Annotated in this window: 5 protein-coding genes (2 of these 5 cut by a window edge); all 5 read left to right on the top strand. The window is 74.9% G+C overall.

Annotated elements, in window-relative coordinates; all coding sequences use genetic code 11:
- Positions 1-16781: the 3' portion of a type I polyketide synthase gene (locus AB0M93_RS32305; RefSeq protein ID WP_364280391.1), read on the top strand. The gene continues 2581 nt to the left of window position 1, outside the view; the window shows 16781 of its 19362 coding nt (coding positions 2582-19362); the start codon falls outside the window, past its left edge; its stop codon occupies positions 16779-16781.
- 20 nt (positions 16782-16801) lie between these two features.
- Positions 16802-31531: a type I polyketide synthase gene (locus tag AB0M93_RS32310; RefSeq protein ID WP_364280394.1), complete on the top strand. Its 14730-nt coding sequence runs from the start codon at positions 16802-16804 to the stop codon at positions 31529-31531.
- Entirely contained in the window at positions 31528-41073 is a 9546-nt protein-coding gene (locus AB0M93_RS32315) for an SDR family NAD(P)-dependent oxidoreductase (RefSeq protein ID WP_364280397.1), read from the top strand. Before AB0M93_RS32310 ends, AB0M93_RS32315 begins: the two co-directional genes overlap by 4 nt.
- A 191-nt stretch (positions 41074-41264) precedes the next feature.
- Positions 41265-55652 (top strand): SDR family NAD(P)-dependent oxidoreductase, encoded by a 14388-nt coding sequence (locus tag AB0M93_RS32320; protein WP_364280400.1) that lies wholly within the window; start codon positions 41265-41267, stop codon positions 55650-55652.
- A protein-coding gene (locus tag AB0M93_RS32325; protein WP_364280403.1) for a type I polyketide synthase crosses the window boundary here: on the top strand, positions 55653-57671 show its start. The gene runs 13038 nt beyond the window's last position; 2019 of the gene's 15057 nt are visible here — the first part of the coding sequence; the start codon lies at positions 55653-55655; its stop codon lies off the right edge, out of view.

Raw genomic sequence — 57671 nt, forward strand, 5'->3', positions numbered from 1 at the left:
CGGTCGACTGGACCCCGGCGTTCCCCGGCGCGGGCCGCGTCGACCTGCCCACCTACGCCTTCCAGCGGGAAAGCTTCTGGCTGCGCACCGGGGACGGCCGTCGCGAAGCCGCACCCGCCGACGCGCGGTTCTGGGACGTCGTGGACCGCGCGGACCCGGCGGACCTCGCGGGCACCCTCGGCGTCTCGGTCGACACGCCCCTGGAAGAGGTCCTCCCGGCGCTGGCGCAGTGGCGCCGTCGCCGGGCCGTGGAGTCCACTGTGGACACCTGGCGGTACGGGATCACCTGGAAGCCGGCGGAGCTGCCCGCCGCCGCGCCGTCCGGGCGCTGGCTGGTCGTGCGCGGCGAAGACGGCACCGGCCAGGACGTCGTGGACACCCTCGCCCGCACCGCCGACGTCGAGACCCTCGTGCTCACCCCGGCCGACGACCGCGCCACGGTGGCCGGGCGGCTGGCCGGGCCGTTCGACGGCGTGCTCTCGCTGCTGGCCGCCGACGAACGCCCGCACCCGGAGTTCCCCGCGAGCCCGGCCGGGCTGGTCCTGACCCTCGTCCTGGCCCAGGCGCTGGGCGACGCCGGGATCGCCGCCCCGCTGTGGGTGCTGACCCGCGGCGCGGTCCGCACCGGACCCGCCGACGAGCTGACCGGCCTCGAGCAGTCGCTGCTCTGGGGCCTCGGCCGCGTCCTCGCGCTGGAACACCCCGGCCGCTGGGGCGGCCTGGTCGACCTCACGCCGGATCCCGGCGCCGCCGAACTCGACCGGCTGGGGCGGGTCCTCGCCGCCCGCGGCGACGAGGACCAGGTCGCCGTCCGGCCGGGTGGCCTCCGCGTCCGGCGGCTGCGCACCGCCGGCCGGGGCGAACGCCCGCGGACCTGGCGGCCCGAGGGCACGATCCTCGTCACCGGCGGCACCGGGGCCCTCGGCACGCACGTCGCCCGCTGGCTCGCCGCGGAAGGCGCCGCCCACCTGGTCCTGACCGGCCGTCGCGGGCCGGACGCCCCCGGGGCGCGCGAGCTGGCCGCCGAGCTGGAGGCGCTCGGCACCCGCGTCACCCTCGCGTGCTGCGACGTCGCCGATCGCGACGCCCTCGCCGCGCTGCTGGCGGACCTCGGCGAGCCGGTCCGCTCGGTCTTCCACGCCGCCGGGACGGTCGAGCTGCTGCCGGTCACCGAGACGACCGTGCCGGGCTTCGCCGACGTCGTCCGCGCGAAGGTAGCCGGCGCCCGGAACCTCGACGCCCTGCTCGGCGACGACCTGGACCGGTTCGTGCTGTTCTCCTCCATCGCCGGGGTGTGGGGCAGCGGCGACCATGCGGCCTACTCCGCCGCCAACACCTTCCTCGACACCCTCGCCGAGCAGCGCCGGGCCCGCGGCGCGACCGCGACGTCGATCGCCTGGGGCGTCTGGGCGCCGACGGAGATCGAAGGCCGGGGCGGGATGTCCGAGGGCGTCGACTCCGGTCAGCTCGCGCGTCGCGGGCTGCCGCTGATGGACCCGGCCACGGCGATCGCCGGTCTGCACGAAACCCTCGGTCACGACGAAGCGTTCGTGGTGCTCGCCGACGTCGACTGGGCCCGGTTCCTGCCGGTGTTCACCGCCGGCCGCGCCCGGCCGCTGTTCGACGACCTGCCCCAGGTCCGGCAGCTGCCGGAGGCCGCGACGCCGGTGGCGGAATCCACGCCGCTGGCCGCGCAGCTCGCCGGGCTGTCCGGCGACGACGCCGACCGGCTGCTGCTGGACCTGGTCCGCACCCAGGCCGCCGCAGTGCTCGGGCACGCCGGCGGCACCGCCGTCGACCCGGACCGGCCGTTCACCGACCTCGGTTTCGACTCGCTGACCGCCCTGGACGTGCGGAACCGGATCGCCGCCGCGGCCGGGCTGCGGCTGCCCGCGACGCTGGTCTTCGACCACCCGACCCCGCGGCGGCTGGCCGCGCACCTGCGGGACGCCGTGCTCGGCGCCCGCACCGGGCCGGCCGTGGTGACCCGGGCGGCGGACGCCGCCGACCCGATCGCGATCATCGGCATGGGCTGCCGGTACCCGGGCGGCGTGCGGTCCGCGGACGACCTGTGGGAGCTGGTCACCGAAGGCCGCGACGCCATTTCCGGGTTCCCGACCGACCGCGGCTGGGACCTCGCGAAGCTGTTCGGCGGCGACGCCGACGTGCAGGGGACGTCGACGGTCCGCGAAGGCGGCTTCCTGCACGACGTCGCCGAGTTCGACGCCGGCTTCTTCGGCATCTCGCCGCGCGAAGCGCTGGCCATGGACCCGCAGCAGCGGCTCCTGCTGGAGATCTCGTGGGAGGCGATCGAGCACGCCGGGATCGACCCGGTCACCCTGCGCGGCGAACCCGCGGGTGTCTTCGTCGGCGCGAACTACCAGGACTACCACGCCCGGATGCGGGAAATCCCGGACGGCCTCGAAGGCCACCTGCTCACCGGCAGCGTGTCGAGCGTGCTGTCCGGCCGCGTCGCCTACACGCTCGGGCTGGAAGGCCCCGCCATCACGATCGACGCCGCCTGCTCGTCGTCGCTGGTCGCGTTGCACCTGGCAGCACAGGCTTTGCGCCGCGGGGAGTGCTCGCTGGCCCTCGCGGGTGGCGTGGCGGTGATGGTGACGCCGTCGTCGTTGACCGCCTTCAGCCGGCAGCGCGGGCTGGCCGCCGACGGGCGCTGCAAGGCGTTCGGGGCCGAGGCCGACGGCATGGGCATGGCCGAGGGCGCCGGACTGGTGCTCGTCGAACGGCTGTCCGACGCCCGGCGGCTCGGGCACCCGGTGCTCGCCGTGCTGCGCGGCAGCGCACTCAACCAGGACGGCGCGTCCAACGGCCTCAGCGCGCCCAGCGGACCGGCCCAGCAGCGCGTGATCCGCGCGGCGCTCGCCGACGCCGGGCTGTCCACTTCGGACGTCGATCTGGTGGAGGCGCACGGCACCGGCACCGCGCTGGGCGACCCGATCGAAGCGCAGGCCCTGCTGGCGACCTACGGCCAGGACCGCGCCGAACCGCTGTGGCTCGGCTCGCTCAAGTCGAACATCGGCCACACCCAGGCCGCGGCCGGGGTGGCCGGGGTGATCAAGACCGTGCAGGCGCTGCGGCACGGCGTGATGCCGCGCACGCTGCACGCCGGGACGCCGTCGTCCTATGTGGACTGGGACAGCGGTGCCGTCCGGCTGCTCGGCGAGCCGCAACCGTGGGAGCGGCCGCGGCCGCGGCGGGCGGCCATCTCGTCGTTCGGCATCTCCGGCACGAACGCCCACGTCATCCTCGAACAGGGCGACACCGCCGACGCCGAGCCGGCACCCGAGCCTGTGGTCGTGCCGTGGGTGCTGTCCGCCAAGACGCCCGAAGCACTGCAGGCGCAGGCCGCTGCCCTTCGGGAACACGAGGGCAGCGTCGCGGACATCGCGTTCTCGCTGGCCACCTCGCGCACCGGCTTTCCGCACCGCGCGGTCGTCACCGGCGACCGGACGGCGTTGTCCGACGGGCTTTCCGCGCTGGCCGAGGGGCTCCCGGCGCCGAACGTGGTCACCGGGACGGTTGCCCCCGGCCGTACTGCGCTCGTGTTTCCCGGGCAGGGTTCGCAGTGGGCCGGGATGGCTCTGGAGCTGGCGGGGTCCTCACCGGCGTTCGCGGCCCGTCTCGACGAGTGCGCTTCTGCCTTGAGCGCCTTGGTGGACTGGTCGTTGCGGGACGTCCTGGCCGACGCCGAGGCACTGGCTCGTGTCGACGTCGTCCAGCCCGCGTTGTGGGCCGTGATGGTGTCGCTGGCCGAGCTGTGGCGGTCGTTCGGCGTGGTGCCGGACGCGGTCGTCGGCCACTCACAGGGCGAGATCGCCGCGGCGGTGGTGTCGGGCGCGCTGTCCCTCGAGGACGGTGCCCGCGTGGTGGCGTTGCGCAGCCGGGCCATCCTGGCACTGGCCGGCGGCGGCGGGATGGTGTCGGTCGCTGCTCCTCTCGCGGCCGTCGAAGCTCGGCTGACCGACGGGCTGTCGATCGCCGCGGTGAACGGCCCGGCCGCCGTCGTCGTCTCGGGTGCGCCCGCGGCGCTGGACGCGCTGGTCGCCGCGTGCGAGGCGGACGGCGTGCGCGCGAAGCGGATTCCCGTCGACTACGCGTCCCACTCGGCGCAGGTTGAGCAGCTGCGCGCCGAGCTCCTCGACGTGCTGGCCCCGATCCGGCCGCGGACCGGCGACATCGCGTTCTTTTCGACCGTCACCGGTACCTGGCTCGACGGCGCCGAGCTGGACGCGCGCTATTGGTACACCAACCTTCGCGAAACCGTCCGGCTCGACGTTGCGGTGCGCACGCTCGCCGCGGAAGGCTTCGCCACGTTCGTCGAGTCCTCACCGCACCCCGTGCTGACCACGGCGATCGGCGAGACCGAGGGCGTCGAGGCGCTCGGTTCCCTGCGCCGGGACGACGGCGGGTACGAGCGTTTCCTCCGCTCGCTCGGCGAGGCGCACGTGCGCGGGGTCGCGGTCGACTGGACGCCCGCGTTCCCCGGCGCCCGCCGCGTCGAGCTGCCCACCTATGCGTTCCAGCGCCGTCGCTACTGGCTCGACGCGGGCACCGCGGCCGCGGACCCGGTGGACGCCGCGTTCTGGGCCGCCGTGGACGGTCTCGACCTCGACGCCGTCGCGGGCACCCTCGACGTCGAGCCCGGCAGCACCCTGGCCGAGGTCCTGCCCGCGCTGACCCGCTGGCGCGGCCGGACGCGCGTTGCGTCCGAAGTGGACTCGTGGCGGTACCGCATCGAATGGAAGCCGGTAGCCACGCCGTCCGCGCCGGAGCTGTCCGGGCGGTGGCTGGTCGTCGTCCCCGAAGGCTGCGACGACGCAGGCGTTCCGGATGCCCTGGCCGCCCACGGCGCCGAGCCGGTCGTGACGTCCGAGTTCACCGGCGCCGAAGGGTTCGCCGGTGTCGTGTCGCTGCTCGCGCTCGACGAAACCGGTGGAGCCATCGCCAACCTCGCCTTGGCTCAGGCCATCGTCGAGACGCCACTGTGGCTGCTGACCCGCGGCGGCGTGGCCGGCGACGACATCCGGCCCGCACAGGCGATGACGTGGGGCCTGGGCCGGGTGATCGGCCTCGAACTGCCCGGGATCTGGGGCGGCCTGCTCGACCTGCCCGCCGAGCCGGACGCGGCGACCGCGGCCTTGCTCGCCGCCGCACTGTCCGGAGTGGACGGTGAGGACCAGCTCGCGATCCGGCCGTCCGGGTTGCTGGCGCGCCGGCTGGTCCGGGCGCCGTTCACCCCGGTGGCGCAGCGGTGGAAGCCGCGCGGCACGGTCCTGATCACCGGGGGCACCGGCGCGCTGGGCGGGCACGTCGCCCGGCGCCTCGCCGCCGACGGCGCCGAGCACCTGGTGCTGACCAGCCGCCGCGGCCCGGACGCGCCGGGTGCCGCCGCACTCGAAGCCGAACTCGCCGCGCTCGGGACGTGCGTGACGATCGCGGCGTGCGACGTCGCCGACCGCGCCGCCCTCGCCGCGCTGCTGGCCGGCCTGGCCGAGCCGGTGCGTGCGGTCGTGCACGCGGCCGGGCTGCCGCAGGCCACCCCGGTGCTGGACACCACCCCGGCCGAGTTCGCCGACGTCATCGGCGGCAAGGTCGCGGGCGCCCGGAACCTCGACGAACTGCTCGGCGACGACCTCGACGCCTTCGTGCTCTTCTCCTCGAACGCCGGCGTCTGGGGCAGCGGCGGCCAGGGCGCCTACGCGGCGGGCAACGCCTACCTCGACGCGCTCGCCGAGCAGCGCCGGGCCCGCGGGGCCGCCGCGACCTCGGTCGCCTGGGGCTTCTGGGGCGGCGGGGGCATGGCAGGCGACGTCGAGCTGGAGGACCAGCTGCGCCGCCGCGGCCTGCGGGAGATGGCGCCGGAAGCCGCGGTGGAGGCGCTCTGCCAGGCATTGGACGCGCGGGAGGTCTTCCTGGCCGTCGCCGACGTCGACTGGGCCCGGTTCGCGCCCGGCTTCACGCTGTCCCGGCGGCGTCCGCTGATCGAGGACATCCCCGAGGTCCGGGCGCTCCTCGAAGCCGCCGACGAGCCGGCGCCGGCGCGTCCGGCGCTGGCCCGCCGGGTCGCGGAGCTGGGCGAGGCCGAAGCGCGCCGGTTGCTGCTCGACCTCGTGCGCGGCCAGGCCGCATCGGTGCTCGGGCACGACTCGGCGACGGCGGTCCCGGCCGGACGGGCGTTCCGGGAACTCGGCTTCGACTCGCTGACCGCGGTCGAGGTGCGCAACCGCATCAACGCGGCGACCGGCCTGACCCTGCCCGCGACACTGGTGTTCGACCACCCGAACCCGGCCGCGCTCGCCGCCGAACTGCACCGGCTGCTGCTCGGCCGCACCGAAACCGCGGTGGTCACCGCCGCGGCGGCCGTCGACGAACCGATCGCGATCGTGGCGACGGGCTGCCGGTTCCCCGGCGGCGTGCGCTCGCCGGAGGACCTCTGGCGGCTGGTTGCCGACGGCGTCGACGCGCTGACGGAGTTCCCCGCCGACCGCGGCTGGGACCTGACCTCGTTCGGCAACGCCGGCTTCGCCGAGGTCGGCGGGTTCGTGGCCGGCGCGGCGGACTTCGACGCGGGCTTCTTCGGCATCTCGCCGCGCGAAGCCCTCGCCATGGACCCCCAGCAGCGCGTGCTGCTGGAGACGTCGTGGGAGGTGTTCGAACGCGCCGGGCTCGACCCGGCCACCCTGCGCGGCAGCCGGACCGGCGTGTTCGTCGGGGCCAGCACCTCCGGTTACGGCGCCGACCTCGAGCCCGGTTCGGAGGGCTACCTGCTCACCGGCGAGGCACCCAGCGTGATGTCCGGGCGGCTGTCCTACACCTTCGGGCTGGAGGGCCCCGCCGTCACGGTGGACACCGCGTGCTCGTCGGCGCTGGTCGCGATGCACCTGGCCGCCCAGTCGCTGCGGCAGGGCGAGTGCTCGCTCGCGCTGGCCGGCGGCGTCGCGATCATGGCCAAGCCGATGGCGTTCCTGGAGTTCGCCCGCCAGCGCGGCCTGGCTTCCGACGGCCGCTGCAAGGCCTTCGCCGACGCGGCCGACGGCACCGGCTGGGGCGAGGGCGTCGGCCTGGTGCTGCTGGAGCGGCTCTCCGACGCCCAGCGCAACGGACACACGGTGCTCGCCGTCGTCCGCGGTTCGGCGGTCAACCAGGACGGCGCGTCCAACGGCCTGAGCGCCCCGAACGGTCCGTCCCAGCAGCGGGTGATCCGGGCCGCGCTGGCCAACGCCGGTCTGTCCGCTTCGGACGTCGACGCGGTGGAGGCGCACGGCACCGGGACCCGGCTGGGCGACCCGATCGAGGCGCAGGCGTTGCTCGCCACCTACGGCCAGGACCGCTCGACGCCGTTGTGGCTCGGCTCGGTCAAGTCCAACCTGGGCCACACGCAGGCCGCGGCCGGGATGGCCGGGGTGATCAAGACGGTCGAGGCGCTGCGGCACGGCGTCCTCCCGCGGACACTGCACGTCGACGCCCCGTCGTCCCAGGTGGACTGGTCGGCCGGTTCCGTCGAGCTGCTCACCGAGGCCCGTGACTGGCCGGACCACGACCGGCCGCGCCGGGCCGCCGTCTCGGCGTTCGGCGTCAGCGGCACCAACGTCCACACGATCCTCGAACAGGCACCGGGCGTCCCGCCGCAGCCCGAGCCCGAGCCGACGGACGCGCTGCTGCCCTGGGTGTTTTCCGCCCACGACGAAGCAGCCCTTGCCGCCCTGACCGCGCAGGTCCGCGAGGTGGACGCGAACCCGGTGGACGTCGGGTTCTCGCTGGCCACCACCCGGACCCGGCTCGACCGCCGCGCGGTCGTGCTCGGCGACGACGTCGTCACCGGCACCGCCGACCCGGACGCGCTGCTGGCCGTGTTGTTCACCGGCCAGGGGGCGCAGCGGGCCGGCATGGGCCGCGGCCTGTACGAGCGGTTCCCGGTCTACGCGGCGGCGTTCGACGAGGTGTGCGCGCACTTCGGCCCGGAACTGCCGGAAGCCTTCGGCGACCCGGAGCTGCTCGACCGGACCGAGTTCACGCAGCCCGCGCTGTTCGCGGTCGAGGTCGCGTTGTTCCGGCTGGTCGAGTCGTTCGGCGTCCGGCCGGACTTCGTGGCCGGGCACTCGATCGGCGAGATCTCCGCCGCGCACGTCGCCGGGGTGCTGTCCCTGGCGGACGCGTGCCGCCTGGTCGCGGCGCGGGCGTCGCTGATGCAGGCACTGCCCGCCGGGGGCGCGATGGTCTCCGTCGCCGCGTCCGAGGCCGCCGTCCTGTCCGCCGTGGACGGTTGCGACGGCGTGTCCGTCGCGGCGGTGAACGGGACGGCGTCGGTGGTGATCTCCGGGGTCGAAGCCGTGGTGCTCGACATCGCCGCCGGGTTCGCCGCGGACGGCGTCAAGACCAAGCGACTGAAGGTGAGTCACGCGTTCCACTCGCCGCTGATGGATCCGATCCTGGCGGACTTCCGCGCGGTGGCAGAAACCCTGGAGCACCACCCGGCAGAGATACCGGTGCTCTCGAATGTGAGCGGTGCTCTCGCCGAGCCGTTCACGGCGGACTACTGGGTCCGGCACGTCCGGGAGGCCGTCCGGTTCGCCGACGGTGTCTCGACCCTGCAGGCCGCGGGCGCCGAGATCTTCCTCGAGCTGGGCCCGGACGGGGTCCTCAGCGCGCTGGTCGACGGCACCGCCGTCCCCGCCCTGCGACGTGACCGCGACGAAGAGAGAGCACTGCTCACAGCGTTGAGCACTGTTCACGTCCACGGCGTCGACGTCGACTGGGCCGCGTTCTTCCCCGGCGGCCGCCGCATCGAGCTCCCGACCTACCCCTTCCAGCGGGAGCGTTACTGGCCGCGCGCCGGGGCGGCCCGGGGCGACCTGGGCGCGGTCGGCGTCGGCGCGCTCGATCACCCCCTGCTCGGCGCGGCGGTCGAGCTGGCCGGCGACGACGGCATCGTCCTCAGTGGACGGTTGTCGCTGGAGACGCACCCGTGGCTGGCCGGGCACGCGCTGTCCGGTACCGTCCTGCTGCCCGGCACCGCGCTGCTCGAACTGGTGGTGCAGGCCGGCGACCAGGCCGGCTGCGACGTCATCGACGAACTGACCTTCGCCGCGCCGCTGATACTGCCCGCCCGTGGCGCGGTCACCGTGCAGGTGTCGGCCGGTCCGGCGGACCCGGACGGCCGCCGCCCGGTCGCGGTCTCCTCCCGGCCCGCCGGTTCCGACGCCGGCTGGACCCGGCACGCGACCGGCAGCGTCAGCCGTTCGGCAGTCCGGGCCGGGGATCAGCCCGCGTGGCCGCCGTCCGGAGCCGAAGCGGTCGACGTCGCCGGGCTCTACCCGCGGCTCGCCGCGATGGGCTTCGGCTACGGCGAAGCGTTCGGCGGCCTCACCCGCGTCTGGCGGGACGGCGCCGAGGTGTTCGCCGAAGCGGCGCTACCGGAACCGTTCGACGCCACCGGGTTCGCCCTGCACCCGGCCCTGCTCGACGCGGCGCTGCACCCCCTCGGCCTCGGTATCGTCACGCCCGACGACGGTTCCGCACGGGTCCCGTTCTCCTTCACGGGCGTCGCGGTGCACGCGACCGGTGCCACCGCGCTGCGGGTCCGGCTGTCGCCGGCGGGGGAGAACGCCGTCGCGCTCACCGCGTGGGACACCACCGGTGCGCCGGTGGTGACCGTGGGCTCGCTGCTGCTGCGCCCGGTCGCGGCCGCGTCGGCCACCCTCCCCGACACGCTGTTCGAACAGGTCTGGACCGAGGTCACCGCCGATCCCGCGGCCCCGCGCGAGGAGCTCGTCTTCGAGGCGGTGGCCGGGGAGGACGTGCACGAAACCACCGGCCGGGTCCTGGAAAAGCTGCAGACCTGGCTCGCCGAAGAGCGATCGGGCCGGCTCGTGTTCGTCACCCGCGGTGCGGCCGGCGGCGACCTCGCGGCGGCGGCCGCGGGCGGCCTGGTGCGGTCCGCGCAGGCGGAACACCCGGGCCGGTTCCTCCTGATCGACGTCGACGACGACCCGCGGTCCCACGCCCTGTTGTCCACTGTGGATACATTCGGTGAGCCGCAGCTGCTCTTGCGCGAAGGCACGGCGTCGGCGCCGAGGCTGGTCCGGGCGACCGGGATGCCGTTGACGCCCACCGGCGGCTCCTGGCAGCTCGTCACCACCGGCACCGGGACCACCGACGGCCTGGTCCTGGCCGAGACGACCGAGGCGCCGCTCGGTGCGGGTGACGTCCGGATCGAGGTGCGCGCGGCCGGGCTGAACTTCCGGGACGTGCTCATCTCCCTCGGCATGTACCCCGACCCGGACGGCCGCCTTGGCTCGGAAGCGGCGGGCGTGGTCGTCGAGATCGGCTCCGCGGTCCGCGACCTCGCCGTCGGCGACCGCGTGTTCGGCCTGGTCGACGACGCCTTCGCGCCCCGCGCCGCCGCCGACGCCCGTCGGCTGGCGCGGATCCCGGCCGGGTGGACGTTCGCCGAGGCGGCGACCGTGCCGGTCGCCTTCGTGACCGCCTGCTACGGCCTCTTCGACCTCGGCGGCCTGCGCGCCGGGCAGTCCGTGCTGATCCACGCGGCGGCCGGCGGCGTCGGGATGGCCGCGGTGCAGCTGGCGCGCCGGGCGGGCGCCGAGGTGTTCGCGACGGCGAGCGAGGGCAAGCACGCCGTGCTGCGCGAGCTCGGCCTCGACGACGCGCACCTGGCGAGCTCGCGCACCCTGGACTTCCGGGACCGGTTCGGGCCCGTCGACGTAGTGCTGAACTCGCTGACCGGCCCGTTCGTCGACGCCTCCCTGGAGCTGCTCGCCCCCGGTGGCCAGTTCGTCGAGCTGGGCAAGACCGACGTGCGCGAGGGCCCGGGCTACCACGCGTTCGACCTCGGCGACCCCGGCCCGGACCGGATCGCCGCCATCCTCAGCGACCTGCTGGCCGCCTTCGGGCGCGGCGAGCTGACGCCGTTGCCGCTGCGGGCCTGGGAACTCGGCCGGGCGGCCGACGCCTTCCGGTTCGTCAGCCAGGCCAGGCACGTCGGCAAGAACGTGCTCACGCTGCCGCGGCCGGAGGCGGCGGGCACCGTGCTGGTCACCGGCGGCACCGGCACGCTGGGCGCCGCCGTGGCCCGGCACCTGGCAAGTCGTTCCAGTGTCCGGCGGCTGGTGCTGGTGAGCAGGCGGGGCCCGGACGCACCCGGCGCCGCCGCGCTGCGCGAAGAACTGACCGCGCTCGGCGCCGAGGCGACCGTGGTCGCCGGCGACGTGGCCGAGCCCGGGTTCGTGGCGGACGTGCTGCGGGAGATCCCCGCCGGGCAGCCGCTGATCGGGGTGGTGCACGCCGCCGGGATCCTCGACGACGGCGTGCTCGAAGCGCAGACACCGGCCCGGGTGGCCTCGGTGCTTCGCGCCAAAGTGGACGGCGCGTCGGCGCTCGACAGGCTTGCCCGGGACCACGACCTGGCCTGGTTCGTCCTGTTCTCCTCGGTCGCCGGGATCGTCGGCGCGGCCGGCCAGAGCGGGTACGCGGCGGCGAACAGCGCCCTGGACGCCCTCGCCGCGCGACGGCGGTCCCAGGGCCTGCCCGCGGTTTCCCTCGCGTGGGGCCAGTGGGCGCTCAGCAGCGCGATGACCGGGAAGCTCGGCGAGCGCGACCGCGGCCGCATCGGGCGCTCGGGCATCCGGCCACTGTCCACTGAGGACGCACTGGCCGCGATGGACGCCGCCATCGGCCTCGGCCGGCCGGTCGCCGTGCCGATGCGCCTGGACCTCGCCGCTCTGCGCGCGTCCGAAGACCTCGCCCCGCTGTGGCGCGGGCTCGTGCGCACGCCGGTCCGCCGGGCCGCCGCGGTGGCCGACGACAGCTGGGCCGGCCTCGGCTCCGAAGAAGCCCGGCGGCGGCTGCTGGAGCTGGTCCGCAAGCACGTCGCGGCGGTGCTGGGGCACGCGAACCCCGACGCGGTCGACCCCGCGAAGGCGTTCAAGGACACCGGTTTCGACTCCCTGACCTCGGTGGAGCTGCGCAACCGGCTCGCCACCGCGACCGGTCGTGCGCTGCCCGCGACGCTCGTCTTCGACTACCCGAACCCCGAAGTGCTGGCCGGGTTCCTGCACGGCGAACTGGCCGGCACGGCACCCGCGGTGGCTCCGGCGGTCCCCGCGGCGCGCGTCCCCGGCGACGATCCGATCGCCATCGTCGCGATGAGCTGCCGCTACCCGGGTGACGTCGATTCGGCCGACGCGCTGTGGGACCTGGTCGCCGACGGCCGTGACGCGATCGGCGGGTTCCCGGCCGACCGCGGCTGGCCCGTCGACGAGCTGTACCACCCGGACCCGGCGCACCCGGGCACGTTCTACGCCACCGGAGGCGGCTTCCTGCCCGGCGCCGCCCGCTTCGACGCGGCGTTCTTCGGGATCTCCCCGCGCGAAGCCCTGGCCATGGACCCGCAGCAGCGGCTGCTCCTGGAAGTCTCCTGGGAAGCGTTCGAGCGGGCGGGCATCGACCCGGGCACGCTGCGCGGCAGCAACACCGGCGTGTTCGTCGGCGCCGCCCACTCCGGGTACGCGGCCGGCGCACCGGCCGCGGACGGCGTCGAAGGGCACCTGCTCACCGGCAACGCGGGCAGCGTGCTCTCCGGGCGCGTGGCCTACCACCTGGGCCTGGAAGGCTCGGCGGTCACAGTGGACACCGCGTGCTCGTCGTCGCTGGTCGCGCTGCACCTGGCCGGGCAGGCCCTCCGCCACGGCGAATGCGACCTCGCGCTCGCCGGCGGGGTCGCGATCCTGGGCACGCCGGAGATCTTCGTCGAGTTCAGCCGCCAGCGCGGGCTGTCGGCGGACGGCCGGTGCAAGGCGTTCGCGGACGCCGCCGACGGCACGGGCTGGAGCGAAGGCGCCGGGATGGTCGTCCTGGAACGGCTGTCGGACGCGCGCCGCAACGGCCACGAGGTCCTGGCGCTCCTGCGCGGTTCGGCGGTCAATTCGGACGGCGCGTCGAACGGCCTGACCGCGCCCAACGGGCCCTCGCAGCAGCGGGTGATCCGGGCGGCGCTGGCGAGCGCCGGCCTGCGTCCGTCCGATGTGGACGTGGTCGAGGCGCACGGCACCGGGACGACCCTGGGCGACCCGATCGAGGCACAGGCAGTCCTGGCGACGTACGGCCAGGAGCGGGAAACGCCGCTGTGGCTGGGGTCGCTGAAGTCCAACCTCGGGCACACCCAGTCGGCGGCGGGCGTGGCCGGGGTGATCAAGATGGTCATGGCCATGCGCCACGGCGTGCTGCCGAAGACCCTGCACGTGGACGAGCCCTCGACCCGGGTGGACTGGACCTCGGGGGCGGTCTCGCTGCTCACCTCGCCGCAGCCGTGGCCGGTCACCGGACGGCCGCGCCGGGCGGGGGTTTCGGCGTTCGGCATTTCCGGCACGAACGCACACGCCATCCTGGAGCTCCCGGCGGAACCGGCCCGGCCGCCGGTGGTGACGCCGGAGCCGCCGGTGGTGGCGTGGGCGCTGTCGGCCAAGGGCGAACCGGCGTTGCGAGCTCAGGCCCGCAAGCTGGCGGCGGCAGTCGGGGGCGAGCCGATGCCTGCCCGGACCCGCAAGCCGGCGGCGGCGCTCGGGGACCCCGCCTCCCCGGGGGCCGTTGCCGGGGCGCTGCTCGCCACCCGCGCGCGGTTCGAGGATCGCGCCGTCGTGGTCGGCCGCACCCCGGCGGAACTCCTTGCCGGGCTGCAGTCGCTGGCGGCCGGGGACTCCGCGCCCGGCGTCGTCCGCGGCACCGCGTCCGCCGGCCGGCTCGCGGTCCTGTTCACCGGTCAGGGCGCGCAGCGGGCCGGCATGGGTCGTGAGCTCTACGACCGGTTCCCCGTCTACGCCGAGGCGTTCGACGAAATCTGCGCCGAGTTCACCGTGCCCGTGCGCGATGTCGTCTTCGGCGACGCGCCGGGCCTCGACGAGACCGGCTTCACCCAGCCCGCCCTGTTCGCCGTCGAGGTCGCGCTGTACCGGCTGTTCGAGTCGTGGGGCGTCCGGCCGTCGTTCGTCGCCGGCCACTCGATCGGGGAGCTGGCCGCGGCGCACGTCGCCGGCGTGTTCTCCCTGGAGGACGCCTGCTTGCTCGTGTCGGCCCGGGCCGCGCTGATGCAGGCGCTGCCGAAGGGCGGCGCGATGGTGTCGATCGCGGCGCCGGAGGCCGACGTCCGGCCGCTGCTCGGCGCGCGGGTCTCGATCGCCGCGGTCAACGGACCAGCGTCGGTCGTCGTCTCCGGCGACGAGCCCGACGTCCTGGCCGTCGCCGCGGAGTTCGCGGGCCGGGGCGTGCGGACCAAGCGGCTCAGCGTCAGCCACGCCTTCCACTCGCCGCACCTCGACCCGATGCTCGACGAGTTCCGCGCGGCCGCCGACAAGGTCACCTACCACCCGGCGCGGATACCGGTGCTCTCGAATGTGAGCGGTGCTCTCGCCGAGCCGTTCACGGCGGACTACTGGGTGCGGCACGTGCGCGAAGCCGTCCGGTTCGCCGACGGCGTCGCGACGCTCGAAGCCGAAGGCGCCCGGTTCTTCCTGGAGCTCGGCCCGGACGGCGTCCTCAGCTCGATGGCCCGCGAGAGCGTGTCGGACGACGTCGTGGTGGTGCCGTCACTGCGCCGCGACCGTCCCGACGGCGAAGCGGCCCTGACCGCGCTGGCGACGCTGTTCGCCAACGGCGCCCCGGCCGACCTGGCCGCGGTCTTCGGCCCCGCCGGGCGCGTGGACCTGCCCACCTACCCCTTCCAGCACGAGCACTACTGGCTCGAAGCGGCGGCCCCGGTGTCGGACACCGCGTTCTGGTCGGCGGTCGAGCGCGAGGACGTCGGTGAGCTGGCCGGCACCCTGGCCATCGACGAGGACCGGCGCGCGTCCCTGACCGCGTTGCTCCCGGCGCTGTCGTCCTGGCGACGGCAGCACGCCGAAGGGTCCGTTGTGGACGGATGGCGGTACCGGGTCACCTGGGAACCGGTTCCCGAGACCGCCGCGACGCCGTCGGGGCGCTGGCTGCTGGCCGTCCCGGCCGGGGAAGCCCGGCTGGGCGACCAGGTCGAAGCGGCCCTGACCGCGCGCGGTGTCGCGTGCACCCGCCTCGACGACCCGACCGGAGAGGAGCTGGCCGAGGCGGGCCGGACCGCGGATGCCGTGCTGTCCCTGCTGGCCCTCACCGCAGGCGACGAGGTCGTCCCGGCCGGGGTGGCGGCCACGCTCGCACTGCTGCAGACCTTGCCGGACATTCCCGTGTGGACAGTCACCCGCGGCGCCGTCGACCACGCCGACGCCGTCCAGGCCCAGGTCTGGGGCCTCGGCCGCAGCGCCGCGCTCGACCGGCCGGACGGCTGGGGCGGCCTGGTCGACCTGCCTCCGGAATTCGACGACCGGATCGGCGAACTCCTGGTGCAGGCCCTGGCGGACCCGGCCGAGGACCAGGTCGTCCTCCGCCCGGACGGCCGGTTCGCCCGGCGGCTCACCCCGGCCACCGCAGCACCAGGACGGCCGTGGCAGCCGCGCGGCACGGTGCTCGTCACCGGCGGCACCGGCGCGCTCGGCGCCCACGTCGCGCGCTGGCTGGCCACCGCGGGCGCCGGCCGGATCGTCCTCACCAGCCGTCGCGGCCGGCAGGCACCGGGCGCGGCCGGGCTCGAAGCCGAGCTGACCGCCCTGGGCGCACAGGTGACGATCGCGGCCTGCGACGTCGCCGACCGGGCCGCGCTCGCCGCGGTGCTCGACGAGCTCCGCGACGACCTCACCGCCGTCGTCCACACGGCCGGGACCGGCGGAGCGACGCCGCTGGACGACCCAGACCTCGGGCCCTTCGCGGACATCCTGGCCGCCAAGGTCGCCGGCGCGGAAAACCTCGACGCATTGCTCGGCGACACCGAACTCGACGCCTTCGTCCTGTTCTCCTCCATCGCCGGGGTCTGGGGCAGCGGCGGCCAGGCCGCGTACGGCGCCGCGAACGCCCACCTCGACGCGCTCGCGCGGCGCCGCCGGGCCGCGGGCCGGACCGCGACCGCGCTCGCCTGGGGCCCGTGGGCCGGCGGCGGCATGGCGGCCGACCACGACGCCGAGGACTACCTGCGCCGCCGCGGCCTCACCCCGCTGCGGCCCGCCCTCGCCGTCCGCGCGCTCGCCGCCGCGGTCGGCCGCGACGAGACCACGCTGACCGTGGCCGACGTCGACTGGACGCGGTTCGTGCCCGCCTTCACCTCGGCCCGTCCGAGCGCCCTGCTGCTCGGCGTGCCGGAGGCGCGGCGGGTCATCGAAGCGGTCGCGGAGGTCCCCGGCACGGACCTGCGGGAGCAGCTGGCCGAGCTGTCCGAAGTGGAGGCCGAACGGACGCTGCTGGGTCTGGTCCGCACCGAGGCGGCGGTCGCGCTGGGGCACCGCGGGGCCGACGCCGTCGGCGCGGCCCGGCCGTTCACCGAACTCGGCTTCGACTCCCTGACCTCGGTGGAGTTCCGCAACCGCCTGGCCGCGGCGGCCGGCGTGGCCCTGTCCGCGACGGTCGTGTTCGACCACCCCACCCCGGCCGCGCTGGCCGCGCACCTCCTCGGCGTCCTGCGGCCGGACGCCGCGGCCGACCCCGAGGAGGCCCGGATCCGGGCGGCACTGGCCACCGTGCCGCTGGCCCGGTTCCGCGACGCCGGGCTGATGTCGGCGCTGCTGGAACTGGCCGGGCTCGACGCGGCGGCCGGCGACGCCGGCGACGTCGACGAGCTGGACGCCGAAGCGCTGGTGCGGCTGGCGCTGGACGGTACCGATTCCCGATGACCCACTCCTGGAGCTGAACCATGGCCACGCCCGAGAAGGTGCTCGACGCGCTGCGCGCCTCCGTCAAGGAGGCCGAGCGGCTGCGGCGGCAGAACCGGCAGCTCGTCGAGGCCGCGACCGAGCCGATCGCCATCGTCGCGATGGCCTGCCGGTTCCCCGGCGGGGTGCGCTCGCCGGAGGGGCTGTGGGACCTGGTGGCCCGCGGCGGCGACGCCGTCTCGGCGTTCCCGGCCAACCGCGGGTGGGACACGGCGGCGCTGTTCGGCGACCCCGGCCGGCCGGGCACGACCTACGCGCGGGAAGGCGCTTTCCTGCACGACGCGGACCTCTTCGACGCCGAGTTCTTCGGGATCTCGCCACGGGAAGCCTTGGCCATGGACCCGCAGCAGCGGCTGCTGCTGGAGACGTCGTGGGAGGCGTTCGAGCGCGCCGGGATCGACCCGGCGTCGCTGCGCGGCAGCCGGACCGGCGTGTTCGTCGGCTCCAACGGCCAGGACTACGCCACCCTCCTGCGGTCGTCGGCCGAGGACGTCGAGGGCTACCTCGGCACCGGCAACGCGGCGAGCGTCGTCTCCGGCCGGCTGGCGTACTTGTTCGGCTTCGAAGGATCGGCGCTGACCGTCGACACGGCGTGTTCGTCGTCGCTGGTCGCCCTGCACCTCGCGGCGCAGGCGCTGCGGCAGGGCGAATGCGACCTCGCGCTGGCCGGCGGGGTCACCGTGATGGCGACGCCGGGGACGTTCGTCGAGTTCAGCCGCCAGCGCGGGCTGGCGCCGGACGGCCGCGTCAAGGCGTTCGCCGAAGCGGCCGACGGCACCGGCTGGGGCGAAGGTGCCGGGGTGCTGCTGGTCGAGCGGCTGTCGGACGCGCAACGTCACGGTCACGACGTCCTGGCGGTGGTGCGCGGCTCGGCGGTCAACCAGGACGGCGCGTCCAACGGCCTGACCGCGCCGAACGGCCCGGCCCAGCAGCGCGTGATCCGGGCGGCCCTGGACAGTGCGCGCTTGTCCACTTCGGACATCGACGTCGTCGAAGCGCACGGCACCGGGACGACCCTGGGTGATCCGATCGAGGCGCAGGCGCTGCTGGCGACCTACGGCCAGGAGCGGGAAACGCCGCTGTGGCTGGGTTCGGTGAAGTCCAACATCGGGCACACGCAAGCCGCGGCGGGCGTGGCCGGGGTGATCAAGATGGTCATGGCGATGCGGCACGGCGTCCTCCCGCGGACGCTGCACGTCGACGCGCCATCGTCTCATGTTGACTGGTCGGCTGGATCGGTGGAGCTGCTGACCGAACCGCGCGAATGGACGGCCGATCGCCCGCTGCGGGCCGCGGTGTCGTCGTTCGGCGTCAGCGGCACCAATGCGCACACCATTCTCGAGTCCGTCCCCGCCCCCGAGCCGGTGCCCGCGGAGGCGCCGGTGGGGACGCTGACGCCGTGGGTGCTGGCAGCCAAGACTCCGGAAGCGTTGCAGGCGCAGATCTCCCGGCTCGCCGAGGTGACGGCTGATCCTGCGGACGTCGCCCGGACGCTGACCACCCGGACGGCGTTCGAACACCGCGCGGTCGTCCTCGATGCGAAGGTGATCACCGGAGAGGTCCGGGAAGGCGCTCGGCTGGCGGTGCTGTTCACCGGGCAGGGCGCCCAGCGGGCTGGGATGGGCCGGGAGCTGTACAACCTTTTCCCGGTCTACGCCTCGGCTTTCGACGAGGTTTGTGCGCAGCTCAGTCTGGAGTTGCGCGAGGCGTTCGACGACGCTGAGCGCCTGGATCGGACCGAGTTCACTCAGCCCGCGTTGTTCGCTCTTGAGGTCGCTCTGTTCCGGCTGGTCGAGTCCTTCGGCGTGCGGCCGGATTTCGTGGCGGGGCATTCGATCGGGGAGATTTCGGCGGCGCATGTGGCGGGGGTGCTGTCCCTTGAGGATGCTTGCCGCCTTGTGTCGGCGCGGGCGTCGCTGATGCAGGCGCTGCCGCCGGGTGGGGCGATGGTGTCGATCGCTGCGCCGGAGTCGGCCATCACGCTGACCGACGGTGTGTCCATCGCGGCGGTCAACGGGCCCGAATCGGTCGTCATCTCGGGCGACGAGGCCGCGGTGCTGGCCATTGCGGCACAGTTTCCGAAGACCAAGCGGCTCGCCGTGAGTCACGCGTTCCACTCGCCGTTGATGGATCCGATGCTCGACGACTTCCGGGCGGTGGCGGAAACCTTGGCGTACCGCCCGGCGGAGATACCGGTGCTCTCGAATGTGAGCGGTGCTCTCGCCGAGCCGTTCACCGCGGACTACTGGGTCCGGCACGTGCGTGAGACCGTCCGGTTCGCCGATGGTGTCGCCACCCTCGAAGCCGAAGGTGTCCGCACCTTCCTCGAACTCGGTCCCGACGGCGTGCTCAGTGCGATGGTCGGCAGGTCCGCGATCCCGGCCCTGCGACGAGACCGGCCGGAGGAACGGACCCTCCTGACCGCCCTCGCCGGGGTGTGGGTCCGTGGCGGCATCGTCGATTGGGCCGCCTACCTGCCCGCCGGTCCACGCGCCGACCTGCCGACGTACCCCTTCCAGCGGGAACGCTTCTGGCCGACGCCAGGCGAAGGCGCGCTCGACGTGGCGGCCCTCGCCGCCGAACTCGACGTCCCCGAAGACACCCTGGGACACGCTCTGACGGCTGTGCGGCAACGCCGCGCGGAGACCGCCGGCCGGTACCGGGTCACGTGGACGCCCCTGCCGACCGCCGATACCCCTGCGCTGTCCGGTGACTGCCTCGTCGTCGACCCGTCCCCGCAGCTGGAAGCCGCCCTCACCGGCTGGGACGGGCGCGTGCTGCGGCTCGACGGCCCGGTCACCGCCGAGGACCTGCGCGGTGCCGAGCCGGTCGTCGTGCTCAGCGGCGCCGGTCCGGAAGGGACGATCGGCCTCCTCCGGGCCCTCGGCGAAGCGGGAATCAAGGCACCGCTGTGGTGCGTCACCTCGGGAGCCGTGCGGGTCACCGACGCCGATCCCGCGCCCGATCCGGAGCAGGCCGCCGTCTGGGGCCTCGGCCGCGTCGCCGCGCTCGAACACCCCGATCGCTGGGGCGGTCTGCTCGACCTGACGTCCACTGTGAATCCGGCACGGTTCCGGGCCGCCCTCGGCGGTGACGAGGACCAGGTTGCCCTGCGCGCGGACGGAAGCTTCGGCCGACGGCTCGAGCACGCCCCGCCGGCGGGTCCGGCGTGGACCCCGCGCGGCACCGTGCTGGTCACCGGCGGCACCGGCGCCCTGGGCACGCACGTCGCCCGCCGCCTCGCTCGCGAGGGCGCCGACCACCTCGTGCTCGTCTCCCGCCGCGGCGCCGACGCGCCCGGGGCCGCCGAGCTGAGCGCCGAGCTGGCCGAGCTCGGCGCCCGGGTGACGTTCGCCGCCGGCGACGTCGCGGACCGGGACTTCGTCGCCGGCCTCCTGGACCGGGTCGGCGCCGGGCTCACCGCCGTCGTGCACACGGCCGGGATCGTCCGGTCCGCGCCACTGTCCGAAGTGGACGACTTCGCCGCGCAGTGGGCGGCCAAGGCGACCGGCGCGCGCCACCTCGACGAGCTGCTCGCCGACACCGACCTCGACGCGTTCGTCCTCTTCTCCTCGATCGCCGGGGTCTGGGGCAGCGGGCAGCAGGGCTGTTACGGCGCCGCCAACGCCTACCTCGACGCGCTCGCCGAAGCCCGCCGCGCCCGCGGCCTGGCCGCCACCGCGGTGGCCTGGGGTCCGTGGGCGGACGGCGGCATGGCCGCCGACAACGACGCCGAGGACTACCTGCTCCGCCGCGGCCTCCGCGCGCTGGACCCGGCCGTCGCCGTCTCGGCCCTCCTGCACGCCGCGGGCGGCGACACGAACGTCACCGTCGCCGACGTCGACTGGGCCCGGTTCACCGCGGCCTTCACCTCCCGGCGGCCGAGCCCGCTGCTCACCACCATCCCCGAAGCCGGTCCCGAACCGGAGACCCCCGCGACCGGCGGGCTGGTCGCCCGGCTGCGCGGCCTGACCCCGGCCGTCGCCGGCGAGGTGCTGCTCCAGCTCGTCCGCGACCAGGCCGCCGCGGTCCTCGGCCACGCCAGTGCGGCCGCCGTCGCGCCGGACCGCGCCTTCCAGGACATCGGCTTCGACTCCCTGACCGCGATCGAGTTCCGGGACGCCCTGCGCGCGGAAACCGGGCTCGCCCTGCCGGCGACCCTGGTCTACGACTGGCCGACGCCGGCCGCGCTCGCCGAGCACCTGAGCGCCGGTGTCCTGGGCGACGCGGCCGAACCCGTCACGACGACGGTGTCCGCCACCGACGAGCCCATCGCGATCGTCGCGATGAGCTGCCGGTACGCGGGCGGGATCGCGTCGCCGGAAGACCTGTGGCGCCTGGTGTCCGAAGGCGCGGACGCGGTGTCGGGCTTCCCGGCGGACCGCGGCTGGGACCTGGAGAACCTGTACGACGCCGATCCGGCCCGCCTCGGCTCGGTGACCGTGACCGAGGGCGCGTTCCTCGACGCGGCGGGCGGGTTCGACGCCGGGTTCTTCGGTATTTCCCCGCGCGAGGCCCTCGCGATGGACCCGCAGCAACGGCTCCTGCTGGAGCTCGCGTGGGAGGCGTTCGAGCGCGCGGGCCTCGACCCGGCGACCGTGCGCGGCAGCCGGACCGGCGTGTTCGCGGGCACCAACAGCCACGACTACACGACCCTGCTCCTGAATTCGGCCGACGTCCTGGAGGGGCACCTCGCCACCGGCAACGCGGCGAGCGTCGCCTCGGGCCGGCTGGCCTACACCTTCGGTTTGGAGGGCCCGGCCGTCTCCGTCGACACGGCGTGTTCGTCGTCGCTGGTGGCGCTGCACCTGGCCGTCCAGTCGCTGCGGCTCGGCGAGTGCACGATGGCCTTGGCCGGCGGCGTCACGGTGATGGCCACGCCGGGAACGTTCGTCGAGTTCAGCCGCCAGCGCGGGCTCGCCGCCGACGGCCGCTGCAAGGCGTTCGCGGACGCCGCGGACGGCACGGCCTGGGGCGAAGGCGCGGGCCTGCTGCTGCTGGAGCGGCTGTCGGACGCCGAGCGGAACGGCCACCGCGTGCTCGCCGTGGTCCGCGGCTCGGCGGTCAACCAGGACGGCGCGTCCAACGGCCTGACCGCCCCCAACGGCCCGGCCCAGCAACGGGTCATCCGCGCCGCACTGGCCGACGCCGGCCTGTCCACATCGGATGTCGACGTCGTGGAGGCACACGGCACCGGCACGACCCTGGGCGACCCGATCGAGGCTCAGGCGCTGCTGGCGACGTACGGCCAGGAGCGGGAAACGCCGCTGTGGCTGGGTTCGGTGAAATCCAACATCGGGCACACCCAGGCGGCGGCGGGGGTCGCCGGGGTGATCAAGATGGTGATGGCCATGCGCCACGGCGTGCTGCCGCGAACGCTGCACGTCGACGCGCCTTCGTCGCATGTGGACTGGACTTCGGGCGCGGTCGAGCTCCTGACCGAGTCGCGCGAGTGGACGGCCGACCGTCCACTGCGGGCGGCGGTCTCGTCGTTCGGGATGAGCGGGACCAACGCGCACACCGTCCTGGAAGCCGTTCCCCCGGCGGAAACCGAGCCGAGCGCTGCGCCGGGACCGGTGCCGTGGGTGCTGTCGGCACGGTCGGCCGATGCGCTGCGCGGACAGGCGCAGGCCCTGCTCGCCAGGGTGGACGAGTCGCCCGCGGACGTCGGGTTCTCCCTGGCCACCACCCGGGCCTCGCTGCCGCACCGCGCCGTCGTGGTCGGCGACCACTCCGCCGGCTTGACCGCTTTGGCCGAGGGCGCTCCGGCGGCGAACGTCGTCACCGGCGTGGCCGGAGCGCCGGGCAAGGTGGCGCTGGTGTTCCCGGGCCAGGGCTCGCAGTGGGCGGGCATGGCCCTCGAACTGGCGGAGTCGTCCCCGGGGTTCGCTAGCCGGCTCGACGAGTGCGCGCTCGCCCTGGAGTCCTTCGTGGACTGGTCGCTCCGCGATGTCCTAGCCGATCCGGCGGCGCTGAACCGGGTCGACGTGGTGCAGCCCGCGTTGTTCGCGGTGATGGTCTCCCTCGCCGAGCTGTGGCGCTCGCACGGCGTGGTCCCGGACGCGGTCATCGGCCACTCCCAGGGCGAGATCGCGGCCGCGGTCGTGTCGGGTGCGCTGTCGCTTGAGGACGGTGCTCGGGTGGTGACCCTGCGCAGCAGGGCGATCCTGGCGCTGGCCGGGCTCGGCGGAATGGTTTCGGTGGCGGTTCCGCTCGCCGCGGTGGAAGCCCGGCTGACCGAGGGGCTGTCGATCGCGGCGGTGAACGGCCCCGCCGCGGTGGTGGTCTCCGGCGAGCGCGACGCCCTCGACGCCCTGATCGCGTCCTGCGAAGCCGACGGCATCCGCGCCAAGCGCGTCCCCGTGGACTACGCCTCCCACTCGGTCCAGGTCGAGCAACTGCGCGGCGAACTCCTCGACGTCCTGGCCCCGATCACACCCCGCCGAGGCGAGGTGCCGTTCCTCTCGACGGTGACGGGGGAGTGGGACGAAGAGCTGGACGCCGGGTACTGGTACACCAACCTCCGCACCACGGTCCGCCTGGACACGGCGATCGAGCGCCTGAAGAACGAAGGCTTCGGCACCTTCATCGAAGCCTCGCCGCACCCCGTGCTGACCATGGCGATCGGCGAGGACGTCGTCGCACTGGGCAGCCTCCGCCGGGACGACGGCGGCCTCACCCGCTTCCAGACCGCCCTCGCCGAAGCGCACGTCACCGGGGTCCGGGTCGACTGGAGCCCGGCCTTCCCGGCCGCCCACGTCGTCGACCTCCCCACCTACGCCTTCCAGCGCAAGCAGTACTGGCCCCGCCCGGCCACCCGCACCGGCGACGCCGCCGGGCTCGGCCTCGGCGCGGTCGACCACCCGCTGCTCGGCGCCGCCGTCACCCTCGCCGGCGACGACCGGCTCGTCCTCACCGGACGGCTGGCCCGGCAGACTCACCCCTGGCTCGCCGACCACGACATCCTCGGCACCGCCCTGCTGCCCGGCACGGCGTTCGCCGAACTCGCCGTCCACGCCGGGGACCACACCGGCTGCGGCACGGTCGAAGAACTCACCCTCGGCGCGCCCCTGGCCGTGCCCGCCACCGGCGGCGTCCAGCTGCAGGTCGTCGTCGACGAACCCGGCGACGACGGCCGCCGCGGCATCACCATCAGTGCCCGCCCCGACCGGCCCGGCGCGCGCTGGACCCGGCACGCCCAGGGCGTCCTGGCCCCCGGCACGCCCGAACCCGCGGTGACCCCGGCGGACTGGCCGCCCGCCGGCGCCGAGGCGCTCGACGTCGACGCCCACTACGCCGCCCTCGCCGAAGCCGGGTACCACTACGGGGCCGCCTTCCGCGGCCTGCGTGCGGCCTGGCGCGGCGACGGCGAGGTGTTCGCCGAGGTGGAGCTGCCCGCCGCCGACGCGTTCGCCGTCCACCCGGCCCTGCTCGACGCCGCCCTGCACGCGATCGGCCTCGGCGGGTTCTTCCCCGACGACGGCCGGGCGCGGCTCCCGTTCGCCTTCACCGACGTCGCCCTGTTCGCGACCGGGGCCACCGCCTTGCGCGTGCGGCTCGCCGCGGCCGGGCCGAACGCGGTCTCGGTCGTGGCCACCGATCCCGCCGGCCACCCGGTCGCGAGCATCGGCTCGCTCGCGTTCCAGGTGACGTCCACTGCGGACGAAGTGCCGGATGCGCTGTTCCGCACCGAATGGGTCCCGCTCACCGCGGCCGGTGACGCTCCCGGATTCGCCTGGCTGTCCGGCTCCTTGGCCGATCTCGACGTCGTGCCGGAGGCGGTGGTCCTGCCGGTGACCGGCCTCGACCAGGTCCTCACGACCGCGCAGCAGTGGGTGACCGACCCGCGGTTCGCCGCGTCCCGGCTGGTCGTGCTCACCACCGGCGCGCTCGCCGCGCTGCCCGGCGACCCGGTACCCGGCCTCGACCAGGCGCCCGCCTGGGGCCTGATCCGCTCGGCCCAGACCGAGCACCCGGGCCGGTTCGTGCTGGTGGACGTCGACGAGCGATCCGACGCCGAAGCCGCGATCGGAACGGCCCTGGTCTCGGGCGAGCCGCAGGTCGCGGCCCGCGCCGGGACGCTGCTCGCCGCGCGGCTGGCCCGTCCCGCCACCGAGCTGACTTTGCCCGCGAGCGGTGCCTGGCGCGTCGGCACCACCGGTACCGGCACGCTCGACGGCCTGGCGACGTTCCCGGTCCCGGAGACCCCTCTCGGCCCGGACGAGATCCGCGTCGCGGTCCGCGCGGCCGGGCTGAACTTCCGCGACGTCCTGATCACCCTCGGCATGTACCCGGGGCAGGCGCTGATGGGCGGCGAGGCCGCCGGTGTCGTGCTGGAGGTCGGGGACGAGGTGCGCGGGCTCGCTGCCGGCGACCGTGTCACCGGCCTGTTCACCGGCGCGCTCGGCCCGGTCGCGGTCACCGACCACCGCCTGGTGACGCCGATGCCCGCGGACTGGAGCTTCGCCGAGGCCGCGTCGGTGCCCGTCGCGTTCGCCACCGCCTACTACGGCCTGTTCGACCTCGGCGGCCTGCAAGCGGGCCAATCCGTGCTCGTGCACGCGGCCGCGGGTGGCGTCGGGATGGCCGCCGTCCAGCTCGCCCGCTGGAAGAACGCCGAAGTGTTCGCCACGGCGAGCACCGGAAAGCACGACGTGCTCCGGGAGCTGGGTCTCGACGCCGTCCACATCGGAGACTCGCGGTCACTGTCCTTCGAGGACCACTTCCGCGCGGCGACCGGCGGACGCGGGGTCGACGTCGTGCTCGACGCCCTCGCGGGCGAGTTCGTCGACGCGTCCCTGCGCCTGCTGCCGCGCGGCGGCCGGTTCGTCGAGATGGGCAAGGCCGACGTCCGGGACGCCGAAGACGTCGCCCGCGCGCACGAAGGCGTCCGGTACCGCGCGTTCGACCTCATCGAGGCCGGACCCGGGCGCCTGCAGGAGATCCTGCGCGAACTGGCCGGGCTCTTCGAAGCCGGCGTGCTGACCCCGCTGCCGCGCCGGACCTGGGACGTGCGGCAGGTACCGGAAGCGTTCCGGTTCATCAGCCAGGCCCGGCACGTCGGCAAGAACGTCGTGACCCTGCCGCGGCCCCTCGACCCGGACGGCACCGTGGTCGTCACCGGCGGCACGGGCACGCTCGGCGCCCGCGTCGCGCGGCACCTGGTGACCGCGCACGGCGTCCGGCGGCTGCTGCTGCTCAGCCGCCGTGGCCCGGCCGCGCCCGGCGCCGCGGACCTGACCCGCGACCTGACCGCGCTGGGCGCCGAGGTGACCGTCGCCGCGTGCGACGCCGCCGACCGCGACGCACTGGCCGGGCAGCTGGCCGGCCGCGTCCTGACCGGGGTCGTGCACACCGCCGGCGTGCTCGACGACGGCCTGCTGACCAGCCTCGACCCGGCGAAGCTCGCGGACGTGCTGCGGCCCAAGGTGACCGCCGCCATCAACCTGCACGAGCTGACCCGGGACGCGGACCTGGCGCTGTTCGTGCTGTTCTCGGCCGCCGCGGGCGTGTTCGGCACGGCCGGGCAGGGCAACTACGCGGCCGCGAACACCGCCCTCGACGCACTGGCCGCGCACCGCCGCGCCCTCGGCCTGCCCGGCGTGTCCCTGGCCTGGGGCCTGTGGGCGGAGGCCAGCGGCATGACCGGCCACCTCGCCGCCGCCGACCTGGCCCGGATGGCGCGGGGCGGGATGACGGGGCTGTCGGACGCCGACGGCCTGGCGCTGTTCGACGCGGCCATCGCCCGCGGCGAGACCCTGGCCATTCCGGCCCGGCTCGACCTTTCCACGGCGGCCGGCCCGGTCCCGCCGCTGCTGCGCGGGCTCGTCCGCGGCACCCGCCGGACCGCCGCCGTCGCCACGGCCGACGGCGACCTGGCCGCCCGGCTGCGCACCCTGCCCGCGGCCGAGCGCGACCGCCGGCTGCTGGAACTGGTCCGCGACCACGTCGCCGCGGTGCTCGGTCACGACACCGCCGGCGACATCGAGCCGGACCGCTCGTTCGCCGAACTCGGCTTCGACTCGCTGACCGCCGTCGAGCTGCGCAACCGGCTCGCCGCGGCGACCGGCCTGCGGCTGCCCGCGACGCTCGTGTTCGACCACCCGGCTCCGGCGGCGCTGGGGGCCTTCCTGCGGACCGGGCTGCTCGGCGACGCCGCGCCATCGGCGCCGGTGGCTGCCGCCGCGGTGACCGGCGACGACCCGGTCGTCATCGTCGCGATGAGCTGCCGCTACCCGGGCTCGGTCGCCTCGCCGGAGGACCTGTGGTCCCTGGTGGCGGACGGTGTCGACGCGATCTCGCCGTTCCCCGCCGACCGCGGCTGGGACCTCGACGCCCTGTACGCGCCCGAACCCGGGACACCGGGGCGCGTCTCCACCCGCAGCGGCGGGTTCGTGGCCGGCGCCGGCCGGTTCGACCCGGAGCTGTTCGACATCTCGCCGCGCGAGGCGCTGACCATGGACCCGCAGCAGCGGCTGCTGCTCGAAGCGACGTGGGAGGCGTTCGAACGCGCCGGTATCGACCCGGCGTCGGTTCGCGGCAGCCGGACCGGCGTGTTCGTCGGCGCCGCCACCTCCGGCTACGGCACCGGCGCGGCCACCGACGGGCTCGAGGGGCACCTGATGACCGGCGGCACCTCGTCGGTGGCCTCGGGTCGGCTGTCCTACGTGTTCGGGCTGGAAGGCCCGGCGCTGACGGTGGACACGGCGTGCTCGTCGTCGCTGGTGGCGCTGCACCTGGCGGTGCAGGCGCTGCGGCGCGGCGAATGCGACCTGGCGCTCGCGGGCGGTGTCACGGTCATGCCGACGCCCGGCGTCCTGCTCGCCTTCAGCCAGCAGCGTGGCCTGGCCGCCGACGGCCGGTGCAAGGCGTTCGCCGAGGGCGCGGACGGGACGGGCATGGCCGAAGGCGTCGGCCTGCTGCTGGTCGAGCGGCTGTCGGACGCGCGTCGCCACGGGCACGAGGTGCTGGCCGTGGTGCGGGGTTCGGCGGTGAACTCGGACGGTGCGTCGAACGGCCTGACCGCCCCGAACGGCCCGGCGCAGCAGCGGGTCATCCGCGCGGCGCTGGCCGACGCCGGGCTGTCGCCGTCCGAAGTGGACGCCGTGGAGGCGCACGGCACGGGCACCGGGCTGGGCGACCCGATCGAGGCTCAGGCCCTGCTGTCGACCTACGGCCAGTCGCGGGAAACGCCGTTGTGGCTCGGATCGGTGAAGTCCAATGTGGGCCACACCCAGGCCGCGGCCGGGGTCGCGGGCGTCATCAAGATGGTCATGGCGATGCGGCACGGCGTGCTGCCGCGGACCCTGCACGTCGACGCGCCTTCGTCCCATGTGGACTGGAAGTCCGGCGCGGTCGAGCTGCTGACCGAGCCGCGCGAGTGGACTTCGGACGGTCCGCGGCGGGCGGGTGTCTCGTCGTTCGGGATCTCGGGCACCAACGCCCACACCATCTTGGAGGAGGCCCCGGACGTCGTCGCCGAGGAACGCGCGCCCGTCGCCGGGCCGGTGCCGTGGCTGCTGTCGGCCAAGAGCCCGGCCGCGCTGCGGGCCCAGGCGGCCCGGTTGCACGAGTTCCTGGACGGCCGCGAGGTGGTTCCCGCGGACGTCGCGTTGAGCCTGGCCACCACCCGGGCCGACCTCGGCCACCGCGCCGCGGTCGTCGGCGAGACCGGTCCGGAGCTGCTGGGCGGGCTGGCCGCGCTCGCCGGTGGCGACCTCGGCGCCCTCACCGGCAGCGGTAACCCCGGCCGGCTCGCCGTGCTCTTCACCGGCCAGGGCGCCCAACGGGCCGGGATGGGCCGGGAGCTGTACACGCGGTTCCCCGTGTTCGCGCGGGCCTTCGACGAGGTCCGGGCGCTGCTCGGGGAAATCGAGCTGGAGCAGCTCGACCAGACCGGGGCCGCGCAGCCCGCGATCTTCGCTCTGGAAGTCGCGTTGTTCCGGCTCGTCGAGTCCTGGGGTGTCCGGCCGGACTTCGTGGCCGGGCATTCGATCGGCGAGCTCGCGGCCGCGCACGTCGCCGGCGTGCTGTCGCTGCCGGACGCGTGCGCGCTGGTCGCCGCGCGGGCGAGCCTGATGCAGGCGCTGCCCGAGGGCGGCGCGATGGTCGCCGTCGGCGCACCGGAGGCCGACGTCCGGGCCGCGCTGACCGATGCGCGTGTCGGCATCGCCGCCGTCAACGGGCCGGCCGGCACGGTGATCTCGGGCGACGAAACCGCCGTGCTGGCGGTGGCCGGCGAGTTCGCGGGCCGCGGCGTCAAGACCAAGCGGCTGCGCGTGAGCCACGCGTTCCACTCGCCGCTGATGGACCCGATGCTGGCGGAATTCGGGGCGGTGGCGGCGAAACTGACCTACCGCGAGCCGGCGATCCCGGTCGTGTCGACGCTGACCGGCGCGCTCGCCGAGCCGTTCACCCCGGACTACTGGGTGCGGCACGTGCGTGAGACCGTCCGGTTCGCCGACGCCGTGCGCACCCTCGCCGGCCTGGGGGCGGGCACGTTCCTGGAACTCGGCCCCGACGGCGTGCTGTCGGCGATGGCGGCCGAGACCGCCGACGTCCCGGCGATCCCGGCACTGCGGGCGGGCGAAGACGAGCCGCGGGCGCTGGTCACCGCGTTCGCGCGGCTGCGGACCGCCGGCTACCCCCTCGACGCGTCGGCGCTCCTGCCGGGCGCCCGGCGGACCGAATTGCCGACGTACGCCTTCCAGCGGTCGCACTTCTGGCTCGAACCCGCGCCCCCGGCCGCCGACGGCGGGTTCTGGGCCGCGGTCGACGCGGGTGAGCTCGGCCTGGACGCCGACGCGGTGGCGGCGCTGGACCGCTGGCGTTCCTCGTCCACTGTGGACACCTGGCGATACCGCGTCACCTGGCGGCCCGTGGCCGGGTCCACGGGCCGGCTGACCGGCCGCTGGCTGATCCTGGCCGCGGACGGTTCGGGCGACGAGGTGGCGCAGGTATTGGCCGCCCACGGCGCCGAGCCGGTGGTCGAGCCCGGTCTGCGGGACCGCGCCGCGCTGACCGCCCTGCTGCGCGACCACGCCGACGTCGAAGGCGTCGTTTCCCTGCTGGCCTTCGGCGGCGACGCGGCGGCCGGGCTCGCCGCCAACCTCACGCTCACCCAGGCGTTCGCCGACTCCGGCGTCCCGGCCCGGCTGTGGTGCCTCACCCGGGGCGCGGTCCACGGCGTCTCCAGCCCCGGCCAGGCCACCACCTGGGGCTTCGGCCGGATCGCGGCCCTGGAGCTGCCGTCGGCCTGGGGCGGCCTCGCCGACCTGCCCGAGACGCTCGACGCGGCGGCCGGCGCCCGGCTCGCCGCGGTCCTCGCCGACGGCACCGAGGACGAGGTCGCCATCCGGCCCGACGGCGTCTTCGCCCGCCGGCTCGTCCCCGCCCCGGCCGGCCCGGCGCGGGACTGGCGGCCCCGCGGCACGGTCCTGGTCACCGGCGGCACCGGCGCACTCGGCGCGGCCGTCGCGCGGGAGCTCGCCACGGCGGGCGCCGAGCACCTCGTGCTCACCGGCCGGCGCGGCGCCCGGGCCCCCGGCGCGGCCGAGCTGGCCTCGGAGCTGTCCGCGCTCGGCGTCCGCGTCACCCTCGCCGCCTGCGACGCGGCGGACCGGGACGCCCTCGCCGAAGTCCTCGCGGCGATCCCGGCGGACCTGCCGCTGACCGCCGTCGTGCACGCCGCCGGCACCGGCCAGCACGGCCCGCTCACCGCCATCACGCCCGAGGAGGTGACCGCGGTCCTGGCCGGCAAGGTCGCCGGAGCCCGGCACCTCGACGAGCTGACCCGCGGCCACGACCTCGACGCGTTCGTGTTGTTCTCCTCGATCTCCGGGGTCTGGGGCAGCGGCGAACAGGCGGTCTACGGCGCGGCGAACGCCTACCTCGACGCGCTCGCGGAAGACCGCCGCGGCCGCGGGCTGCCCGCGACCGCGATCGCCTGGGGCCCGTGGGCCGAATCCGGGATGGCGGCCGACGCCGAAGCCGTGCGCATGCTGCGCGGCCGCGGCCTCCCGCCGATCGACCCCGCCCAGGGCGTCGCGGCCTTCCGCCGGGCGCTGGCCGCCGGCGACACGGCCGTCGTGGTCGCCGACGTCGACTGGACCCGGTTCGCCCCGGTCTTCACCGCGGCCCGGCCGCGCCCGCTGCTGGCCGACCTCCCGGCGGCGCGGGCCGCCCTCGCCGAACCGGAGCCGACGTCGACCGGGTTCGCCGCCCTGCCGGCCGGGGAACGGCCGAAGGCGCTGCTCACCCTGGTCCTCGACCAGGTCGCGGGGGTGCTCGGGCACGCGTCGGCCGAGGCGGTCGGACCCGAACGCGCGTTCAAGGAACTCGGCTTCGACTCCCTGATGGCCGTCGAGCTGCGCAACCGGCTCGCCGCCGGGACCGGCCTCAGCCTGCCCGCGTCCCTCGCCTTCGACCACCCGACCGCCGCCGACCTGGCCGAGGAACTGGACCGCCGGTTCGGCGGCTCGTCGTCCGGAGTCCGGCTGCTCGACGAACTCGACCGGCTGGCGGCCGCGTTCGAGACCGTCACCGAGGCGGACGTGGCGCGAGTCCCGGCGAGCGACGAGATCACCGCGCGCCTGAAGGGATTCCTCGCGCGCTGGAGCGAGCTGGCCGGCGGCTCGGCCGGCACCGACCTCGGCGAGGCCAGCGACGACGAGCTCTTCGACTTCATCGACAGCACCTTCCGTACTTCGTGAAAGACAGTGGGGCGGCGGCCATGGCCAACGAGCAGAAACTCCGTGACTACCTCAAGTTCGTCACGGCCGATCTGAAGGACACCCGCGACCGGCTCGCCGACGTCGAAGCCCGGGACCGCGAGCCCGTCGCGATCGTGGCCATGAGCTGCCGCTACCCGGGCGGCGTCGGCTCGCCCGAGGACCTGTGGCAGCTCGTCGAGAGCGGCACGGACGCGATCGGCGGCTTCCCCGGCGGCCGCGGCTGGCCGGCGAGCTCCTTCCAAGGCGGTTTCCTCCACGACGCCGGGGAGTTCGACGCCGCGTTCTTCGGCATCTCGCCCCGCGAGGCGCTCGCGATGGACCCGCAGCAGCGGCTGCTGCTGGAGACGTCGTGGGAACTCTTGGAACGTGCGCGGATCGCGCCGAAGTCGTTGCGGCGCAGCAGCACCGGCGTGTTCGTCGGTGGTGCCGCGTCCGGGTACGGCACTGATCGTCTTGCGGGGGTCCGGGTGGCGGAGCCCCCGGCCCGGGGCGAAGCCCCGGATGTCACTGATCGTCTTGCGGGGGTCCGGGTGGCGGAGCCCCTGGCCCGGGGCGAAGCCCCGGATGTCACCGAGGCACCCGACGACGAGGTCGCCGGCTACCTGCTCACCGGCACGGCAGGCAGCGTGCTGTCCGGGCGGCTGTCGTACCACCTCGGGCTGGAGGGCCCGTCGGTGACGATCGACTCGGCGTGTTCGTCGTCGCTGGTCGCGTTGCACCTGGCCGCCCAAGCCCTGCGGCGCGGCGAGTGCACCCTCGCGATCGCCGGCGGGGTCACGGTGATGGCGACGCCGGGCACGTTCGCGGAGTTCGACCGGCAGGGCGGCCTGGCGGCGGACGGGCGCTGCAAGGCGTTCGCGGACGCGGCGGACGGCACGGGCTGGGCGGAAGGTGCCGGCCTGCTGCTGGTCGAGCGCCTGTCGGACGCGCAGCGGAACGGGCACCCGGTCCTGGCGGTGCTGCGCGGCTCGGCGGTGAACTCCGACGGCGCGTCGAACGGCCTGACCGCCCCCAACGGTCCGTCCCAGCGCCGGGTCATCGCGGCCGCGTTGTCGGCGGCGCGTCTGTCCACTTCGGACGTGGACGTGGTCGAGGCGCACGGCACGGGCACCGCGCTCGGCGACCCGATCGAGGCCCAGGCGCTGCTGGACACCTACGGCCAAGACCGTTCCGAGCCGCTGTGGCTGGGTTCCCTCAAGTCGAACATCGGGCACACGCAGTCGGCATCCGGCGTCGCCGGGGTGATCAAGATGGTGATGGCCATGCGGCACGGCGTCCTGCCGCGGACGTTGCATGTGGACACCCCGTCGTCCCAAGTGGACTGGACGTCGGGTGCGGTGGAGCTGCTGACTTCGGCGCGCGAGTGGCCGTCCGGCGACCGGCCGCGCCGGGCGGGGGTGTCGTCGTTCGGGATCTCCGGGACGAACGCGCACGTGATCCTGGAAGAAGCGGCCCCTTCGCCTGCTGTGCCCGCGGCCGGATCGGCTGGCCCGGTGCCGTGGCTGGTTTCGGCCCGGGGTGTGGACGCCTTGCGTGCTCATGCTGCCGCTCTTGTGCCTCTGACCAGCGGAGATGTTGCGGACGTGGGGGCTGCTCTTCTCGGCCGCACGGCGTTCGAGGACCGGGCGGTCGTGTTCGGCACTGCCGATTCGTTGCGGACGGGCTTGTCCGCGCTCGCCGCCGGTGGTGGTGCGCCGAACGTGGTGAGCGGCCGGGTCGTGTCGGGCGGTCTGGCGGTGTTGTTCACCGGGCAGGGCGCGCAGCGGGTCGGGATGGGTCGGGGGTTGTACGAGCGGTTCCCGGTTTATGCTGCGGCTTTCGATGCGGTGCTGGCGCATTTCGATCCCTCGCTCCGCGAGGCGTTCGATGACGCGGAGATGCTGGATCGGACGGAGTTCACGCAGCCGGCGTTGTTCGCGGTCGAGGTCGCACTGTTCCGGCTCGTTTCGTCCTTCGGTGTGCGTCCGGATTTCGTGGCCGGGCATTCGATCGGGGAGATCTCGGCGGCGCATGTCGCTGGCGTGTTGTCTCTTGAGGACGCTTGCCGTCTGGTCTCTGCCCGTGCGTCTTTGATGCAGGCGTTGCCGTCCGGTGGGGCGATGGTGTCGATCGCCGCGCCCGAGTCTGCTTTGGACTTGCCCGACGGTGTTTCGGTTGCGGCGGTGAACGGTCCGGAGTCAGTCGTCATCTCGGGCGATGAGGCCGCGGTGCTGGCGGTGGCGGCTCAGTTCCCGAAGACCAAACGCCTTCCCGTGAGCCACGCGTTCCACTCGCACCTGATGGACCCGATGCTCTCGGAGTTTCGCGCAGTCGCCGAAACTTTGACGTATCGCCCGGCGGAGATACCGGTGCTCTCGAATGTGAGCGGTGCTCTCGCTGAGCCGTTCACGGCGGAGTATTGGGTGCGGCACGTCCGTGAGACGGTCCGCTTCTCCGACGGCATCTCGTCTCTGTCGGCCGAGGGTGTCGGGGTGTTCCTGGAGTTGGGCCCCGACGGGGTCTTGAGCTCGATGGTGCCGGGCGTGGCGGTCCCGGCGTTGCGCCGCGACCGCGAGGAGGAGCAGTCGCTGCTGACGGCGTTGGCGAGTCTGCACGTCCACGGCGTCGACGTCGACTGGACGTCGTTCCTGCCCGGCGAGGGCCGCGCGGACCTGCCGACGTACCCGTTCCAGCGGCAGCACTACTGGCTGCGGGCGCACCGCACCCGCCCGGACCCCACGTCCGGCTGGCGCTACCGAGCCGAGTGGACGCCCCTCACTCCGGAGGCCGGCGCCCCGGGGCAGTGGCTCCTGATCGCGCCGGAGGGCGACGAATCCGCGGCCCGCCTGGGCGAGTTGCTCACCGACGTGGTGTCGCTACCGACGGCCTCCCGCCCCGAGCTGGCCGCCCGCCTGCGCGCGGAGCCCGGCCGCGAATGGGCGGGAGTGCTGTCGGTGGGCGGCGACGTGGCATCGACAATGGCGGCGGTCCAGGCCGTGGGCGACGCGGGCATAGGGGCGCCACTGTGGTGCCTGACCAGCGGCGCGGTCACGATCGGCCCATCGGACCCGCTGAGGGCACCGGAGCAGGCGAGCATCTGGGGCTTCGGCCGCAGCGCAGCGCTGGAGATACCGCACCGCTGGGGCGGCTTGGTCGACCTCCCGCCCACGGTGGACGAGTGCACCGCCGAGCGGCTGCAGGCGGTTCTGCGCGGCAGCGAGGACCAGGTGGCAATCCGCCCCTCGGGAGCATTCGGCCGGCGCCTGGTGGCCGCCCCGCCGGGACCGCCGAGGTTCGCCGCGCCTGCGCCGGTCGGTGCAGTGGTCCGGCGCCCGGCCCAGGCAACCGGCGTGCTCCCCGCCGGCGCGGCGGAGAAGCACGCAGGTGCCGCTCCGGCAGTGGGCGTGTCCACTGTCAGCTCGGCGGAGGACCGGCAGTCGAGCGGCGCGGCCCAGGCGGTCGGTGTGCTCAGCAGCAGTGCGGCGGGTGAGCAGCAGAGCGGTACCGCTCCGGCGGCCGGTGTGTTCGCCGCCAGCGCGGCGGAGGACCGGCAGTCGAGCGGCACCGCCCCGGCAGTCGGTGTGTCCGCCGCCAGCGCGGCAAAGGATCAGCAGAGCGCCGCCCCGGCCACCGCGGGCACCGGCGTCCCAGCCCCCGGCGCGGCAACCGCCTGGCGACCCCGCGGCACCGTCCTGATCACCGGCGGCACCGGCGTCCTGGGCACCCGCGTCGCGCGGTGGGCGGCCGCCAACGGTGCCGAGCGCCTCGTCCTCACCTCCCGGCGCGGGCCGGATGCGCCCGGGGCTGCCGCGCTGGCCGACGAACTCGCCGCGGCCGGTACCGAAACCGCCGTCGAAGCCTGCGATGTCACCGATCGCGCCGCCCTTGCCGCCCTCCTCGAGCGCGTCGGCGCCGATCTTCGCGTTGTCGTGCACGCCGCCGGCGTCCTCGACGATGGCGTTCTCGACACCCTCACCCCCGAGCGCCTCGCCCAGGTCGAAGCGGCCAAGGTCGCCGGCGCGATCCACCTCAGCGAGCTGACCCACGACCTCGACGCCTTCGTGCTCTTCTCCGGCCTCGCCGGCACCCTCGGCGCAGCCGGCCAAGCCGCGTACGCCGCCGCCAACGCGCGGCTCGACGCCCTCGCCGAAACGCGCCGCGCCGCCGGGCAACCCGCGTGCGCCGTTGCCTGGGGACCGTGGGCCGGCGGCGGGATGGCCGACGCCGGCGTCACCGCCCGGCTCGGCGCCGCGGGCCTCCGGCCGCTCGACCCCGACCTCGCGCTCACCGCACTGGCGGACGCCCTGGCCGCGGGAGACACGACCGTCGCGATCGCCGACGTCGACTGGACGGTTTTCGGCCCCGCGTTCACCGCGGCCCGGCCCAGCCCGTTGCTCGCCGAGCTCGCGCCGCCCGCCGAGACCGCCGCCGCCGTCGAGGTCACCGAGGCCGGCATGCTGAACCTCGTCCGCGAACACGTCGCCGCCGTGCTGGGACACCCGTCGGCGGCCGCGGTCGATCGCCATCGCGCGTTCAGCGACCTCGGGTTCACCTCGCTCTCGGCGGTCGAGCTCCGCAACCGCCTGCGGTCCGCGACCGGCCTCGACCTCTCCGCGACCCTCACCTTCGACCACCCCGACCCCGCCACCCTCGCCCAGCACCTGTATGCAGTGCTCTCAAACGAGAGCACTGCTCTGGTTGCGCAAGCCCCGGTCACCGCCGGCGACGACGAGCCGATCGCGATCGTCGCCATGGCCTGCCGGTTCCCCGGCGGGATCGGGTCGCCGGAAGACCTGTGGGAGCTCGTCGCGCGCGGTGCCGACGCGCTGTCCGCGCCACCCGCCGATCGCGGCTGGCCGGACCACGCCGCCGTCCGGCCGGGCGGATTCCTCGCGGGTGCCGCGGACTTCGACGCCGCCCTCTTCGGCATCTCGCCGCGCGAAGCCCTGGCCATGGACCCGCAGCAGCGGATCCTCCTCGAGACGGCGTGGGAGCTGTTCGAGCGCGCGGGCCTCGACCCGCGCTCGGTCCGCGGCAAACGAATCGGCGTCTTCGCCGGCACCAACGGCCAGGACTACCCGGCGCTGCTCGCCGACGCGGGCGACGACGTCGCCGGGTACGTCGGCACGGGCAACGCGGCCGCCGTGGTGTCCGGCCGGATCGCCTACGCGTTCGGGCTGGAAGGCCCGGCGGTCACCGTGGACACGGCGTGCTCGTCGTCGCTGGTCGCGCTGCACTGGGCGCGCCAGGCGCTGCGGGCCGGCGAGTGCGACCTCGCGATCGCCGGTGGTGTCACCGTGATGGCGACACCCGGGGCGTTCGTGGAGTTCGACCGGCAGGGCGGCCTCGCCCCGGACGGCCGCTGCAAGGCGTTCGCCGAAGCTGCGGACGGCACCGGCTGGGGCGAAGGCGCGGGCCTCCTCCTGGTGGAGCGGTTGTCGGACGCCCGCCGGCTCGGTCACGACGTCCTGGCCGTCGTGCGCGGCTCGGCGGTCAATTCGGACGGCGCGTCCAACGGCCTGACGGCGCCGAACGGCCCGTCGCAGCAACGGGTCATCCGTGCGGCGCTGGCCGACGCCGGACTGTCGCCGTCCGAAGTGGACGCGGTCGAGGCGCACGGCACGGGAACCGAACTGGGTGACCCGATCGAAGCCCAGGCCCTGCTGGCCACCTACGGTCAGGAGCGCGACGAGCCGCTGTGGCTGGGTTCGGTGAAGTCGAACCTGGGGCACACCCAAGCCGCCGCCGGGGTCGCCGGGATCATCAAGATGGCCATGGCCATGCGGAACGGCGTCCTGCCGCAGACGCTCAATGTGGACACGCCGTCGTCCCATGTGGACTGGACGTCAGGTTCGGTGGAGCTCCTCGCGGAGACGCGGAAGTGGCCGTCCGATCGCCCGCGGCGCGCGGGCGTGTCGTCGTTCGGGATTTCCGGCACCAACGCGCACACGATCCTCGAGCAGGCGCCCGACGACGTCGTGGTCCACGACACCGCTCCGGCCGGGCTTCTCCCGGTGCTGCTCTCCGCGCAGACGGAGTCCGGGCTGCGGGAGCAGGCCCGGCGCTTGCTCGCCGCCGAGCGCGGGGCGCTGCCGGACGTCGCCTTCTCGGCGGCGAACGCCCGTGCGGCGCTGGCACGCCGTGCGGTGGTGCTCGCCGAGGACGACACCGACCTGGTCCACGGCCTGACCGCGCTGGCGTCCGGAGCGTCGGACCCTTCCGTGGTGCGTGGGGAGGTGGTCGCCGGCTCGCTCGCCGTGCTGTTCACCGGCCAGGGGGCGCAGCGGGCCGGGATGGGCCGGGGGCTGTACCACCGGTTCCCGGTGTATGCGACGGCGTTCGACGCGGTGTGCGCCGAATTCGACCGGCTCCTGGACCGTCCATTGCGGAACGTTGTCTTCGACGGATCCTCTTTGGACTCTACGGGATACACGCAGCCTGCTCTGTTCGCCGTCGAGGTGGCGTTGTTCCGGCTGTTCTCGTCGCGGGGCGTGCGGCCGGACTTCGTGGCCGGACACTCGATCGGTGAGATCTCGGCGGCGCACGTCGCCGGTGTCCTGTCTCTTGTGGACGCTTGCCGGTTGGTGGCGGCGCGGGCGTCCCTGATGCAGGCGTTGCCGCCGGGTGGGGCGATGGTGTCGATTGCCGCACCCGAGTCCTCCATCGTCTTGACGGACGGCGTTTCGATCGCGGCGGTGAACGGCCCGGAGTCGGTGGTGATTTCGGGCGACGAGGCTGCGGTGCTGGCTGTCGCGGCCCAGTTCCCGAAGACCAAGCGGCTGACGGTGAGTCACGCGTTCCACTCACACCTGATGGATCCGATGCTGGCGGAGTTCCGTGCGGTAGCCGAAACCCTGACTTACCACCCGGCTGAGATACCGGTGCTCTCGAATGTGAGCGGTGCTCTCGCTTCGTCGTTCACGGCGGAGTACTGGGTGCGGCACGTGCGGGAAGCGGTCCGGTTCGCCGACGGTGTCTCGACGCTCTCGGCTGCGGGGGCCGAGGTGTTCCTGGAGCTGGGCCCGGACGGTGTTCTCAGCGCGATGGTGCCGGGGACCGCGATCCCGGCGTTGCGCCGCGACCGCGACGAAGAACGGACGTTCTTGTCCGCCCTGGCCGCGTTGCACACGAACGGGGTGCCGGTGGACTGGACGGCGTTGCCCGGCCACCGGATTCCGTTGCCGACCTACGCGTTCCAGCGGGAGCGCTTCTGGCCGGCGCCGTCCCCGCGGGCGGTGGGCGGCGAGGTGGACGCCCGGTTCTGGGCGGCGGTCGACCGCGCGGACGTGGCCGGGTTGTCGGCGGAGACGGGCGTGCCCGAGCCGGATGTGGCGAAGGTGCTGCCGGCGCTGGCGTCGTGGCGGCGGGAGCGTGGGGAGGTTGCGGTGACGGAGTCGTGGCGCTACCGGGTCACGTGGGTCCCGGTGCCGGAGCCCGCCCCGGCAACCCCGGAGGGCCGGTACGCGATCGTGGCACCTCCCGGCGCGGCCCGCACCTGGGCGGACGCGTTGGCACGGCCGGGAGTTCTCGTGGTCGGGCCGGGCGAGTTGCCGGCGGAGCCGCTGGACGGAGTGCTGCTGGTGTCAGCACCCGGCGACGACGCGCTGGACAACGCGGTCGCGCTGGCGAGGACGCCGGCCAGGCTGTGGTGCGTGACGCTCGGCGCGGTCGCGGTACCGGGCGACGACGGTCCGGGCGACGTGGAGTTGGCGGGGCTGTGGGGCTTCGGACGCGCTTTGGCCCTGGAGACCCCGGACCGCTGGGGCGGCCTGGTCGACGTGCCGCAGGTGCCGGACGAGCAGCAGGTGGCCTGGGTGTGGGGGATCGTGACGGGCAGCGGGAACCAGAGCGAGGTCGCGGGCCTCGCCACAGGCGCGGGCGGCGAGCAGCGACGGCCAGTTACGGCAGCTGCCAGCGCGAGCGGCGACGGCCTGCCGCAACCTGCTGTGGTCGGCGGTGAGCGGCGAGCTGCCGAGACTCCGGCGGTTGCCGTCGGCTCTGGTGGTGTGAGGCGGCCGCAACCGGCCGAGGCCGCCAGTGACCGGCGGGCTGGCACGGCTGCCAGCGCGAGCGGCGAGGGCCTGCCGCAACCTGCCGAGGCCGCCAGTGACCGGCGGGCTGCCAGCGCGCGCGACGAGGGCCTGCCGCAACCCGCTAAAGCTCCGGCGATCGCCGCCAAGAAACCCCAACCTGCCCAACCCTCCATGCACCTCACCACCGGCGAAGACCAGCTCGCCCTCCGCCCGAACGGCGTCTTCGCCCGGCGCCTGGTCCGCGCCCCCCTCCCGACCCCCGCCCCCTCCTGGACCCCCGCCGGCACCGTCCTCATCACCGGTGGCACCGGCGCCCTCGGCGCCGCCGTGGCCCGCTGGGCCGCCCACGCCGGTGCCGCTCACCTCGTCCTCCTGAGCCGCCGGGGGCTCGATGCTCCCGGTGCCGCCGCGCTCGCCGAGGAACTTCCCGCCACCGTTGTCGCCTGTGACGTCAGTGATCGCGACGCTCTCGCACGGACCCTCCGGGACCTCCCGAAGATCACCGCCGTCATCCACGCCGCCGGGGTCAGCCAGGCCGCCGCCTTCCAGGACCTCGGCGACCACGACTTCCGGCACGTCCTCGAAGCCAAAGTCGCCGGAGCCCGGCACCTCGACGAACTCCTCGGCGACGACCTCGAAGCCTTCGTCCTCTTCTCCTCCATCGCCGGCGTCTGGGGCAGTGGCGGCCAGACCGCCTACGCCGCCGCGAATGCGCAGCTCGACGCCCTCGCCGCGCGACGGCGGGCCCGCGGGGGCGTTGCCACGTCCGTCGCCTGGGGACCCTGGGACGGTGCCGGCATGGCCGCCGGCGAAGCCGAGCAGGACCACCTCCGCCGCCGCGGGCTCACGCCGATGGCTCCGGCCCGGGCCCTGGCCGCGCTCAAGACCGTGGGAAGCGATGACGTCGTCGTCGCCGACGTCGACTGGGCGCGGTTCGCGGCTGCCTTCACCGCGACGCGGGCCAGCCGGCTGCTCGACGAGCTGCCCGAGGCCCGGCTTCCCGAGCCGGTCGGGGAAACGGCCGGGACCAGCCGGTTCGCCGGACTCGCGCCCGCCGAACTGCGAGCCGAGCTCGTCGCCCTCGTCCGGGGCGAGGCCGCGCACGTGCTGGGGCACGCCTCCGCCTCCGCCGTCGAGCCGAACCGGGCGTTCAGCGACCTCGGCTTCGACTCGCTCACCGCCGTCGAGCTGCGGACCCGGCTCGCCGCCGCGACCGGGCTCACGCTGCCGCCCACCCTCGTGTTCAACCACCCCAACCCGGACGCGCTCGCCGAACACCTGCAGGCGCAGCTGGGGGACAGCGTCCCGAGCGTCCTCGCCGAACTCGACCGCCTGGAAGCCGCGCTGGACGGCGGTGAACCCGACCAGCTGACGCGGTCCGAGCTCACCGTCCGGCTGCAGGCGCTGCTGAGCCGGTACGCCGAACCGGAAACGAATACCGGCGACCTCGAATTCGCCGACGACGACGCCCTTCTCGCATTCATCAACAATGACCTCGGAAAAATGTAGTACCCGCAAAAACAACGGAAATCCCGCTCTCCGCCGAGAGCGGGATTTCCCTGCGTAGGGGCCCCTGTTAAGGGGGATCTTTAGGGGTTGTAGGCCCAAAACCGGTCCCATAGCCTCACTTTGATGCCACTTCGGCGCGCGGATGTGCCGGGTGTCCGCACTTCGCTGGAGAAAAGGCTGGTGGCACTGACATGGCCGACGAGGAGACGCTGCGCGAGCACCTCAGGTGGGTCACGACCAATCTGCACCAGACGCGCCGGCGGCTGCAGGCGGTCGAAGAAGCCGACCAGGAGCCGATCGCGATCGTCGGCATGGGGTGCCGGCTGCCCGGGGGTGTCCACAGCCCGGAACAGCTGTGGGACCTGGTCGCCGCGGGCCGTGACGCCATCACCGGGTTCCCCGGGAACCGCGGCTGGGACCTCGACGCGCTGCGCGACCCCGATCCCGACCGGCCCGGCACCTCCCACACCGCCTCCGGCGGCTTCCTCCACGACGTCGCCGACTTCGACGCCGGGTTCTTCGGCATCTCCCCGCGCGAGGCGCTCGCCATGGACGCCCAGCAGCGGCTGCTGCTGGAGACGACCTGGGAGGCCATCGAACGCGCGCGCATCGACCCGGCCTCGCTGGACGGCTCGCAGACCGGCGTCTTCGTCGGCAACACCGGCCAGGACTACGCGAACCTGATGCGCGGCGCCGGGGACAACCTCGAGGGGCACCTGCTCACCGGCACCGCGACCGCCGTCGTTTCGGGCCGGCTGGCGTACTTCCTCGGCCTCGGCGGCTCGGCCGTCACGGTCGACACCGCCTGCTCGTCCTCGCTCGTCGCGCTGCACTGGGCGTGCCACGCGCTGCGGCGCCGCGAGTGCTCGCTCGCCCTCGCCGGCGGCGTGACCGTGCTGTCCACCCCGGCCGCGTTCGTCGCGTTCAGCCGCCAGCGCGGCCTGGCCCCCGACGGCCGCTGCAAGTCCTTCGCCGACGCCGCCGACGGCACCGGCTGGGGTGAGGGCGCCGGCATGCTGGTGCTGGAACGCCTCTCCGACGCCCAGCGCCACGGCCACCCCGTGCTCGCCGTCGTCCGCGGCTCGGCGATCAACTCCGACGGCGCGTCCAACGGCCTGACCGCACCCAACGGCCCCGCCCAGGAACGCGTGATCACCGAGGCACTGGCCAGTGCCCGGCTGTCGGCGAAGCAGGTCGACGCGGTCGAGGCGCACGGCACCGGCACCACGCTCGGCGACCCGATCGAGGCCCAGGCCCTGCTGGTCACCTACGGCCGCGCCCGCACCGCCGACGACCCGCTGCTGCTCGGGTCGCTCAAGTCGAACGTCGGGCACACCCAGGGCGCCGCGGGCGTCGCCGGGGTGATCAAGATGGTGATGGCCATGCGGCACGGCGTCCTGCCGCAGACGCTGCACGTCGACGCGCCGACGTCGCACGTCGACTGGGCGTCCGGCGGCGTCCGGCTGCTCACCGAGGCCCGGCCGTGGCCGGAAACCGGCGAGCCGCGCCGCGCGGGCGTGTCGGCGTTCGGCATGAGCGGCACCAACGCCCACGCGATCCTCGAAGCCGCTCCGGACGCCGAGGAACCGGCGCCTTCGCCGGCCGACGGGCCGGTGCCGTGGGTGCTGTCCGCGCGGACCCCGGAGGCCCTCAAAGCGCAGGCCGCCGCCCTGGCCGGGTGGGAAGCGCCGGCCGCGGACATCGGGTTGTCGCTGGTCACCACCCGGACGGCGTTTCCGCACCGCGCGGTCGTGGTCGGCGATCTCGCCGGCGGCCTCACGGCGCTCGCCGAGGGCACTCCGGCGGCGAACGTCATCACCGGGGAAGCCGGCGCGCCGGGCAAGGTCGCGCTGGTCTTCCCGGGGCAGGGTTCGCAGTGGGCCGGAATGGCTCTCGAACTCGCGGAGTCATCCCCGGTGTTCGCGGGCCGCCTCGAAGAGTGCGGTGCGGCGCTGGAGTCCTTTGTGGACTGGAAACTCCCTGAGGTGCTGGCCGACGCGGCGGCGCTGAGCCGGGTCGACGTGGTCCAGCCCGCGTTGTTCGCCGTGATGGTTTCGCTGGCGGAGTTGTGGCGCTCGTACGGCGTGATCCCGGACGCGGTCGTCGGGCACTCGCAGGGCGAGATCGCGGCCGCGGTCGTCTCGGGTGCACTGTCGCTTGAGGACGGTGCCCGCGTCGTCGCGCTCCGCAGCAAGGCGATCCTGGCGCTGGCCGGACACGGTGGAATGGTCTCGGTCGCCGCTCCCCGCGAGATCGTCGAAGCGCGGTTGACGGATGGGCTGTCGATCGCCGCGGTGAACGGCCCGGCCGCCGTGGTGGTGTCCGGTGCGCCGGACGCCCTCGACGAGCTGATCGCATCCTGCGAGGCCGACGGGATCCGCGCGAAGCGGGTGCCGGTGGACTACGCCTCTCACTCGGCGCAGGTCGAGCAGCTGCGCGACGAACTGCTCGACGTACTGGCACCGGTGCACCCGCAGCAGGGCCACACGGCCTTCCTCTCGACGGTGACCGGCGAGTGGAACGAACGGGTGGACGCCGGATACTGGTACACCAACCTGCGCCGGACCGTCCGCCTGGACACGGTGATCGAGCGGCTGAAGAGCGAAGGCTTCGGGACGTTCATCGAGGCGTCCCCGCACCCGGTGCTGACCATGGCGATCGGCGACGACGTCATCTCGCTGGGTTCCTTGCGGCGGGACGACGGCGGCCTCACCCGGTTCCACGCCGCGCTGGCCGAGGCGCACGTGCGCGGGGTCGCCGTCGACTGGACCCCGGCCTTCCCCAGCGCTCGCACGACCGACCTGCCCACCTACGCCTTCCAGCGGGAACGGTTCTGGCCCGCGGCCGTCGCGGACCCGGGCGACGCGGGCGCGCTCGGCCTGAGCGCCACCGGGCACCCGCTGCTCGGCGCGGCCGTGGCACTGGCCGCGGGCGACGGCCTGGTCCTCACCGGCCGCGTCTCGCCGCAGGCGCAGCCGTGGCTCGCCGACCACGCCGTGCACGACACGATCCTGGTACCCGGCACCGCGTTCGTCGAACTCGCCGTCCAGGCGGGCGACCGCGCCGGGTGCGGCACGGTCGAGGAACTCACCCTCGAAACCCCGCTCACGCTGCCCGCCGCCGGCGCCCGCGCGCTGCAGGTCTGGGTGGGTGCGGCCGACGAAACCGGCCGCCGGACCGTCGAAGTCCATTCGCGACGGGACGAGGACGACGCCTGGACCCGGCACGCCACCGGCGTGCTCGCCCCCGGCAGCCCCGGCGCCGGGTTCACTTTGGACCCCTGGCCGCCCGAGGGCGCGGCCAGGATCGAACTCGACGGGTTCTACGACGGCCTCCGCGCGGCGGCCGGCTACGGCTACGGCCCCGCGTTCCGGGGGCTGCGTTCGGCGTGGCGCCGCGGCGAGGAGATCTTCGCCGAGGTCGAACTGCCGGAGGCGGCGGACGCGGCCCGGTTCGGCCTGCACCCGGCCCTGCTCGACGCGGCCCTGCACCCGCTCGCGCTGGCGATGTCCTCAGAGGACGGACAGGCGCGGCTGCCGTTTGCCTGGACGGGGGTGACGCTGCACGCCATCGGCGCGTCCGCGCTGCGCGTCCGGCTCACCCGCCGCGGCGCGGACGAGGTGACGGTCGAGGTCGCCGACCCGTTGGGCGCCCCGGTCGCGACGGCGGACTCCCTCGTCCTCCGGCCGCTGCCCGCCGGCGGGCTGGACCGCGCGGACGATCTGTACCGAGTGGACTGGACCGAAATCCCGGCCGCCGCAACCGAGACCGGCGCCGTCTTCGAACCGGTCGACGGCGCGCCGATCCACCGCGTGCTCGGGCTCGTGCAGGACTGGCTCGCCGCCGAGCGGCCCGAGGTGCTCGTCTTCGTCACCAGCGGCGCGGTCGCCGTGCACGACGGCGAGGCGCCGGACCCGGACCTCGCCGCCGCGTGGGGCCTGGTGCGGTCGGCCCAGTCGGAACACCCCGGGCGGTTCGCGCTGCTGGACACCGACGACCCGGACCACCCGGTCGTCCCGGCCGAGCCGCAGCTGGCCGTCCGCAATGGACGGTCCTTCGTGCCCCGCCTCGCCCGCGTCACCGCCACCGGAGAAACGCCGGACTGGGGCGACGGCGCCGTCCTGATCACCGGCGCCTCGGGGGTGCTCGGCGGGCTCGTCGCCCGGCACCTCGCGCGGCAGCACGGCGTCCGGCGGCTGGTGCTGCTCAGCCGCCGCGGCGCGGACGCGCCCGGCGCTGCCGAACTCGCCGCCGAACTGCCGGAAGCCGTCTTCGCCGCCTGTGACGCGGCAGACCGCGACCAGCTCGCCGAGGTGCTGGCCGCGCACCGGATCACCGCCGTCGTGCACGCCGCGGGGGTGCTCGACGACGGCGTCGTAGAAGCCCTCACCCCGGAGCGGCTCGACGCGGTCCTGCGCCCGAAGGCCGACGCCGCCCGCAACCTCGACGAACTGACCACCGGCCTCGCCGCGTTCGTGCTGTTCTCCGCCGCCGCCGGGACGACCGGCGGCAGCGGCCAGGGCAACTACGCCGCCGCCAACGCCTACCTCGACGCCCTCGCCCAGCGTCGGCGCGCCGCCGGGCGGCCCGCCGTGTCGCTCGCCTGGGGCCTGTGGGCCGAGGCCAGCGGGATGACCGGGCACCTCGACGACCGCGCGCGGGACCGGCTCGGCCGCTCCGGTGTGCGTCCCCTGGACTCCGCGCAGGGCCTCGCGCTGTTCGACCGGGCCCTGGCCGCGGGGCCGGCCGCGCTCGTCCCGATCGCGCTCGACGCCGCCGCGTTGCGCCGCCAGGCCGCCGACGGCACCGTCTCGCCGCTGTTCCGCGGGCTGTTCCCGCCGTCCGCGCGGCGCGTCGCCGCAGCCGGCGGCCACGTCGGCGAGCTCTCCGAAGAGGCCTTGCTCGACTTGGTCCGGACGCACGTCGCCGCCGTGCTCGGGCACGCCTCGGCGCGGGCGATCGATCCCGGCCGCGCCTTCAAGGACCTCGGGTTCGACTCGCTGACCGCAGTGGACCTGCGCAACCGGCTCGCCGCGGCCACCGGCCTGCGGCTGCCCGCGACGCTGGTGTTCGACCACCCGACCCCGGCGGTGCTCGCCGCCCACCTCGCCGGACGGACCGGACGGACCGTCGTCGCGCGCACCGCCGACGACGGCGACGCCATCGCGATCGTCGCGATGAGCTGCCGCTACCCGGGCGGGATCGCCTCCCCGGACGACCTCTGGCAGCTGGTCGCCGAGGGCCGCGACGCCGTCTCGGCGTTCCCCGCCGACCGCGGCTGGCCCGATAGCCTCTTCGACGACGACCCCGCCCACAGCGGGACGTCGTATGTCCGCGAAGGCGGATTCCTCTACGACGCCGCCGACTTCGACGCCGAGTTCTTCGGCATGTCGCCGCGCGAGGCGACCGCGACCGACCCGCAGCAGCGGCTGCTGCTGGAAGTCGCCTGGGAGGCGTTCGAGCGCGCCGGGATCGTGCCGGACGCGGTGCGCGGCAGCCGGACCGGAGTCTTCGCCGGCGTGATGTACCAGGACTACGCGACCCGGCTGCAGAACGTCCGAAGTGGACTCGACGGCTACGAAGGCTACCTCGGCAACGGCAGTGCCGGCAGTGTCGCCTCCGGCCGGATCGCCTACGCCTTCGGCCTCGAAGGCCCGGCGATCACCGTGGACACGGCGTGTTCGTCGTCGCTGGTGGCGTTGCACCTGGCGTGCCAGTCGCTGCGGCAGGGCGAGTGCGACCTGGCGCTGGCCGGCGGGGTCACGGTCCTGTCGACGCCGGCGCTGTTCGTCGAGTTCAGCCGCCAGCGCGGGCTCGCGGCCGACGGCCGGTGCAAGTCGTTCGCCGACGCGGCCGACGGCACGGGCTGGGGCGAGGGCGCCGGGCTCCTGCTGGTGGAACGGCTGTCCGACGCCCGCCGCAATGGCCACCCGGTGCTCGCGGTCGTCCGTGGGACGGCGGTCAACCAAGACGGCGCGTCCAACGGTCTCACCGCGCCCAACGGCCCGGCCCAGCAGCGGGTGATCCGCCAGGCGCTGGCCAACGCGGGCCTCTCGGCGTCCGAAGTGGACGCCGTCGAGGCGCACGGCACCGGCACGACCCTCGGCGACCCGATCGAGGCGCAGGCGTTGCTCGCCACCTACGGCCAAGAGCGGGAAACGCCGCTGTGGCTGGGCTCGCTGAAGTCGAACATCGGCCACACCCAGGCGGCGGCCGGTGTCGGCGGCGTGATCAAGATGGTGATGGCGATGCGGCACGGCGTGCTGCCGCGGACGCTGCACGTCGACGCCCCTTCGTCCCATGTGGACTGGTCGGCCGGGGCGGTCGAGCTGCTGACCGAGGCTCGCGAGTGGCCGGCAGGCGACCGGCCGCGGCGGGCCGCGGTGTCGTCGTTCGGGGTCAGCGGCACCAACGCGCACGCGGTCCTGGAGCACGCTCCCGAGCCCGCGCCCGAGCCGCTTGCGGACGGTTCCGCCCCGTGGGTGCTGTCCGGCCGCACGGCCGAGGCACTGCGAGCCCAGGCTGCCGCCTTGCTCGGCCGAGCGGAGCTCCCGGCCGCATCAGTCGGCGCGGCGCTCGTGTCGGCGCGGTCGCTGTTCCGGCACCGCGCGGTGGTGGTCGGCGAGGACCTCCTCGGGGGGCTCGCAGCGCTCGCCGAGGGGGTTCCCGCTCCCCACGTCGTCACCGGAGAGGCGGCCGCGCCGGGCAAGGTGGCGCTCGTCTTCCCGGGGCAGGGTGCGCAGTGGCCGGGGATGGCCCTGGAGCTCGCGCAGTCGTCGCCGGTGTTCGCTTCCCGTCTCGACGAATGCGGCACGGCATTGCGGTCCTTTGTGGACTGGAAGCTGCGCGAAGTGCTCGCCGACGCCGAGGCGTTGAGCCGGGTCGACGTGGTCCAGCCCGCGTTGTTCGCGGTCATGGTCGCCCTCGCCGAGCTGTGGCGGTCGTTCGGCGTGGTGCCGGACGCGGTGGTCGGGCACTCCCAGGGCGAGATCGCCGCCGCCGTGGTCTCGGGGGCGCTCTCCCTGGAAGACGGCGCCCGGGTCGTGGCCCTCCGCAGCAGAGCCCTCCTGGCCTTGGCCGGTGGCGGCGGGATGGTGTCGGTGGCCGCCTCCCGGGAGAGCGTCGAGGCGCGGTTGACCGAAGGCCTCTCGCTCGCCGCCGTAAACGGGCCGGCTGCCGTGGTGGTTTCCGGTGCACCGGACGCCCTGGACGAGTTCATGGCAGCCTGCCGCGCGGACGGCATCCGGGTCAAGCGCGTCCCGGTGGACTACGCGTCGCACTCACCGCAGGTCGAGCAACTCCGTGCCGAGCTGCTCGAGGCGCTGGCGCCGATCACGCCACGGCCGGGGGAGACGGCGTTCGTCTCCACGGTCACCGGCGAGTGGATCGACGGGTCCACTTTGGACGCCGAGTACTGGTACACCAACCTGCGCAGCACCGTCCGCCTGGACACCGCGATCGAACGGCTGAAGGGCGAGGGGTTCGGCGCGTTCGTCGAAGCGTCCCCGCACCCGGTGCTGACCATGGCGATCGGCGACGACGTCGTCGCACTGGGGAGCCTACGCCGGGACGACGGCGGCCTCACCCGCTTCCACACCGCCCTCGCCGAAGCGCACGTCAACGGGGTCCCGGTGGACTGGACCCCGGCCTTCGCCGGCGCCCGCCCCGCCGACCTGCCCACCTACGCCTTCCAGCGCGAGCGGTACTGGCTCGACGTCCCGGAAGCCGAGCCCGTCCAGGCCGACCAGAGCTTTTGGGACGTCGTCGCCGACCAGGACGTCCCGGCGTTCGCGGGCGCCCTCGACCTCAATCCGGACGCCCCGCTCGACGCCGTCCTGCCGGCGCTGGCGAAGTGGCGCGGCCGCCGCCGCGACGAGACCACCACGGACTCCTGGCGCTACCGGATCGCGTGGCGGCCCGTCGCCACTCCCGCCGCCCGGCTGTCCGGCCGCTGGCGAGTCGTCGGGGACGGCGACGACGTCCGGGAAATCCTGTCCGCCCACGGCGCCGAGATCGCCGAGGACGACCACAACCTGGCCGGAGTCGTGGCCGTCCGGCCGGACGCCGCGGCCGCGCTCGAGCTGACCCGCGTCGACGCCCCGCTCTGGCTGCTCACCGAAGGGGCCGTGGCCACCGGCCGCGACGACCGTGCGCCCGACCCCGCGCAGGCCCGCGTCTGGGGACTCGGCCGCGTCGCCGGGCTCGAACACGCTGCCCGCTGGGGCGGCCTGGTCGACCTGCCGCCGTCCCTCGACGAACCGGCGGGCCACCGGCTGGCCGCCGTGCTGGCCGGGACCACCGGCGAAGACCAGGTGGCCCTGCGCGCGTCCGGCGTCTTCACCCGGCGGCTGGTCCACGCCGGCCGGGGAGCGGCCGCCCGCCGCTGGCGGCCCGAGGGCACGGTGCTCGTCACCGACGCCGACGGCCACGCGGCCGTCCGGCTCGCCCGCTGGCTGCTCACCCGGGGCGCCACCCGGATCGTGCTCGCCGCCGCGGCCTTCCCCGGCGCGGCCGGCCTGCGCGAACACGGCGTGATCGAGGCACCTTGCGACGTCGCCGACCGCGACCAGCTCGCCGCGGTGCTCGACGCCCACGGGCCGGTGCGGTCGGTGTTCCACACCGCCGCCGTCACGGACCTGGCGCCGCTAGCCGAGACCGGCCCGGACCTGCTGGAGCGGGCGTGCCGCGTGAAGGCGGACGCCGCCGAGCACCTCGACGCGCTGCTGCCGGACGGTCTCGACGCCTTCGTGCTGTTCTCCTCCATCGCCGCGGTGGTCGGCAGCGGCGCGCACGGCGCCTACGCGGCGGCCAACGCCCACCTCGACGCGCTCGCCGAGCGCCGCCGGGCCCGCGGCGAGACCGCCACCTCGATCGCCTGGGGCGTCTGGGACGCCGACGAAGGTGTCGATCGCGCCCGGTTGACGGCCGAGGGGGTCCCGCCGCTCGACCCCGAGCTGGCGCTCACCGCGCTCGGCCGGGCGCTGGACCACGACGACACCACCGTGCTCGTCGCCGACGTCGACTGGACGCGCTTCGCGCCGGCCTTCACCGCCGCGCGTCCCCGGCCGTTGCTCGCCGAGATCCCCGAAGCCGAAGAGGCCGCACCGGCGCCTTCCGGCTTCGCGGCCCAGCTCGCCGGGCTGAGCGCGCCGGAGGCCCACCGCGTGCTGACCGACCTGGTCCGCGCGCAGGCCGCGGCCGTGCTCGGCCACGCCTCCCCGGCCGCGGTCGACGTCGGACGTGCCTTCTCCGAACTCGGCTTCGACTCGCTGACGGCGGTCGAGCTGCGCACCCGCCTGGCCACCGCGACCGGCCTGCGGCTGCCCGCGACGCTGGTGTTCGACCACCCGACGGTCACCGTGCTCGCCGGGTTCCTCGGCGAACTGCTCGGCACCGGCAGCGAAATCGCCGCGGAACGCCCGGCCGCCGCGCGCGCGGACGAGCCGATCGCCATCGTCGGCATCGGCTGCCGGTTCCCCGGCGGGGTCCGCTCGCCCGAGGACCTCTGGCGGCTGGTCGCGGCGGGCGGCGACGGCATCACGCCGTTCCCCGCCGACCGCGGCTGGGACCTCGAAGAGATCTACGACCCCGAACCCGGGGTCACCGGCAAGAGCTACGCCCGCGAGGGCGGCTTCCTCGCCGACACCACCCGCTTCGACCCCGGCTTCTTCGGCATCTCGCCGCGGGAGGCGCTGGCCATGGACCCGCAGCAGCGCCTGCTGCTCCAGACGTCGTGGGAAGCCTTCGAACGCGCCGGGCTCGACCCGCTTTCGGTGCGGGGCAAGCGGATCGGCGTGTTCGCCGGCACCAACGGCCAGGACTACCCGGCGCTGCTGGAACGCTCGACCGAGTCCCTGGAAGGCCACGCCGGGGTCGGCAACGCCGCCAGCGTCGTCTCCGGGCGGCTGTCGTACGTGTTCGGCCTCGAAGGCCCGTCGCTGACGGTGGACACGGCGTGTTCGTCGTCGCTGGTCGCGCTGCACCTGGCGGTGCAGGCGCTGCGGCGCGGCGAGTGCTCGATGGCGCTGGCCGGGGGCGCGACCGTGATGGCGACGCCCGGCATGTTCGTCGACTTCAGCCTCCAGCGCGGCCTCGCCGCGGACGGCCGCTGCAAGGCGTTCGCCGAGGCGGCCGACGGCGCCGGGTTCTCCGAAGGCGCGGGCATGCTGCTGGTCCAGCCGCTGTCCGACGCGCTGCGCGAGGGCCGCCGCGTCCTCGCCGTCGTCCGCGGCTCGGCGGTGAACTCCGACGGCGCGTCGAACGGGCTGACCGCCCCGAACGGCCCGTCGCAGCAACGCGTGATCCGGGCGGCTCTCGCGGACGCCGGACTCTCCCCGTCCGAAGTAGACGCTGTGGAAGCCCACGGCACCGGAACGACGCTGGGTGACCCCATCGAGGCCCAAGCGTTGCTCGCGACCTACGGTCAGGAGCGCGACGAGCCGTTGTGGCTGGGGTCGGTGAAGTCGAACCTCGGGCACACCCAGGCCGCGGCCGGTGTCGCCGGCATCATCAAGATGGTCATGGCGATGCGGCACGGTGTCCTGCCGCCGACGCTGCACGTCGACGCGCCTTCGTCCCATGTGGACTGGGAGACCGGGGCGGTGGAACTGCTCACCGAGTCCCGGACGTGGACTGCCGACCGGCCCCGGCGGGCGGGAGTGTCGTCGTTCGGCATCTCGGGCACCAACGCGCACACGATCCTCGAGCAGGCGCCCGACCCGGTGGTCGAACAGCGCGAGCCGGTCTCCGGGCCCGTCCCCTGGGTGCTGACCGGACGGACCGAAGCCGCCTTGCGCGACCAAGCCGCCGCTCTCGCCGAGGTCGACGGCCACCCCGCGGACATCGGTTTCTCGCTGGCGACGGCCCGGTCCCGGTTCCTGTACCGCGCGGTGGTGCTCGGCGCCGACGGGCTGACCGCCGTTGCCGAGGGCAGGCCCGCGGCCGGCGTGGTCACCGGGCTCGCCGGTACGCCCGGCAAGGTGGCGCTGGTCTTCCCGGGCCAGGGTTCGCAGTGGGCGGGCATGGCTCTCGAACTGGCGGAGTCGTCGCCGGTGTTCGCGGCGCGTCTCGACGAGTGCGCGTCGGCCGTCGAATCCTTCGTGGACTGGAAACTGCGTGCGGTGCTGGCCGACGCGGAAGCGCTCAGCCGGGTCGACGTGGTGCAGCCTTCGCTGTTCGCGGTGATGGTGTCGCTGGCGGAGCTGTGGCGCTCGTTCGGCGTGGTGCCGGACGCGGTGGTCGGGCACTCCCAGGGCGAGATCGCGGCGGCCGTGGTGTCGGGCGCGTTGTCCCTTGAGGACGGTGCTCGGGTGGTGACCCTGCGCAGCAGGGCGATTCTCGCCCTCGCCGGCCTCGGCGGGATGGTCTCGGTCGCCGCGCCACTGGACGACGTCGAGAAGCGGCTCACGGACGATTTGTCGATCGCGGCGGTCAACGGTCCGGCCGCGGTGGTGGTGTCCGGTGCGCCCGGCGCCCTCGCCGAGCTGATCACATCCTGCGAGGCCGACGGTATCCGCGCGAAGCGGGTACCGGTCGACTACGCCTCCCACTCGGCGCAGGTCGAGCAGTTGCACGACGAGCTCCTCGACGTGCTGGCCCCGATCGCGCCGCGCGAAGCGGGGACGGCGTTCTTCTCGACGGTGACCGGCGAGTGGCTCGACGGGCCGGCGCTGGACGCGGAGTACTGGTACCGGAACCTGCGCAGCACCGTGCGTCTCGACATCGCGGTCGAACAGCTCAAGAGCGAGGGGTTCGGCGCGTTCGTCGAAGCCTCGCCGCATCCGGTCCTCACCATGGCGATCGGCGACGACGTCGTCGCGCTGGGTTCGCTCCGCCGCGACGACGGCGGGCTCGCGCGCTTCTACACCGCCCTGGCCGAGGCGCACGTGAGCGGCGTGGCCGTCGACTGGACCCCGGCCTTCCCCGGCGCCCGGCTCACCGACGTCCCCACCTACCCCTTCCAGCAGGAGCGGTACTGGCCACAGTGGACCGCCGCTCCTGCGGGCGACGCCGGCGGGCTCGGCCTCATGGACGCCGGGCACCCGCTGCTCGGCGCCGCGGTGACCGTCGCGGGCACCGGCGTCACCCTGCTCACCGGACGGCTTTCCCTGCGTACTCACCCGTGGCTGGCCGATCACGCGGTCGGCGACACCGTCCTGCTGCCGGGGACGGCGTTCGTCGAGCTGGCCGTGCAGGCGGGCGACCAGGTCGGCTGCGCGACCGTTGAAGAGCTCACGCTGCAGGCACCCTTGGTCCTGCCCGAACGCGGCGGTGTCGCCGTCCAGGTCCGGGTCGAAGCCGCCGACGAACACGGCCGTCGCACGCTGACCGTCCACTCTCGACTCACCGACGACGGCGACTGGACCCAGCACGCCGAAGGCTCCCTGGTGCCGGGCGCCGAGCCGGGCACGGCCCTCACGGCGTGGCCGCCACCGGGCGCGGAACCGCTGCCGGTCGACGGCCACTACGACACCCTCGCGGGCCACGGCTACCGCTACGGCCCGGCGTTCCAGGGCCTGCGCGCGGCCTGGCGTCACGGCGACGACCTCTACGCCGAGGTCACGCTGCCCGACGACCTGCGCGCCGGCGCGGCCCGCTACGGGCTGCACCCGGCGCTGCTCGACGCGGCCCTGCACCCGATCGGCCTGACCAGCGCCCAGGCCGGGGCCCGGCTGCCGTTCGCGTGGACCGGCGTCCGGCTGTACGCGACCGGTGCGACCACCTTGCGCGTCCGGCTCGGGGCCCTCGGCGCGGACGGCGTCTCGGTCGCCGTCGCCGACGAGACCGGTGCGCCGGTCGCCGAGGCCGGCTCCCTGGTCATGCGGCCGATTTCGGCCGGGCAGCTGGCGGCGGCCGCGGACCACGGCGCCGACGCGCTGTTCACCCTCGCCTGGCAGCGCCTGGACGCCGAGCCGGCCGCGCCCGCCGTTCCCCTGGGCGAAGCCGGCCCGGTGGCCTACACGGTGTGCCGCGGCGACGTGACGGCCGAAGTGCTCAAGACCGTGCAGGACTTCCTGACCGGGGACGGGCGGCTGGTCCTGGTCACCGAATCGGCCGTGGGAGACGCGCCCGCCGACCCCGCCGCGGCGGCGGTCTGGGGTCTCGTGCGCTCGGCGCAGTCGGAGCACCCGGATCGGTTCGTCCTCCTGGACGTCGACACGACCGAGAACCTCGCCACCTGGGCCGGGGTGGCCGCCGCGGCCGGCGAGCCGCAGCTGGCGGTGCGCGGCGGCGAGCTCCACGTCCCCCGGCTGGCACGGGCGGGCGCGCCGCAGCGGGAGCACACCTGGAACCCGGACGGGACCGTCCTGATCACCGGCGCGAGCGGTGTCCTCGGCGGCCTGCTCGCCCGGCACCTGGTGACCGTCCACGGCGTCCGGCACCTCCTGCTGCTCAGCCGCAGCGCCCCCGACACCGCCGAGCTGACCGCCGCGGGCGCGTCGGTGACCGTGCTCGCCTGCGACGTCGCCGACCGGGCCGCGCTCGAGAACGCCCTGGCACAGATCCCTGCCGAGCACCCCCTGACGGCGGTCGTGCACGCGGCGGGCGCGCTCGACGACGGCGTCGTCGAAGCCCTGACCCCGGAGCGGCTCGACACGGTCCTGCGGCCCAAGGCCGTCGCCGCCCGGCACCTGCACGAACTGACCGAGCACCTCGACCTCGACGCGTTCGTCCTGTTCTCCTCCTTCGCCACGACGATGGGCGGCGCGGGTCAGGCGGGATACTCCGCGGCCAACGCCTACCTCGACGCTCTCGCCCAGCACCGCCGCGGCCGCGGGCTGGCCGCGACCTCGCTCGCCTGGGGGCTGTGGGAGACGCGCAGCGGCCTGACCGCGCACCTCGGCGACGACGACGTGTCGCGGCTCGGCCGGTCGGGCGTGCGCGCCCTGCCCACCGGCCGCGCGCTGCGGCTGTTCGACCTCGCCCTGGGCACCGGCGAGCCGCTGCTGATGCCGGTCGCGTTGGACCTCGCCGCGTGGCGCGCCCGGCCCGAGGTCCCGGCGCTGCTGCGCGGGCTCGTCCGGACCCCGGCGCGGCGGGCCGTGCGCGACGGCGTCCCGGCCGGGCCCGGGCTGGCCGACCGGCTCGCCGGCCTGCCGGAGGCCGAGCAGCTCCGCGTCGTCGACGAGGTCGTGCGCGCCCAGGTGGCGGCCGTGCTCGGCTACGCGTCAAGCCACGCCGTGGAAGCCGGGCGAGGGTTCCTCGACCTCGGTTTCGACTCGCTCACCGCGCTGGAGCTGCGCAACCGCCTCACCGCGGCGACCGGGCTGCGGCTGCCGGCCACGCTGATCTTCGACTACCCGAACCCGGACGCGCTCACCAAGCACCTCTGCGCCGAGCTGCCCGCGGCCGGGGCGAAGGTCCCGCCCGTGCACGCGGAACTGGACCGCCTGGCCGCCGTGCTCGCCACGGCCGAGCCCGGCGCCGGCGAACGCGACCTCGTCACCGAACGCCTGCGCGGGCTGCTGGCCCGGTGGACCGCGACCGACGACCGCCGGGACGAGCCCGGCACGGAACTGGCCGACGCCACCGCCGAGGAGCTCTTCGACCTCCTCGACGACGAACTGGGGATGTCCTGAATGTCGAACGAACAGAAGCTCCTGGACTACCTCAAGCGGGCCACAGCCGACCTCCGCGAAGCCCGGCGGCGGCTGCAGGAGAACGAGGACCGCGCCCAGGAGCCGGTCGCCATCGTCGGCATGAGCTGCCGGTTCCCCGGCGGTGTCCGCACCCCGGAACAGTTGTGGGAGCTGCTGGCCGCGGGCGAGGACGCGGTCGGCGCGTTCCCCGCCGACCGCGGCTGGGACCTCGACGCCCTCTACGACGCCGACCCCGGCAGCGCGGGCACCAGCTACACCCGCGAAGGCGCGTTCCTGCACGACGCCGCCGACTTCGACGCCGGGTTCTTCGGCATTTCCCCGCGTGAGGCGCTCGCGATGGACCCGCAGCAGCGGCTGCTGCTGGAGACGTCGTGGGAGGTGCTGGAGCGGGCGGGGATCGATCCGACGTCCGTGCGCGGCGAGAAGGTCGGCGTCTACGCCGGGGTGATGTACTCCGACTACGCGGCCCGGCTGCTGCTGGCCCCCGACGTCTACGCGGAGTTCGAAGCGTTCCTCGGCAACGGCAGCGCGGGCAGCGTCGCCTCCGGCCGGATCGCCTACACCCTCGGCCTGGAAGGCCCCGCGGTCACCATCGACACGGCCTGTTCGTCGTCGCTCGTGGCGCTGCACCTGGCCTGCCAGGCCGTCCGGCTCGGCGACTGCTCCCTCGCGCTGGCCGGCGGCGTCACGGTGATGGCCACGCCGGGCACGTTCACCGCGTTCAGCCGTCAGCGCGGCCTGGCCGCCGACGGCCGCTGCAAGCCCTTCGCCGACGCCGCCGACGGCACCGGCTGGGGCGAGGGCGCGGGCATGCTGCTCGTCGAACGCCTTTCCGACGCACGCCGCCACGGGCACCCGGTGCTCGCCGTCGTCCGCGGCTCGGCGGTCAACCAGGACGGCGCGAGCAGCGGCCTGACCGCGCCGAACGGGCCGGCCCAGCAGCGGGTCATCCGCGCGGCCCTCGACCGCGCCCGGCTGTCCGCTTCGGACGTCGACGCGGTGGAGGCGCACGGCACCGGAACCCGGCTCGGCGACCCGATCGAGGCCCAGGCCCTGCTCTCGACCTACGGCCAGAGCCGCTCGACGCCGTTGTGGCTCGGCTCGGTCAAGTCCAACCTCGGCCACACGCAGGCCGCCGCGGGCGTGGCCGGGATCATCAAGTCCGTCCAGGCCATGCGCCGGGGCCTGCTGCCGCAGTCGCTGCACATCGACGCCCCGTCGTCCCAAGTGGACTGGAGCGCGGGCGCGGTCCGGCTGCTCACCGAGGCGACGCCGTGGCCGGAAACCGGACAGCCGCGGCGGATCGGCGTCTCGTCGTTCGGCGTCAGCGGGACGAACGCGCACGTGATCCTGGAGCAGGCGCCGGAGGAGCCGCCGGTGCCGTCGCGAGCGGCGCCGGGGCCGGTGCCGTGGGTGCTGTCGGCGGGGTCGCCGGAGGCGTTGCGGGCCCAAGCCGCGGAGTTGCTTTCCCACCGGGGAGACCCGGCCGACGTCGGGTTCTCGCTGGTCAAGTCGCGGGCGCTGCTCGGCCACCGCGCGGTGGTGACCGGCGAAGGCGGGCTCGCCGCGCTGGCCGCCGGCTCGCCGAGCCCCGCGGTGGTGACCGGGGAGGCGGCGGTCCGCGGCAAGGTGGCCCTGGTGTTCCCGGGGCAGGGTTCGCAGTGGGCGGGGATGGCGCTGGAACTGGCTTCGGCGTCGCCGGTCTTCGCGGCGCGCCTCGACGAGTGCGCGGCCGCCCTGTCGTCCTTTGTGGACTGGTCATTGCGTGACGTGCTGGCGGACGCTGCCGCGCTCGACCGGGTCGACGTCGTGCAGCCCGCGTTGTTCGCGGTGATGGTGTCGCTGGCCGGGTTGTGGCGGTCCTTCGGGGTGGTTCCCGATGCCGTGGTGGGACATTCCCAAGGGGAGATCGCGGCGGCCGTAGTGTCCGGCGCTCTGTCGCTTTCGGACGGTGCTCGGGTGGTGGCCCTGCGCAGCAAGGCGATCCTGGCGCTGGCC

The sequence above is a fragment of the Amycolatopsis sp. NPDC051102 genome (assembly GCF_040682815.1).
In the GTDB taxonomy this organism is placed as follows: domain Bacteria; phylum Actinomycetota; class Actinomycetes; order Mycobacteriales; family Pseudonocardiaceae; genus Amycolatopsis.

Coding starts and splice junctions, on each gene's coding strand:
- AB0M93_RS32310 (WP_364280394.1), top strand. CDS start 16,802: ATGGCCACGCCCGAGAAGGTGCTCGACGCGCTGCGCGCCTCCGTCAAG.
- AB0M93_RS32320 (WP_364280400.1), top strand. CDS start 41,265: ATGGCCGACGAGGAGACGCTGCGCGAGCACCTCAGGTGGGTCACGACC.